The sequence below is a fragment of the Halococcus sediminicola genome, from assembly GCF_000755245.1.
GTDB lineage: Archaea > Halobacteriota > Halobacteria > Halobacteriales > Halococcaceae > Halococcus > Halococcus sediminicola.
In genome coordinates, this window is the sequence record NZ_BBMP01000022.1 from 1 (window position 1) to 55,468 (window position 55,468).

Annotated in this window: 56 protein-coding genes, 1 tRNA gene and 1 pseudogene (1 of these 58 cut by a window edge); 18 read left to right on the forward strand and 40 right to left on the reverse strand. The window is 63.1% G+C overall.

What is annotated here, in order from left to right:
* Positions 1-831 (reverse strand): annotated as a pseudogene (locus tag ACP97_RS09125) (hypothetical protein); the annotation flags it as partial.
* A gap of 176 nt (positions 832-1,007) precedes the next feature.
* Entirely contained in the window at positions 1,008-1,373 is a 366-nt protein-coding gene (locus tag ACP97_RS09130; RefSeq protein WP_049997531.1) for a hypothetical protein, read from the reverse strand.
* Positions 1,374-1,486: 113 nt separating this feature from the next.
* Between ACP97_RS09130 and ACP97_RS09135 the strand changes: the two genes are divergently transcribed.
* Positions 1,487-2,212, forward strand: a complete 726-nt coding sequence (locus ACP97_RS09135; RefSeq protein ID WP_049997532.1) for an alanyl-tRNA editing protein — start codon at positions 1,487-1,489, stop codon at positions 2,210-2,212.
* Positions 2,213-2,418: 206 nt separating this feature from the next.
* Complete coding sequence (locus tag ACP97_RS09140; RefSeq protein WP_049997533.1) at positions 2,419-3,306, forward strand: NAD(P)H-binding protein; 888 nt, start codon at positions 2,419-2,421, stop codon at positions 3,304-3,306.
* Between the two features lies 1 nt (position 3,307).
* Here ACP97_RS09140 and purL read toward each other — a convergent pair whose 3' ends face one another.
* Positions 3,308-5,446: a phosphoribosylformylglycinamidine synthase subunit PurL gene (gene purL, locus ACP97_RS09145; protein WP_049997534.1), complete on the reverse strand. Its 2,139-nt coding sequence runs from the start codon at positions 5,444-5,446 to the stop codon at positions 3,308-3,310.
* 57 nt (positions 5,447-5,503) lie between these two features.
* The gene (locus ACP97_RS09150; RefSeq protein WP_202593616.1) at positions 5,504-5,908 is read right to left on the reverse strand and encodes a rhodanese-like domain-containing protein; all 405 of its coding nucleotides are present in this window, start codon (positions 5,906-5,908) and stop codon (positions 5,504-5,506) included.
* 157 nt (positions 5,909-6,065) lie between these two features.
* Here ACP97_RS09150 and ACP97_RS09155 point away from each other — a divergent pair, with 157 nt between their 5' ends.
* Entirely contained in the window at positions 6,066-6,749 is a 684-nt protein-coding gene (locus ACP97_RS09155) for a PHP domain-containing protein (RefSeq protein WP_049997536.1), read from the forward strand.
* Here ACP97_RS09155 and ACP97_RS09160 read toward each other — a convergent pair whose 3' ends face one another.
* The 6 genes from ACP97_RS09160 to ACP97_RS09185 all read right to left on the reverse strand — a co-directional run bounded on the left by ACP97_RS09160 (position 6,750) and on the right by ACP97_RS09185 (position 13,730).
* The gene (locus ACP97_RS09160) at positions 6,750-7,217 is read right to left on the reverse strand and encodes an NUDIX hydrolase (RefSeq protein WP_049997537.1); all 468 of its coding nucleotides are present in this window, start codon (positions 7,215-7,217) and stop codon (positions 6,750-6,752) included.
* 66 nt (positions 7,218-7,283) lie between these two features.
* Positions 7,284-8,594 carry an ABC transporter ATP-binding protein gene (locus tag ACP97_RS09165; protein WP_049997538.1) on the reverse strand — a complete coding sequence of 437 codons (1,311 nt, stop codon included), beginning with the start codon at positions 8,592-8,594 and terminating at the stop codon, positions 7,284-7,286.
* A complete protein-coding gene (locus ACP97_RS09170; protein ID WP_049997539.1) occupies positions 8,591-9,625 on the reverse strand; it encodes an ABC transporter ATP-binding protein in 1,035 nt (344 codons plus the stop codon). Before ACP97_RS09170 ends, ACP97_RS09165 begins: the two co-directional genes overlap by 4 nt.
* Positions 9,622-10,797, reverse strand: a complete 1,176-nt coding sequence (locus ACP97_RS09175; protein WP_049997540.1) for an ABC transporter permease — start codon at positions 10,795-10,797, stop codon at positions 9,622-9,624. The genes ACP97_RS09170 and ACP97_RS09175 overlap by 4 nt, the downstream gene beginning before the upstream one ends.
* Positions 10,797-11,765, reverse strand: coding sequence for an ABC transporter permease (locus tag ACP97_RS09180; protein ID WP_079977600.1), 969 nt, complete (start codon positions 11,763-11,765; stop codon positions 10,797-10,799). The genes ACP97_RS09175 and ACP97_RS09180 overlap by 1 nt, the downstream gene beginning before the upstream one ends.
* 57 nt (positions 11,766-11,822) lie before the next feature.
* Positions 11,823-13,730, reverse strand: coding sequence for an ABC transporter substrate-binding protein (locus tag ACP97_RS09185; RefSeq protein ID WP_079977601.1), 1,908 nt, complete (start codon positions 13,728-13,730; stop codon positions 11,823-11,825).
* Between the two features lie 153 nt (positions 13,731-13,883).
* On the opposite strand from ACP97_RS09185, the gene gatC reads away from it, so the two are divergent.
* The 3 genes from gatC to ACP97_RS09200 are packed head-to-tail and all read left to right on the forward strand — an operon-like array spanning position 13,884 to position 16,065.
* Positions 13,884-14,162, forward strand: a complete 279-nt coding sequence (gatC, locus tag ACP97_RS09190) for an Asp-tRNA(Asn)/Glu-tRNA(Gln) amidotransferase subunit GatC (RefSeq protein WP_049997542.1) — start codon at positions 13,884-13,886, stop codon at positions 14,160-14,162.
* Positions 14,159-15,481, forward strand: coding sequence for an Asp-tRNA(Asn)/Glu-tRNA(Gln) amidotransferase subunit GatA (gene gatA, locus ACP97_RS09195; protein ID WP_049997543.1), 1,323 nt, complete (start codon positions 14,159-14,161; stop codon positions 15,479-15,481). The genes gatC and gatA overlap by 4 nt, the downstream gene beginning before the upstream one ends.
* Before the next feature lie 47 nt (positions 15,482-15,528).
* Positions 15,529-16,065, forward strand: a complete 537-nt coding sequence (locus ACP97_RS09200) for a plastocyanin/azurin family copper-binding protein (RefSeq protein ID WP_049997544.1) — start codon at positions 15,529-15,531, stop codon at positions 16,063-16,065.
* A gap of 76 nt (positions 16,066-16,141) precedes the next feature.
* On the opposite strand, the gene ACP97_RS09205 is transcribed toward ACP97_RS09200, so the two are convergent.
* The 11 genes from ACP97_RS09205 to ACP97_RS09255 all read right to left on the reverse strand — a co-directional run bounded on the left by ACP97_RS09205 (position 16,142) and on the right by ACP97_RS09255 (position 25,971).
* Positions 16,142-16,471: a helix-turn-helix domain-containing protein gene (locus ACP97_RS09205; RefSeq protein WP_049997545.1), complete on the reverse strand. Its 330-nt coding sequence runs from the start codon at positions 16,469-16,471 to the stop codon at positions 16,142-16,144.
* 72 nt (positions 16,472-16,543) lie between these two features.
* Complete coding sequence (locus tag ACP97_RS09210; RefSeq protein ID WP_049997546.1) at positions 16,544-17,005, reverse strand: NuoI/complex I 23 kDa subunit family protein; 462 nt, start codon at positions 17,003-17,005, stop codon at positions 16,544-16,546.
* Positions 17,006-17,015: 10 nt separating this feature from the next.
* Positions 17,016-18,158 carry a complex I subunit 1/NuoH family protein gene (locus tag ACP97_RS09215; RefSeq protein ID WP_049997547.1) on the reverse strand — a complete coding sequence of 381 codons (1,143 nt, stop codon included), beginning with the start codon at positions 18,156-18,158 and terminating at the stop codon, positions 17,016-17,018.
* Positions 18,155-19,831 (reverse strand): NADH-quinone oxidoreductase subunit D, encoded by a 1,677-nt coding sequence (locus tag ACP97_RS09220; protein ID WP_049997548.1) that lies wholly within the window; start codon positions 19,829-19,831, stop codon positions 18,155-18,157. Before ACP97_RS09220 ends, ACP97_RS09215 begins: the two co-directional genes overlap by 4 nt.
* Positions 19,828-20,520, reverse strand: coding sequence for an NADH-quinone oxidoreductase subunit B (locus ACP97_RS09225; RefSeq protein WP_049997549.1), 693 nt, complete (start codon positions 20,518-20,520; stop codon positions 19,828-19,830). The genes ACP97_RS09220 and ACP97_RS09225 overlap by 4 nt, the downstream gene beginning before the upstream one ends.
* Complete coding sequence (locus tag ACP97_RS09230) at positions 20,517-20,918, reverse strand: NADH-quinone oxidoreductase subunit A (protein WP_049997550.1); 402 nt, start codon at positions 20,916-20,918, stop codon at positions 20,517-20,519. The genes ACP97_RS09225 and ACP97_RS09230 overlap by 4 nt, the downstream gene beginning before the upstream one ends.
* A gap of 114 nt (positions 20,919-21,032) precedes the next feature.
* Positions 21,033-21,458: a methylated-DNA--[protein]-cysteine S-methyltransferase gene (locus ACP97_RS09235; RefSeq protein WP_049997551.1), complete on the reverse strand. Its 426-nt coding sequence runs from the start codon at positions 21,456-21,458 to the stop codon at positions 21,033-21,035.
* Between the two features lie 99 nt (positions 21,459-21,557).
* Positions 21,558-22,166 (reverse strand): 5-(carboxyamino)imidazole ribonucleotide mutase, encoded by a 609-nt coding sequence (purE, locus tag ACP97_RS09240; protein ID WP_049997552.1) that lies wholly within the window; start codon positions 22,164-22,166, stop codon positions 21,558-21,560.
* Entirely contained in the window at positions 22,163-23,314 is a 1,152-nt protein-coding gene (locus ACP97_RS09245) for a 5-(carboxyamino)imidazole ribonucleotide synthase (RefSeq protein WP_049997553.1), read from the reverse strand. Before ACP97_RS09245 ends, purE begins: the two co-directional genes overlap by 4 nt.
* 24 nt (positions 23,315-23,338) lie before the next feature.
* Positions 23,339-25,051, reverse strand: coding sequence for a flippase activity-associated protein Agl23 (locus ACP97_RS09250; protein WP_049997554.1), 1,713 nt, complete (start codon positions 25,049-25,051; stop codon positions 23,339-23,341).
* 74 nt (positions 25,052-25,125) lie between these two features.
* Positions 25,126-25,971 carry an alpha/beta fold hydrolase gene (locus ACP97_RS09255; RefSeq protein ID WP_049997555.1) on the reverse strand — a complete coding sequence of 282 codons (846 nt, stop codon included), beginning with the start codon at positions 25,969-25,971 and terminating at the stop codon, positions 25,126-25,128.
* 164 nt (positions 25,972-26,135) lie between these two features.
* On the opposite strand from ACP97_RS09255, the gene ACP97_RS09260 reads away from it, so the two are divergent.
* The 3 genes from ACP97_RS09260 to ACP97_RS09270 all read left to right on the forward strand — a co-directional run bounded on the left by ACP97_RS09260 (position 26,136) and on the right by ACP97_RS09270 (position 28,351).
* On the forward strand, positions 26,136-26,723 hold the full coding sequence (locus ACP97_RS09260) for a twin-arginine translocation signal domain-containing protein (protein ID WP_154019986.1): 588 nt from the start codon (positions 26,136-26,138) through the stop codon (positions 26,721-26,723).
* A gap of 78 nt (positions 26,724-26,801) precedes the next feature.
* Positions 26,802-27,206, forward strand: a complete 405-nt coding sequence (gene ribH / locus ACP97_RS09265; protein ID WP_049997557.1) for a 6,7-dimethyl-8-ribityllumazine synthase — start codon at positions 26,802-26,804, stop codon at positions 27,204-27,206.
* Positions 27,203-28,351, forward strand: a complete 1,149-nt coding sequence (locus tag ACP97_RS09270; RefSeq protein ID WP_049997558.1) for a pyridoxal phosphate-dependent aminotransferase — start codon at positions 27,203-27,205, stop codon at positions 28,349-28,351. The genes ribH and ACP97_RS09270 overlap by 4 nt, the downstream gene beginning before the upstream one ends.
* Here the strand turns inward: ACP97_RS09270 and ACP97_RS09275 are convergent.
* From ACP97_RS09275 to ACP97_RS09290, 4 genes are all read right to left on the reverse strand, one after another.
* On the reverse strand, positions 28,348-29,631 hold the full coding sequence (locus ACP97_RS09275; protein WP_079977602.1) for an MFS transporter: 1,284 nt from the start codon (positions 29,629-29,631) through the stop codon (positions 28,348-28,350). The genes ACP97_RS09270 and ACP97_RS09275 overlap by 4 nt on opposite strands.
* Before the next feature lie 118 nt (positions 29,632-29,749).
* Positions 29,750-31,042, reverse strand: a complete 1,293-nt coding sequence (locus ACP97_RS09280; protein ID WP_049997560.1) for an MFS transporter — start codon at positions 31,040-31,042, stop codon at positions 29,750-29,752.
* A 376-nt stretch (positions 31,043-31,418) separates the two neighbouring features.
* Complete coding sequence (locus tag ACP97_RS09285; protein ID WP_049997561.1) at positions 31,419-32,237, reverse strand: HD domain-containing protein; 819 nt, start codon at positions 32,235-32,237, stop codon at positions 31,419-31,421.
* A 39-nt stretch (positions 32,238-32,276) separates the two neighbouring features.
* Positions 32,277-32,756 (reverse strand): redoxin domain-containing protein, encoded by a 480-nt coding sequence (locus ACP97_RS09290; RefSeq protein WP_049997562.1) that lies wholly within the window; start codon positions 32,754-32,756, stop codon positions 32,277-32,279.
* 149 nt (positions 32,757-32,905) lie between these two features.
* Between ACP97_RS09290 and tatA the strand changes: the two genes are divergently transcribed.
* Together tatA and ACP97_RS09300 are read left to right on the forward strand one after the other, a co-directional pair.
* Complete coding sequence (gene tatA / locus ACP97_RS09295) at positions 32,906-33,232, forward strand: twin-arginine translocase TatA/TatE family subunit (protein ID WP_049997563.1); 327 nt, start codon at positions 32,906-32,908, stop codon at positions 33,230-33,232.
* A 38-nt stretch (positions 33,233-33,270) separates the two neighbouring features.
* Positions 33,271-33,343: transfer RNA gene (locus ACP97_RS09300), tRNA-Arg, on the forward strand.
* 173 nt (positions 33,344-33,516) lie between these two features.
* Here the strand turns inward: ACP97_RS09300 and ACP97_RS20185 are convergent.
* From ACP97_RS20185 to ACP97_RS09310, 3 genes are all read right to left on the reverse strand, one after another.
* Complete coding sequence (locus tag ACP97_RS20185; protein ID WP_202593591.1) at positions 33,517-33,657, reverse strand: hypothetical protein; 141 nt, start codon at positions 33,655-33,657, stop codon at positions 33,517-33,519.
* The gene (locus ACP97_RS09305) at positions 33,654-34,634 is read right to left on the reverse strand and encodes an MBL fold metallo-hydrolase (RefSeq protein WP_049997564.1); all 981 of its coding nucleotides are present in this window, start codon (positions 34,632-34,634) and stop codon (positions 33,654-33,656) included. Before ACP97_RS09305 ends, ACP97_RS20185 begins: the two co-directional genes overlap by 4 nt.
* An 89-nt stretch (positions 34,635-34,723) precedes the next feature.
* Positions 34,724-35,746 (reverse strand): NAD(P)/FAD-dependent oxidoreductase, encoded by a 1,023-nt coding sequence (locus ACP97_RS09310; protein WP_049997565.1) that lies wholly within the window; start codon positions 35,744-35,746, stop codon positions 34,724-34,726.
* 131 nt (positions 35,747-35,877) lie between these two features.
* Here ACP97_RS09310 and ACP97_RS09315 point away from each other — a divergent pair, with 131 nt between their 5' ends.
* Complete coding sequence (locus tag ACP97_RS09315; RefSeq protein ID WP_049997566.1) at positions 35,878-36,816, forward strand: diacylglycerol/lipid kinase family protein; 939 nt, start codon at positions 35,878-35,880, stop codon at positions 36,814-36,816.
* Positions 36,817-36,847: 31 nt separating this feature from the next.
* Here the strand turns inward: ACP97_RS09315 and ACP97_RS09320 are convergent, their stop codons facing one another.
* The 4 genes from ACP97_RS09320 to ACP97_RS09330 all read right to left on the reverse strand — a co-directional run bounded on the left by ACP97_RS09320 (position 36,848) and on the right by ACP97_RS09330 (position 38,781).
* Complete coding sequence (locus ACP97_RS09320) at positions 36,848-37,411, reverse strand: peroxidase-related enzyme (RefSeq protein WP_049997567.1); 564 nt, start codon at positions 37,409-37,411, stop codon at positions 36,848-36,850.
* Positions 37,412-37,466: 55 nt separating this feature from the next.
* Positions 37,467-37,607, reverse strand: a complete 141-nt coding sequence (locus ACP97_RS20420; RefSeq protein WP_202593592.1) for a hypothetical protein — start codon at positions 37,605-37,607, stop codon at positions 37,467-37,469.
* 55 nt (positions 37,608-37,662) lie between these two features.
* Positions 37,663-37,914, reverse strand: coding sequence for an MTH865 family protein (locus tag ACP97_RS09325; RefSeq protein WP_049997568.1), 252 nt, complete (start codon positions 37,912-37,914; stop codon positions 37,663-37,665).
* Between the two features lie 84 nt (positions 37,915-37,998).
* On the reverse strand, positions 37,999-38,781 hold the full coding sequence (locus ACP97_RS09330; RefSeq protein ID WP_049997569.1) for an HAD-IIA family hydrolase: 783 nt from the start codon (positions 38,779-38,781) through the stop codon (positions 37,999-38,001).
* Between the two features lie 209 nt (positions 38,782-38,990).
* Here ACP97_RS09330 and ACP97_RS09335 point away from each other — a divergent pair, with 209 nt between their 5' ends.
* From ACP97_RS09335 to ACP97_RS09345, 3 genes are all read left to right on the forward strand, one after another.
* A complete protein-coding gene (locus ACP97_RS09335) occupies positions 38,991-40,208 on the forward strand; it encodes a Cdc6/Cdc18 family protein (protein ID WP_049997570.1) in 1,218 nt (405 codons plus the stop codon).
* A 455-nt stretch (positions 40,209-40,663) separates the two neighbouring features.
* Positions 40,664-40,930: a hypothetical protein gene (locus ACP97_RS09340; RefSeq protein WP_202593593.1), complete on the forward strand. Its 267-nt coding sequence runs from the start codon at positions 40,664-40,666 to the stop codon at positions 40,928-40,930.
* Positions 40,927-41,646: a hypothetical protein gene (locus ACP97_RS09345; protein WP_049997571.1), complete on the forward strand. Its 720-nt coding sequence runs from the start codon at positions 40,927-40,929 to the stop codon at positions 41,644-41,646. Before ACP97_RS09340 ends, ACP97_RS09345 begins: the two co-directional genes overlap by 4 nt.
* Before the next feature lie 640 nt (positions 41,647-42,286).
* On the opposite strand, the gene ACP97_RS09350 is transcribed toward ACP97_RS09345, so the two are convergent.
* Both ACP97_RS09350 and ACP97_RS09355 read right to left on the reverse strand, forming a co-directional pair.
* Complete coding sequence (locus ACP97_RS09350) at positions 42,287-42,634, reverse strand: hypothetical protein (RefSeq protein WP_049997572.1); 348 nt, start codon at positions 42,632-42,634, stop codon at positions 42,287-42,289.
* Between the two features lie 175 nt (positions 42,635-42,809).
* Complete coding sequence (locus ACP97_RS09355) at positions 42,810-43,175, reverse strand: hypothetical protein (protein ID WP_154019987.1); 366 nt, start codon at positions 43,173-43,175, stop codon at positions 42,810-42,812.
* Positions 43,176-43,380: 205 nt separating this feature from the next.
* On the opposite strand from ACP97_RS09355, the gene ACP97_RS09360 reads away from it, so the two are divergent.
* Positions 43,381-43,596 (forward strand): Lrp/AsnC family transcriptional regulator, encoded by a 216-nt coding sequence (locus ACP97_RS09360; protein WP_049997574.1) that lies wholly within the window; start codon positions 43,381-43,383, stop codon positions 43,594-43,596.
* A 173-nt stretch (positions 43,597-43,769) separates the two neighbouring features.
* On the opposite strand, the gene ACP97_RS09365 is transcribed toward ACP97_RS09360, so the two are convergent.
* Positions 43,770-44,753: an NAD-dependent epimerase/dehydratase family protein gene (locus ACP97_RS09365; RefSeq protein ID WP_049997575.1), complete on the reverse strand. Its 984-nt coding sequence runs from the start codon at positions 44,751-44,753 to the stop codon at positions 43,770-43,772.
* Positions 44,754-44,854: 101 nt separating this feature from the next.
* Between ACP97_RS09365 and ACP97_RS09370 the strand changes: the two genes are divergently transcribed.
* A complete protein-coding gene (locus ACP97_RS09370) occupies positions 44,855-45,970 on the forward strand; it encodes a glycosyltransferase family 4 protein (RefSeq protein ID WP_049997576.1) in 1,116 nt (371 codons plus the stop codon).
* A 61-nt stretch (positions 45,971-46,031) separates the two neighbouring features.
* Here ACP97_RS09370 and ACP97_RS09375 read toward each other — a convergent pair whose 3' ends face one another.
* The 5 genes from ACP97_RS09375 to ACP97_RS09395 all read right to left on the reverse strand — a co-directional run bounded on the left by ACP97_RS09375 (position 46,032) and on the right by ACP97_RS09395 (position 55,039).
* Positions 46,032-49,820, reverse strand: coding sequence for a S8 family peptidase (locus ACP97_RS09375; RefSeq protein ID WP_079977603.1), 3,789 nt, complete (start codon positions 49,818-49,820; stop codon positions 46,032-46,034).
* Positions 49,821-49,971: 151 nt separating this feature from the next.
* Positions 49,972-51,315 (reverse strand): sulfatase, encoded by a 1,344-nt coding sequence (locus ACP97_RS09380; protein WP_049997577.1) that lies wholly within the window; start codon positions 51,313-51,315, stop codon positions 49,972-49,974.
* Positions 51,316-51,405: 90 nt separating this feature from the next.
* Positions 51,406-52,515, reverse strand: coding sequence for a hypothetical protein (locus ACP97_RS09385; RefSeq protein WP_154019988.1), 1,110 nt, complete (start codon positions 52,513-52,515; stop codon positions 51,406-51,408).
* A 212-nt stretch (positions 52,516-52,727) separates the two neighbouring features.
* Positions 52,728-53,837, reverse strand: a complete 1,110-nt coding sequence (locus tag ACP97_RS09390; RefSeq protein WP_237561139.1) for an O-antigen ligase family protein — start codon at positions 53,835-53,837, stop codon at positions 52,728-52,730.
* An 89-nt stretch (positions 53,838-53,926) separates the two neighbouring features.
* Complete coding sequence (locus ACP97_RS09395; RefSeq protein ID WP_079977604.1) at positions 53,927-55,039, reverse strand: glycosyltransferase family 4 protein; 1,113 nt, start codon at positions 55,037-55,039, stop codon at positions 53,927-53,929.
* 124 nt (positions 55,040-55,163) lie between these two features.
* Between ACP97_RS09395 and ACP97_RS09400 the strand changes: the two genes are divergently transcribed.
* Positions 55,164-55,468: the 5' end (the start) of an alkaline phosphatase family protein gene (locus ACP97_RS09400; RefSeq protein ID WP_049997581.1), read on the forward strand. It continues 616 nt past the right edge of the window; the window shows 305 of its 921 coding nt (coding positions 1-305); its start codon is at positions 55,164-55,166; the stop codon falls past the right edge of the window.

A 55,468-nucleotide genomic window follows, 5' to 3' on the forward strand; every position in this document is an offset into this window, starting at 1 on the left:
TGTGTAAAAGAAAAAGGTAAATCCCTCGGTACGGGTGAGACAGTCGAGCAAGAACACCTGCTTGAGCGTGCGCGCGACCGTCTCCTCGAACCCCTCCGGACCCGCCAACCCGTACTCGAACCCGCGCTCGGTCCGCACCAGCGGCTCCGCACCCGGTACGATCCGCGCACCCAGATAGTACGAAAGCGGCGCGACCACGTAGATCGCATCGTACTCCGGCGGGATCTCGATGGTCACACCCGTTGCGGGTGGTTCCAGTCCCGCCAACTCCAGCGACTCGCCCAGTTCGACTGTCGGTGGGTGTCCCCGCAGCGTGGGATAGGAGCGCTCCGGACTCGTCGTTTTGAGCGCCGACCCGAACGTCGACACCGCCTGCATCATCGCCTCCGGATCCGCTGGCGTCTGCACCGTCACCGCCGGCCGCTCGTGATGCGAGCGCGCGCCGAGCGCCACGTCCGTCCGCTCGCCGAACGCGAAGACCATCTCCTCGGCGTCGGCCTCGATCCGGAGGGAGCTGTCGATTTCGAAATAGAGTTTCACCGGCGCGCTCACCTCCACGGTGTACTCGCCAGCCAGGAGGTCTTCGCTAGCGTGATGTTCGGCGTGGGCCACCACCGTTCCGCTCTCGTCACGGACGTGCACTGACACCACGCTGGGTAGCGCTATCGAATCCGTCCGGATCGAGACGGCGCTGTCGACCGGAAACCGGAACTCCTCGGTGGCGCACGGCTCCGGACTGACCGCTCCCGTCGAGAGCACATATCGGTGGCGCTCTATCGGGTCCACCACCGCCAGTCCACCCACCGCCCGCTCGAAGAACGCTCCGTCCATCAATCGCCGGCTTGGTTCATCGGATACATGGTTGGATTCGTTCGTATTTCGGCTGTATGTGGAGCCTGCGCGATGAAACAAAAAGCTATGCGTTCGACTCACTATACGTTCGCACGAAACGAAAGCGGAGCGACTGTGACTCGAAAATGCCGTACGATCGAGGAGGTGTCGGGGAGCTACAGAACGGTCCCGAGGACGACACCGGTGAGCAACGACAGCAACAGGACTCCGCCGGCCGTCGTGAACGGGATCCGTTCGACGCGGTGGGCCGGCCGACCCAGCCGCGAGTCAGTTTCGGTCGAGGCGAGCACGATGACGCCGGCGGTGGCGAGGGCGAGGCCGATGACCAGTCCCCAGAGGAAGGTGAGACCGGACGCCCCGGCGAGGACGATGGCGACCGCGCGGCTCAGGACGACTCCCGTGCCGGCGATTATCGGCGCGCTCCCGACGACGCTGGCGCGGTCGACCCTTTCCGTGCTAACCAGGCGATTCGCACCGGCGAACCCCCCCGACGAGCCGGGGCGGCGGTGGCGACGTGACATATCTTCAGATTTGAACCCACCATCATAATACCCCGTCAGACGCGCGTCAGCCGACGGCTGTGGACGGCCGATCACAGGGGAACAGCCATATCCGTTCGTCCCGATGTCGTCCCGTGACCGAGCAACTCTATCTGCCCGACGAGGAGTACCGCCGCGCGTTCGACGCCCGCGTCACGGACGTCGACGACGCGGATCGAACAGTAGTGCTCGACAGGACGCTCTTTTACAAGGAAGGCGGCGGACAGCCACCGGATCACGGCAGCCTCTCGTGGGACAGTGGCGAAGCGCGCGTCGTCGACGTCAGGAAGGACCACGGCGAGATCCGACACACGGTCGAAGGGGACCTCCCGGAGGAGGACATAACTGTGCACGGCGAACTCGACTGGGAACGCCGCCACGCCCATATGCGCTATCACACCGCCCAACACGTGGTCTCGAAGGTCGTCCTCGACGAGTACGGCGCGAGCACCGCCGGCAACCAGATATACGCGGACCACGCGCGCATCGACTTCGCGCCGGCCGATTTCGACGAGCGAGACCTTCGGGACATCGAGGAGCGTGCGAACGCGCTCATCGATCGGGATCTGCCCGTCGAAAAGGCGAACCGCTCGCGGGCGGCGCTCGAAGCCGAAACGCCCGACGGACGGACGAACCTCGATTTGATTCCCGAGAACGTCGACCCGCTGCGGGCGGTCTCGATCGGCGACATCGATATCTGTCCCTGCGGCGGCACGCACGTCGACGGCCTCGGCGAACTCGGCGAGTTGGAGATCGTCGAGCGCGCGTCCAAGGGGGCCGACACCGAACGCATCGAGTTCGTCCTCCACGACCCCGATTGAGAATCGATCGCGCCAACCCACACAAAGCTTATTACAACACCATAGCCATCCGAAATCGGAGCCGCCGAGGCTCCGCGCCAGTGGGGGCGACTCCGTTGCCTGGCATCACCACACCCCTCCCCATCCTCGTCCCCGCTACTTTTCGACCGAGAGCGCGAGCGCCGTGAGTGGGAGGTGTTATGCGGACTCAACCGCTCGGGACACCAATGCGTGTGCTGGTGACCGGCGCGACGGGCTTCGTCGGCGGGCGACTCGCCTCCACCCTCGCCGCGGCCGGCCACGACCTCACCGTCATCACTCGAAACGCCGCGCGCTACGACGGCCCGCCGGCCCGCGTCGTCGAGGGCGACCTGCTCGAGCCGGGAAGCTTCGAGGACGCCTTCGAGGGCTGTGCGGCGGCGTACTATCTGGTTCACTCGATGGACGCGACCGATTTCGTCGAACGCGACCGCCGTGCGGCGCGGCACTTCGCGCGCGCGGCGAGCGCCGCCGACTGCTCGCGGGTGATATATCTCGGCGGTCTCGGCCGCGAATCCGACGCGCTCTCGCCACATCTCCGCTCGCGCCACGAGGTCGAGCGGCTGCTCGGCGCGGGCGAGTACGATTTGACCACCCTCCGAGCGGCGGTCATCGTCGGCGCTGGTGGGGCGAGTTTCGAGATGGTGCGCCAGTTCGTCGCACACCTGCCCCCGGTGTTCGTCCTGCCACTTCCCACCGGAGTGCGAACGGACTGCCAGCCGATCGCCATCGACGACGTGGTCGGCTATCTCAGCGCGGTGCTCGACGCGCCCGAGACCCGCGGCAAGTCGTTCGACATCGGCGGTCCGACGGTCCTCACTTACGCCGACCTCCTCCAGCGCACGGCGCGCGCGCACGGCTGCTGGCTGTTCGTCGCCGGCGTGCCGTGGCTGAACGAGCACGTTTCGGCGCGGTGGCTCGCCCGCCTCACCGACGTCCCCGAGACCGTCGTCGCGCCGCTCATGGAGGGTCTCGACAACACGGTCGTCGTCAGGGAGGGGGCCATCGACGAGTTCGTCACGGTCGCACACACGCCCATCGACAGGGCGATCGAGCGAGCGATGGCGGGGACCTGAATCAGTCCATCGTGTGTTCGAGGGTGGAACGCCGCTCGGCGATTGCATCGGCCGAAACTGACAGTTCGGTCCCGTCGATGGCGAGGTCGAGCCGCCCCGAATCGGTCGCCGTGCCGAGTTCGTGAACAGGGGCCACCCCGGAGAAGGCCTCACGAACCCCCGCAGGATCCGTCGTCTCGATGACTGCCCGCCCCGGCTGTTCGTGAAACAGGTGCTCGGCGGCGCTCGCCGAGCCGTCGAGTTCGACTGCTGCGCCCGCATCTCCGGAGATCATCTCGGCGAGCGCCACCGCGAGACCACCATGACTCACGTCGTGAACGGCGAGCGTTTCCTCACGGTCGGCCACCGCGGCGAGCGTCTCGATTAGCTCGCCCGAGTCCTCGGGCAGCGTCGGGAAGCGGTCGGTTCCACCCGCGAGTGCGAGATACTGGGAGCCGCCGAGTCCCGTCTCGTGGCCGGCGAGGGCACGGTCGCCGATCACTACGACTGTGCCCTCGCCCACGAGTTCCGTCGGCGGGGCGTGGTAGCCCTCGCGCGCGCCGACCATCGCGAGCGTCGGCGTCGGTGGAATCGCGCCCGCCGCCGAGTCGTTGTACAGCGAGACGTTGCCGCCGACGACCGGCACGGACAAGGTTTCGCACATCTCCGCAAGCCCGTCGACGATGGCCGAGAACCCACCGTAGACGTCGGGTTTCTCGGGATTGCCGCCGTTGAGGCAGTCGACAGCCGCCAGCGGCGTCGCACCCTTCGCGGCGAGATTCGTGGCGTTTTCGAGCGCGACTGCGCGCGCACCCTCGTGGGGGTTGGCCGCGGTCCAGTGCGGCTCCGCGCCCACCGAGAGCGCGAGCCCAGTATCGGTCTCGTGGATCGCCAACACGGCGCTGTCGTCGCCCGGTCCGCGGGCGGTGCGGAGGCCGACCTCGTGGTCGTACTGGCGATAGATCCACTCGCGGCTCGCGGTGTTCGGACTTCGCACCACCTGCTCGAACGCCGTTTCGAGGTCCGTTGCGGGGAGATTGCGGGTGGGTTCGGTGGGTCGTTCGGCGGGGAGGTCGTTCGCCGGTGCGCCGTCGGCGAGGAACTCCGCCGGGACATCCACCACGGTCTCGCCGTCGAACAGGCAGGTGTAGTTCCCCCCAGTTACTTCGCCGATGACCGAACAGCCGAGGTCGAAGCGCGCGGCGATGTCTTCCACTCGGTCGGTGTTCTCGGGGGCCACCTCGTAGCACATCCGCTCTTGTGACTCGGCGAGCAGGATTTCGAGCGCGTTCATCCCCGGTTCGCGCTGGTGCACGGTTTCGAGATCGATGCGCGCGCCGAGATCGCCCTTGGCGACGAGTTCCGAGGAGGCCCCGCCGAGTCCCGCCGCGCCGAGGTCGCGGGCCGATTCGACGAGTCCCTCGTCGACGAGAGCCTCGTTGGCTTCGACGAGTCGTTTTTCGGCGTAGGGGTCGCCGACCTGGACGGCGGGGCGGTCCTCGGTCGCGGCGTCCTCACCCAAATCCTCGCTCGCGAAGCTCGCACCGCCTAATCCATCGCGTCCGGTCGCGTTGCCGACGAGCACGAGTTTGTTCCCGGCGTGCTGAGCCTCGGCGGTGAGCAGGCGATCGGGCGGGAGAAGTCCGACACAGGCGACGTTGACGAGCGGGTTGCCCTCGTAGCCTTCATGGAAGGCGAGACTGCCGCCGACCGTGGGAACGCCGATTGCGTTGCCGTAGTCGGCGATCCCCTCAACGACGCCATCGAGGAGGTAGCGCGAGTGTTCGCGGTCGAAGTCACCGAAATACAGCGAATCGAGCAGCGCGATCGGATACGCACCCATCGAGAGCGTATCGCGGACGATGCCGCCGACGCCTGTGGCCGCACCGTCGTAGGGGTCGACGTAGGAGGGGTGGTTGTGGCTCTCGATGCCGAACGTGATGTACAGCTCTTCATTCGGTAGCGTGACCACGGCGGCGTCGTCGCCCGGCCCCATCACCACGTGCTCGCCCTCGCTCTCGAACGCCGACAGCAGCGGCCGCGAGGAACGGTAGGCACAGTGCTCGCTCCAGAGGTTCTCGAACAGCGCGGTCTCCGCGCGCGTCGGTTCACGGCCGAGTTCGCGGGTGACGCGATCGCGGTCGTCCGCCGAGAGGGTCATTGGCCGCCGTTACGAGCGGGCCATGAAAGCGGTTGTGGATGGCCTCCGCTCGGACCCTCAGGCGTCCGCCACCGGACCGTCCGCCTCGGTCCACGCCTCGAAGCCGCCGGCGACGTTCGCGACCCCGGACAGCCCCATCTCCTGAGCCGTCTGTACAGCGAGTGCCGACCGTCCACCGACCGCACAGTAAAAGAGCAGTTCCTCGTCCGACGCGAACTCCTCGATGTGATAGGGGCTTTCGGGGTCGATGTGGAACTCCAACATCCCGCGCGAGGCGTGAATCGCCCCCGGAATCCGTCCGTTCGCATCGAGTTCCGGCGCGTCGCGGACGTCGACGAACACCGCGTCGCCGAGCCGGTCGATTGCTTGCTCGACCGAATACGTCGTGATTTCGGCGATGGCTTCGGTCAGTAGCTCCTCGTATCCTTTCGTCACCCCCATGTCATGTGAACGGTTCGTCATTGCTGTCACTACCGACTACATAGCATTTTCAAGTAGATACATCTTTTTTGATATTTTCCGCCACGATTCGAGCACGAATAACTCCCGTTCGATGGCCTGCAACCGCCGACGCGACCGATACCGGGGGGTTTTTGCTCCAGCGCCCGAAATCACGCCCGTGCTGTCGGCCGAGCTTCACTGTCATTCGGAACTGTCCTTCGACGGCCGCGACCCCGTCGAACTGCTGCTCTCGCAGGCCGAGGCCGTCGGACTCGACGCGCTCGCGGTGACCGACCACGACGAAATCGACGCCAGCCTCGCGGCCGCCGAGCGCGCCGCCGACTACGGGCTGGTGGGAATCCCCGGCTCCGAAGTGACGAGCGCCGCCGGCCACGTGCTCGCGCTCGGCATTCACGAACGCGTTCCGGCCGGCCTGCCGTTCACCGAGACCATCGAGCACATCCACGAACAAGATGGAATCGCGGTCGTGCCCCATCCCTTCCAGCGCTCGCGCAGCGGCGTCGCCCCCCACATCACGGACGCGGAACTGGCGAGTGCCGACGCCATCGAGATCTACAACTCGCGGCTCCTGACTGGCCGCTCGAACCGCCGCGCCGGACGGTTCGCCCGCGCGCACGACCTCCCGATGACCGCCGGCAGCGACGCCCACATCGCCGAGATGGTCGGCCAAGCCGTGACGAACGTCGGCGCGACCGAGCGCACGCCCACGGGCGTCCTCGACGGGATTCGGGCGGGTCGGACCGAGGTCATCGGCAAGCGCACGCCGTGGCGCATCAGCCTCCGACAGGCCGGCGGCGGCGTCAAGCGTCGCATCAAAAGCCGACTCACGAGCCTACTGTAGCTACTCGGCCACCTCGATCGCCTCACACCCGATTTCCATCGTGTCGGCGTCGACGTCGCTCGCGCGGAGTTCGTCGGACGTGTACCACCGCCACGCCTCGGACCCCGGTTCGTCGTCACCCTCGGGGGCAATCGTCCGATTCCCGACGCGCGCGAAATACACGTGGTCGACGTGCTGGTGACTCACCCGGCCGTCGGGATGGACGTCGATGTCGTAGAGCATCTGATAGCGCGGTTGTGGTAGCGCCTTCCCACTAGGCGCGTCGATATTCGGCGAACTACCGGCGAGTTCGGCGTTCAATCCGGTCTCCTCGTGTACCTCGCGCAGGCCCGCCTCGTGAGGGAGTTCGTCGCGGTCGACGTGCCCGCCCGGCGGGAGGCGAATCCCGAGCGTGGGATGCTCGTGGAGCGCCGTCGCGCCGTCGTTGACGAGATACACTGTTGCCGTGAAATGCCGGGTCGTCTCCATGTTCCGGAGACGATGGCCGTGGCTTTCGGTGTTGTGACCCGTGGCGAACGGGTCGATTGAGCCGTCTCAGTCGTCGACCGACGGCACCGAGGGTTCGTGATCGGTCACCGAGCGGTCGTGGAGGTGGCAGGCCGCCGGTTGCGCGGCGTCGGTGGCCCGGAGTTCGGGATGTTCGCGTTCACAGACCGTCTCGAATTCGGCGGCCAGAGACCGCTCGGCGGCGTTGAACGCGCCGGCAACGACGCTCTCGATGGCGTCGGCGAGCACCGACTCGGCCGCCGGGTCGGTGAGCGACTCGGGGATCCCGAACTCATTGCGGATGGCCGTCGCCACCGCCGCGTCGCTCACGGCTTCCTCGTCGGTGGCGTCGCCCTCCGCGACGAGTACCTCGCGTATCGAACCGGGTTCGACCTGTCGGTTCCCGAGTCGGGTTCTGAAGTCCATCACGCTCCGCCAGTTCTCCTGGTCGAAGTCGTACTCGTCGGGTTGGATGACCGATGGACAGCGGGTGTGGAACCGACAGCCATCGGGCGGGTCCGCAGGACTCGGCACGTCGCCGACGAGTTCGACACCGCCACCGCGCTCGCGCGGGTCAGGTGTCGGAATCGACCCCAACAGCGCCTGCGTGTAGGGATGTTGAGGGTCGACGAACACCGTCTCGGTCGGACCGATCTCGACGATCTCGCCGAGATACATCACCGCGACCCGGTCACATACCTGTCTGATGACGCTCATGTCGTGACTGATGAACAGGATCGCGAGACCGAACTCCCGTTGGATATCGTCGATGAGACTGAGGATTTCGGCCTGGAGGCTCACGTCGAGTGCGCTCACGGGTTCGTCGGCCACGATGAGGTCGGGGTTGAGCACGAGCGCGCGGGCGAGCGCGATGCGCTGTTTCTGCCCGCCGGAGAACTCGTGAGGGTAGCGGTTGGCGGCCGTCCGGTCGAGACCGACCCGCTCCAGAGTGTTCCTGACGACCGCCCGACGGCGTTCGCGGGGCAGTCCGTGCACCCGGAGCGGTTCGGCGACCGACTCGCCGACGGTCATCCGCGGGTCGAAACTCGAATTCGGGTCCTGAAACACCATCTGCGCCCGCCGCCGGAACCGCTTCAGTTCGGCCGTGTCGCAGTCACCGAGGTCCGTGCCGTCGAACGTGACCGTGCCGTCGGTCGGCTCCTCGAACCCGAGCAGCGTCGTTGCGGCCGTCGATTTCCCACACCCGCTCTCGCCGACGAGACCGAGCGTCTCGCCGCGTGCGAGGTCGAAATCGATGCCGTCGACGGCACGCACCCGACCGACTTCGCGCCGCAGCACGCCTTCGGTGATCGGGTAGTGTTTCGTCAGGTTCCGAACCGAGAGGAGGTGGTCGGTCACGGCTTCCCCCCGTCGGCGTAGCCCGGTTCCTGCGTCTCGTCGGTGATGGTCGAGGCGTCGTAGCCCGGTTGGTAGTAGACACACGAGACGGTGTGACCATCACGCTCGGTCGGCGTCAGCGGTGGCTGGTCGCCCATCGTACAGTCCTCGATGGCGTGAGGACAGCGGGGATGGAACCGACAGCCCTCGGGCGGGTCGGTCGCGCTCGGCAGCGTCCCACCGATGGTCTCCACCGCTTTGCCCCGACCGGGAAGGCAGTCGAACAGCGCGCGTGTATAGGGGTGTGACGGCTGCTCGAAGACGTCGTAGACGTCGCCGTACTCCATCACCTTGCCGGCGTACATCACGACGACGCTATCGGCGACCTCCGCGACGACGCTTAGGTCGTGGGTGATGAGGAGGATCCCCATGTCGAACTCGTCCTGTAACTCGCCGAGCAGACGGAGGATCTGGGCTTGAATCGTCACGTCGAGCGCCGTCGTGGGTTCGTCGGCGATCAGCAAATCGGGGTTCGACGCGAGCGCCATCGCGATCACGACGCGCTGTTTCATCCCGCCGGAGAACTCGTGTGGGTAGTCGTCGAAGCGGGCGGGTGCGTCGGGAATACCCACCCTGTCGAGGAGTTCGACCGCGTGCTCGCGAGCGGCACGCTTGCCGACGTCGCGATGGAGCCGGATGGCCTCGACGATCTGCCAGCCGACGGTGTAGACCGGGTTGAGCGCGTCCTGTGGGTTCTGGAAGACGTGACCGACCGACCCCCCACGTATCTCCCGGAGTTCGGACTTGCCCATGCCGAGGATGCTCCGGCCCTCGAAACGGACGTCACCGTCGGAAATCTCGCCCGGTGGCGACTGGACGAGGCGAGTGATCGACTCGCTCGTGACCGTCTTGCCCGACCCGCTCTCGCCGACGATACAGACCGTCTCGCCACGCTCGACGGTGAAACTCACGCCATCGACCGCGCGAACGATGCCGTCGTCGGTGTGAAAGCGAGTCGTGAGGTCGTCGACCGCGAGTAGTGGTTCGGTCATTCAGTACGCTCCTGTCGTGGATCGAGTGCGTCCCGCAGTGCGTCGCCGAGGAAGTTGAACGCCATGATGGTCGCGAACAGGAAGAAGCCCGGGATCGTCGAGATCCACCACGCGCTCGCGAGGTCGCCCCGCCCGGCCGCGATGACCTGCCCCCACGAGGGAACCGTCGGGTCGGTCAGTCCGAGGAACGAAAAGGACGCCTCGGCGAGGATCAAGACCGGAATGCCGAGCGTTGCCGCCGTGATGACGGTGTTCGAGACGTTCGGCACGAGATGGCGACGGATGATGTAGCCCGTGTTCGCGCCGGCCCCCTCGGCCGCCCGGAAGTATTCCTCCTCGCGGCGCTGGAGCGCCTCGCTCCTGACGAGGCGGGCGATGCCACCCCAGCCGAAGAAGCCGAAGATACCGATGAGCAACACCAGACTCCCCCCGAGGATGTACAACAGTAGTAAGAAGAGGATGAACTGCGGGAAGGAGATCTGGACGTCGACGTAGCGCATGAGCAGTTCGTCGACGATCCCGCCGAAGTACGCGGCGGTCGTACCGACGACGGTCCCGAGGACGACCTGAATCAGCATGCCGACGAGCCCGACTTCCATGCTCACGCGCATCCCGAAGACGATCATCTTGAAGATGTCCTTGCCCTCGCCGGTCGTCCCGAGCGGGTGTTCCCACGTCCCTTGGCACTGACCGTCGGCGACGGAGCCGACACAGCCCACGGGGACGTCCTGTGAGACGGAGAGGCCGACCGGGGGCTGATACGAAGCGAGCACGTCGACCGCGGGATAGCCGAGCACCATCGGACCGACGATGCCGACGGCGAGCACACTGAGCAGGAACGCCAGACTCACGACGGCGGCGGTGTTCTTCTTGAACTCGCGCCAGTAGTACCGCGTCATCCGCCGGTTGGTGGCGAGCGGGACCACCGCGTAGAAGACTAGTACCAAAAGTGTCAGGACGAACATCCAGTCGGCAGCGCTGACCGCCGCGAGCCCCGGAATCGACACGATATCGCCGACGGGATCGACGTAGCTGGCTGCGATGAGGACGACGTAGGCGACGAGCGAGGCGACGAACGCGAGCGTCCGTTTCGGCATCGACTGGCGGCGCTCGCCGACCGCATCCCAGTCGATCTCCTCGAATCGGTCATCGGGTGAGTGATCCGTCGCCATTATCGATCACTGAAGTCGATCCGTGGGTCCACCACGGTGTACGCGAGGTCCTGCAGCAGGTTGCCGATGACGCCGATGGTCACGAAGATGAACGTCGTGCCGAGCACCAGCGCGGTGTCCTGCTGTTCGATGGCGTCGAAGACGAGCCGTCCGAGTCCCGGGATGCCGAAGACCACCTCGACCAGCACCGACGAGGAGATGAGCAGCGCCAGGACGTCGCCGACGAGGATCGTCGAGAGCGGCACGAGCGCCGGGCGGAAGACGTGACGGAAGGTGATGCGCCGGGAGTCGGCACCCTTCGCGCGGGCGGTCTTGACGAACGTCGCGCCGACGTATTCGAGCGACTCGGCCCGGGCGTAGCGCATCTGACTCGCCATCGCGCCCGTCGTGAGGACGATTATCGGGAGCACCAACTGTCTGAGGTTCGACAGCGAGAACGTCGGCAGGTTCGGGTCGAACAGGATGGGAAACCAGCCCAATCCGACGCCGAAAACCAACAGGAGAACGATGCCGAACCAGAAGTTCGGGATGCTGACGCCGAAGAAGGCGAGGAAGGTCGCGGCGTAGTCGCTTTTGGTGTACTGGTGGGTCGCCGAATACAGGCCGATGCCCATCCCGAGAATCGTCGAGAGAATCACCGACGGCACGCTGTACATCAGGGTGAACGGATACGCATCGAGTATCGCCGCCGAGACGGGCTGTGATCTGGTATCGGACCAGCCCCAGTGGCCGGTGGCGACGTTGCCGACGTAGTTGACGTACCGCTCCCAGACGGGCTTGTCGAGGCCGCGCGCCTGCTTGTAGGCCTGCGCGGCCGACTGGGTGTCCCCACCCGTCTGGGTCGCCTGGAGTTTCGCCTGTGCGAGCCCCGGGTCCGGCGAGAGCTGGAGGAGACCGAAGGTGACGCTCACGATGAGAAAGGCGACCACGACCGCCCAGCCGACCCGCCGGGCGACGTACCACGCCATGCTCATCGCCGTTCACTCCGTCTCGGTGTGAGTTGGTCGTTCACGCGTGCTCCGTCATCACTGCTGCTTGAAGCTCCACGTCCAGTCGTTCCAGTTGCCGAGATACGGACTCTCGCCGTCGGGCGGCCCCTGCACGGCGTCCTGATAGCCGTAGATGTCCGATCCCATGCTCACGAAGTTGTAGGGCTGTTCCTTGCTGAGTTTGCCGAATATCTCCGCATAGATATTCTGGCGCTTTTGCTCGTTCGTCGCCGACGACGCCTTGTCGTACAGCGAATCGAAGTCCGCATCGGGATAGTAACCGGTGTAGTTCGCGCTACCTTTCTTCGTAAAGAAGACGTCGGTGTCGGAGGGCGTGAGCGGATACGTATTCAGGATGACCCCGACCAGCATGTCCCAGGACTGCTGGCTGACCGACTCGTCGCGACCGCCACCGTTGTAGCCGCCCTTGTTCCACTTCGGCTCGCCGCCGCCCTGATAGCTGTTCGAGAGATACTTGTTCGAAATCGTGTTGAACTTCACCGGATCGATCGAGACGTCGATACCGATCTTCCCGTAGGCCTGTTTCATATACTGTGCGAACGTCTTCACCGTGTCGCTCGACGTGGTGATGACGAGGTTGAGCGTCACCTTCCCGTCCGGCCCAGTGAGCGTATCGCCGTCGTAGCTGTAGTCGGTCCCCGAAAGCGCGCTTTCGAGCTTCGAGCGGGCTTTTTCGGGACCGAACTTCTTTCCCACGCCCGTCTTTAGCACCTTCGAATCGTCGTACCACTCCGACCACTGGGGCTGGAAGGTGTGGGCGACCTCGGAGTAGCCCCGAAAGATGTTCTCGACGACGCTCTTTTTGTCCACTGCGTACGAGAGCGCGCGCCGAACCGACTGCTTGCGGAACGGTTTCCAGCCGTTCTTGCGCTGGTTGTAGAAGATCATCGTCAGATAGGGCTGTTTGATCTCCTGGACGGTGATCCCCTGGCGGCCTTTGAACTGCTCGACCTTCGCCGCGGCGACACCCGCTTCGGTAATGTCGCCCGACTTGAGCGCCGAGAGGCGCGTGCTCTGCTCGGGGATGACCTTGTAGGTGTACTGATCGAAGTACGGAACGTCCTGCCAGGCTTTCGGGACGTCGCCGGCGTCGCGGAGGTAGTAGTTCTCGTTTCGCTTGGCGACGAACTCCGATTCGCGGTTGAGGCGGCCGAAACTGTACGGACCGAGGTTGCCCGAATACGCGACGTTCTGGATCTCCTTGTCCTTTTTCAGCCCCTCCGCGTCCTTCTTCGGCACGTACTTCTTCACCAGTTCCTTCGGCATACACCACGCGCCCGAGAGGCTCGGCCGGAGGAGATAGGCGGGGTCGGGCTTCTGGAGGTTGATGTCGAATTTTAGCTTACCTCTCTTCTCGACCGGAATCGGCTTGCCCTCGTCGGTCAGCCAGTCGCTCTGGCCGGTGAACCCCGACCAGTTCGGCTGTGCCTGAAAGACGTTCTTGATCTGGTAGACCCAGTCTTCGGCGGTCATCTGGCCGTAGCCCGCTCCCCACTTGAGGTTCTCGCGGAGCGTCACCGTGTAGGTCCGGTCGTCGTCGGTCGAGACGTCCTTCGCCAGGAGCGGGAATATCTCCTTGTCCTTGGTGATAGTATAGGGGTAATCGAGCAGCAGGCGGATGCGGTTGGCCGTCGGCTGGTCGTCGACCTGCAGCCAGTTCATCGTGGTGATCCCGGTCTGGTCGCCGACAATGTAGTTGCCGCCGACCGTCCGCTTGCCCGACTGGCCTTGCCCACCCGACTGGTTGCCCTGTCCGCCGGAGCCATTCGAGCCGCCACCGTTGCCGCCACCACTACCCCCACCCAAACATCCGGCGAGACCGGCCGCGCCGCCGAGACCGAGTGCTTTCAGGAATTTTCGACGGCGGGCGGAGAAGTTCGTCGTTCGTCCATCGATACCATATCGATTGTTACCGGATGGCATGTATTGACTCAGCCACCATCTGCATAAGTATTTTATCCTCCTAGTAGTAAAAAGACGGATAAAGCACCGGCTCACTCCGGCTCTATGGGAGACCGTCGCGCGGCGGGCGTGCGCTTTCGAAACGCTTAGTGGCGGTGCTCGCCGCTCCCCGGTATGACCGATGCGAGCGTCGACCCGGCGACGGTCCGGCACGTGGCCGCCCTCGCGCGGGTCGACCTCGACGAGAATGAAGTCGAAAGATTCGCCACGCAGTTCGCCGACGTGCTGGAGTACTTCGAGACGCTCGACGAAGTCCCCGAAACCGAGTCCGAACCGGACCTCGTGAACGTCCTGCGCACCGACGAGGTCCACGAGGGACTCTCGCAGGCCGAGGCACTCCGAAACGCACCCGAGACCGAGGACGGCTACTTCGAGGGGCCGCCGGTCGGATGAGCGACGCCTTCATCACCCGCACGGACATCGAAAGCGAGTCGAATGGACCGCTCGACGGCAAGCGGGTCGCCGTCAAGGACAACATCAGTACCGAGGGAATCCGCACGACCTGTGGCTCGGCGATGCTCGCCGAGTACGTTCCACCGTACGACGCCACCGTCATCGAGCGGCTCAAAGAGGCGGGCGCGACGGTCGTCGGCAAGACCAACATGGACGAGTTCGGGATGGGCACCACCACTGAAACCTCGCATTTCGGCCCGACGACGAATCCCGTCGACGAGGAGCGAGTGCCGGGTGGCTCCTCGGGCGGGAGCGCGGCCGCCGTCGCCGCCGGCGAGGCCGACCTCGCGCTCGGCTCCGATACTGGGGGGTCGGTGCGCTGTCCGGCCGCCTTCTGCGGGGTGGTCGGCATCAAACCCACGTATGGACTCGTCTCCCGGTACGGTCTCGTCGCCTACGCGAACTCCTTGGAACAGATCGGCCCGCTCGCGCCCACAGTGGAGGGTGCGGCCGGGCTGCTCGACGTCATCGCCGGCCCGGACGACCGCGACGCGACGACCCGCTCGGAGGGCGCGGGTTCCGAGTACGCGAGCGCCGCCGACGGCGACGTCGCGGGAACTACCATCGGCGTCCTCACGGACCTCGTCGACGGGGCCGACGAGCGCGTCGCGTCGGTGTTCGAGGAATCGATTGCGGACCTCGAAGACCGGGGAGCCGAGATCCGAGAGATCGAACTCGAATCGCTCGCCCACGCCGTGGGGGCGTACTACGTCATCGCCATGTCCGAGGCCTCGTCGAATCTCGCACGGTTCGACGGCGTTCGCTACGGGATTTCCGGCGAGCAAAGCGAGCCGGAGGCTCGTCAGGAAGCGAAGCGGACTGACGGTGAATCGGGCGGGTTCGACGGCGACTGGAACGACGCGTTCGCCCGCGCGCGCGAGACGGGGTTCGGTCCCGAGGTCAAGCGCCGGATTCTGTTGGGGACCTACGCGCTCTCGGCCGGCTATCACGACAGATACTACCAGAAAGCCCAGGACGCGCGCGCGTGGATCAAGCAGGACTTCGACCGGGCGCTCGCCGAGGCGGACGTGCTCGCGTCGCCCACGATGCCCGTCCTGCCGCCGAAACTCGGCGCGAGTCTGGACGACCCGCTCCAGCACTACTTGATGGACGCCAACACGGTACCCGTAAACCTTGCCGATCTGCCGGCGATCTCGGTGCCGGCCGGGACTGCCGACGGTCTCCCGGTCGGCGCACAGTTCGTCGGGCCGGCCTTCGGCGAACGGGACGTGATTCGCGCCGCGAGCGCGCTCGAATAGCGCGGGCCATCGTAATGTTCAGTAGCATCGGCCCGATAGGGCCGGACATGGACGACACCGACGCCGATAGCAGTGTGAGTCGACGCGGCTTTCTCAGGACGGCCGCGGGGACGGCGGCCGTCGCGGGCGCGAGCGGCACGGCCGCGGCCCAAGAGGGGGGTGGCGGATCGGCCAAGGAGGTCACCGTGGGTCCCGGCGGCGCACTCACCTTCGAACCCGCGGAACTGACGGTCGCACCCGGCACGCCGGTGAAGTTCGTCTGGGATTCGAGCGGGCACAACGTGAACCCGAGCGAGGGCGACTGGGGCCACCAGCCCATCGAGGACCAGGGCTTCAGTTTCACGACCTCGCCCTTCCAGGAAACCGGGACGAACGAGTACGTCTGTACGCCACACGAATCGGCCGGAATGGTCGGCAGTATCACGGTCCAGGAAGGCGGTGCCAGCAGCGGGTCCTCCGAACCACCCATCCCCGGCTTCGCCAAAAGCATCGGCGTCGCCGCGACGAGTCTGCTGTTCTCGACGCTCGGTCTCGCCTACTTCTTCATGCGCTACGGCGGCGACTTCGAGGGCGACGCCGAATAGTCGTCGGCGACGCACTCCCCGCCATCGACTCACTTCCCAACGAACCGCTCGTGGTCGAAAACTCGTCAGGTGGTGATCACTGCTCGTCCCATGTGAGCGTGAACAGGATCCGCTCGCCCTTCGCCGTGAGGCTATAGACACGCGTGTCGCCATCGACGAGTAGTTCGACCAGTCCCCGATCGCGTAGTTCCTCGGCCGTCGATTGCGTGTCGCTGACGCCCAGGGTTCCCGATACGCCGCGCACACCTTCGATGCTCGGTGCGTCCCTGTCAGCGACATCGGCCGCACTGGCCGGCCCGGCGACGAGTCGTTCAAGCACCGCCGTCCGTTTCGAAGAATCCTTGATGAACGCGGCCGTCTCGGCGTCGGCTTCGCTCTCTCCGTCGGTTGGTTCCGATGTAGACATCTCGTTACACACCCTTCGTTCGCTGGAGCAACGATTCGATGAGGTATAACTATTCGCCCGCTGTGGAACGGACTACTGGTAGTCGATCTCGCCTTCGCCCTCGCCGATCCACGCTCCGCGATCGGGCTCTCTGGATTCGAGCGGGTCGATGTCCTTGTACCACGGAACGTTCTTCAACTGCTCTTTGTTGAGCGCGAGGTCGTCCTTCGTATCGCCCGTGAACTCGAAGTTCTGTGTCAGGAGGATCGCATCCACGGGGCAAACTTCCTCGCAGAGTCGGCAGTAGATGCACTGGCCGATGTGGAGGTTGTATTGTTCGCCGTTTCGCTGTTCGTCCATCACGATCTGGATGGTGTCGTTCGGGCAGACGTTCTCACACTGGCGACACCAGATGCAGCGCTCCTGTGAGAACTTGTGAACGCCCCTGAAACGGGGGCTGACCTCGGGTGCGGTATCGGGGTACTCGACGGTAAAGGTGGAGCCGTCGAGTGCGTGTCTCATCGTCGTCGCCATCGATTTGAGGAGTCCGATCATGGTTTTGTAGTTAGGCGATCACGCCCACGAGGACCGCCGTGAGCACGAGGTTCGCGAAGCTCATCACGAGCAGGCCCTTCCAGCCGATTTCGATCATCTGGTCGATGCGAACGCGCGGTATCGCCGAACGCATCCACTGGGTGAACAGATACACCGCGAGGATCTTGATGAGCATCCAAACGATGCCCGGGAGGATGGGGCCCGCGGGACCACCCAAAAACAGGGTCGCAACGATTGCGCCCCCGAGGAAGATGTGGAGGAACTCGCCGAGATAAAGAAGCACGAAGTACGCGCCCGAGTACTCGGTCATGTAGCCCGCCACGAGTTCGCCCGGCGCTTCGGGCGTGTCGAAGGGGTTGCGCCCGACTTCGGCGAGGTTCGCCACCAAGAACAGCACAAATGCAAAGGGATTGACGAACGCGAACCACGAGGGGATTGAAACCCCCGCAATCGTCAACAGCGGCTGGCTCTGGGCGGCGACGACCTCGCTCAGTTGGAGGCTGCCGGTGAACAGCACCACCGACGCCGCTGTGATGACGAGCGGGATCTCGTAGGCGAGGTTCTGTGCGAGCGCGCGCAGCCCCCCGAGGAACGAGTACTTGTTGTTCGACGAATAGCCGGACATCAAGAGTCCGAGGGAAGCCAGCGAGGAGGCCGCGAAGACGAACACGAAGCCCGTCTCGGGGTCGGCCAATTGCAGGCCGCTCCCCAACGGAATTACCGCGAAACCCAAAAGCGCCGAGAACGGCAGCACCATCGGCGCGATGTCGAAGGCCGGGCGGTCGACGCTGTCGGGGATGATGACCTCCTTCGAGAGCAGTCGTACCGCGTCGGCAACGATGATCAGCAGGCCGAACGGGCCGACCCGGTTGACCGCGATACGGTCGGTGAACGCGGCCGTTATCTTCCGTTTGCCCCAGATGCCCCCGACGGCGGCCACCGTCAGGAAGATGACGGCGATGATCGTCGCGCCGACGACGCTGAACAGGAACTGCAAGCCCGGGTCGGGGTTCGGTCCTAACCCCAGCAGCTGGCTCAGGGTTTCGGGGAAGGTCCCGCTGCCACCAGCGCCCGCGGAGGCGTTCGTCGCGTTCGCCCCGCCGGTGCCGTTGGTCGCGTTACCCGCCTGAAAGAGTATGTCGGACGCGCTCATCTATCGACCTCACCGAGGACGATGTCGAGGCTCGCCAACGAGGCGATCAGGTCCGGGACGTACTCGCCGACGGACAGTTCGGGCAGCGTCTGGAGGTTCGAAAACGCCGGACTGCGGATCTTGAACCTGGCCGGCTTGTCGGTCCCATCGCTGCGGATGTAGATGCCGAGTTCGCCTTTCGCACCCTCGACGGCCCGGTAGATCTCGGCGTCCTCGTCCGGTCTGAGGGTGCGGGGAACGTTCGACTGGATCTCACGGTCGTCTTCGGGCCAGTCTTCGAGCAGATCCACACACTGGTCGATGATGCGCGCTGACTCCTCGACCTCGCGGAGCCGACAGAGCACGCGCGCGTAGTTGTCTCCCTCCTCGGCGGTCACGACGTCCCAGTCGAGTTCGGGGTAATACCCATAGGGATCGTCGCGCCGGAGGTCGTAGTCGACGCCCGAGGCGCGTGCCACGGGACCGGTCGCCCCGTACGACTTCGCGGTGTCGGCGTCGAGAACCCCGGTATCGACACACCGCAGCTGGAAGATTTCGTTCGAGGTCAGCAGGTCGTGGTACTCGTCCAGTTTGTGGGGCAGGCCGTCGAGGAAGTCTCGTGTCTTCTCGAAAAACTCCTCGCGCGGTTCGGGCAGGTCCCACGCCACGCCACCCAGTCGGAGGTAGTTGAACATCAGCCGCTGACCCGTCAGGTCCTCGAGAATGTTCTCGACGACTTCCCGGTCCCTGAAGGCGTACATGAACGTCGCGGTGAACTCGCCGTAGACGTCGAGCGCGAAGGTGCCGACCGCGAGCATGTGCGCCGCGATGCGACAGAGTTCGGCGCTCATCGTCCGAATCACCTGGGCGTAGTCGGGCACGTCGAGACCGGCGAGGTCCTCGGCGGTGCGGGCGTACGCCCACTCGTTCAGGATGCCCGCCGAGACGTAGTCCCAGCGATCGGGGTAGGGCATGATCTCGTGGCGATACTTGCCCTGCTGGGCCATCTGCTCCTCACAGCGGTGGAGGTAGCCGATGTCCGGTGCGACGTGGGCGACCTGCTCACCGTCGAGCACCGTCTCGATGTGAAGCACGCCGTGGGTCGCCGGGTGGTGCGGTCCGATGTTCAGATACATCGTGTCCGAACCGTCGTCGCGCTCGTCGTCTTCGAGCGGGTTGGCGTGCGATTCGAGCGTGACGAGTTGGGGTTTCTCCTGGTTGTAGTCCAGCCCCATCGGGTGGCCCTGCCACGTCTCGGGGAGGAGGATCCGGCGCATGTCGGGGTGGCCCTCGTACTGGATCCCCACGAGGTCGTAGGCTTCGCGCTCGTGCCAGTCGGCGGTCCGATAGACGGGTTCGGCGCTCTCGCTCACGGGATTGCCCTTCGCCGCCGGCACCACGACCGAGAGTTCCTGCGTGGGGTCGGCGTACTTCTTCAGGTGATAGATGCTCTCGAAGCGGTCCTCGTACTCCTGTGCGGTGACGTTCGAGCAGTGGTCGAAGCCCGCTTCGTCGCGCAGCGCGAACAGGACGTCCTGCACCTCGTCGGGTCGGATGACGAACGCCTCGCAGTTCAGGTGTGTCTCGCGGCTCACCACGCTGTCGCCGAGCAGGTCGGCGAGCGCGTCGTAGTCGAGACCATCGTCGGTGACGCCCACGGTTTCGGTCCTGTCGGCCGGTCGTTCCAGACTCATGGCGAATCGTTCCAGTTGTACCGCATGACGAGCGTGTCCTCGTCGATGTCGTTCGAGAGTTTGTCGACCAGTTCGTCGCGTTCGAGGTCTCCGAACCGTTCGAGTTCGTACGGTTTGACCGTCACGGGGGCGGACTCACCTTCGGCGATGCGCTCTTGGAGTTTGGCGACGCCGTAGATGAGTGCCTCGGGGCGGGGCGGACAGCCCGGCACGTGGATGTCGACGGGAATGACCTCCTCAGCGCCCTTGACGACGTTGTAGCCCTTCTGGAACGGTCCACCCGAAATGGTGCACGATCCCATCGAGACGACGAACTTGGGTTCGGGCATCTGGTCGTAGACGCGCTTCATCCGCGGGGCGAACTTCGAGACGATGGTTCCCGGCACGATGATGACGTCGGCCTGTCTGGGCGAGGCTCTCGGGACCCCGGAGCCGAAGCGGTCGAGGTCGTGTTTCACCGCGTAGGTGTGCATCATCTCGATGCTGCAACACGCGATGCCGAACTGGAGCATGAACATCGAGGAGCCACGCACCCAGTTCATGAAGGAGTCGAACTTCGTGAGGATGAAGGGTGACGATCCGAAGGCGTTCCTGAGTTTGGAGTTGAAGCGGCTGTCGGTGCCGCCGCCCATGCGGGCCTCCTGGGTGGTCTGTGCGTCCGCGTTCCGAAGTTGGTTGTCGCTGCTCATTGTCGTGTGGTACCGCTCGAACTCTGGCTGTGAATCCACTGCACTGCACCGTTACGCCACGCCCACGCGAGACCGATGACGAGTACACCGATGAACACCAGCATCGGCGCGAGCGCCGCCACCAGTCCCGCGCTCTGGACGGCGTCGCGGTAGATGACCGTCCACGGGAAGATCAGTACTGTTTCGATGTCGAAGACGAGGAACAACAGCGCGACCATGTAGTACTGGATGTTGAACCGAATGCGCGTGTTGCCCGTCGGGACCTCGCCCGACTCGTAGACGGCCGATTTTCCCTGCTCGGGGACGCTGGGTCGCAACAGGCTCGACACGACCAGCAACGAGAGCGGGACGGCGATGCCGACGAACGCCAGCGCCCCGACGGCGATCCATTGATTCATGTGATTGGTTGCTCGTGGAACGACTTTGGAGCGCACTCACATAAGGGTTGATTCTTTCCGCCCGGCGTGGCAGTCGGGCGGCGGTTTCGTCGAACCGAAGAACTGGCCCCATCCTCACATCGGCAATCTCGATTGCACCGATTTCGACCCCCGTTCTCGCGCTTCGAAGTCGAGGAGACGGCGCTTGGTCGCGACGCCGTTGGCTGCCGAGTAGCCTCCGAGACCGCCGTCGCTCCCGACGACGCGGTGACACGGAACGACCAGCGGGACGGGATTGTTCGCACACGCTTGCCCCACCGCGACGGGTGCTGTGTCGAGGCGGTCTGTGACCGCGCCGTAGGTGCGCGTTTCCCCGTACGGGACGTCCGACAGCGCGGCCATCACCGCGCCAGTCGTTCCTGTCGAGAGGGAGACTGTCAGGTCGAACTCCCGACGGTCGCCGCGCTCGTACTCGCGGACCTGCTCGCGGATGTTGGCCGGTGATTCGGCGATGACGGACTCGTCGATCTCGATTGTGCTTTCGAAAATAGCTACGTTCATGATGGGTCGCCGTTCGTGTGCTCCGACACGCCGGTAGAACGGATAACCCTTCGCCGCAAACCGAAACTGATCGACGGTGTACGACTGGGAACGGTCGTCTCAGTCCCCTCTCCGAAATCCTTCGATGCCCTGTTCGTGGAGGTCCCGCGAAACCCCCGCGACCTCCGTTTCGAGATTCTCGTGATAGTCGACCAACCGCTCGGCCAGTTCCTCGTGGTCGGTGGCGAGGGTCTGGACCGCCGACAGGCCGGCGTTGAACGACTTGCCTGCATCCACGGCGACGATGGGCGCACCGGTCGGCATCCCGATGACCGAATCGACCGACTTCTCCTGTACGGGGACGCCGATGACGGGTACGGGAAAGGCAATCGATGCGGTCATGTTCGGCAGGTCGGCAGACTTCCCGCCCGCTCCCGCGATGATGACTGAAATTCCGCGCTCGCGCGCGGTCTCGGCGTAGGCGTACATCAGATCGGGCGTGCGGTGAGCCGAAACCACGTATGATTCGAAGGAAAAGCGACTCTCAACCCCGTCGCCCGTATCCTCCGCGAATCCGAGTTCGGTGAGCGCCTCGTAGGCTCCCGACATGGTGTCGAGGTCCGAGTCCGATCCCATGACGATGCCCACGTCGGGCGTCTCCACGGGCGGGCTGTCCGTCGCTGCCTCGGCTCGTAGCTCGTCGATGAGGTCGTCGATGTCGGTGGTCATGGATCGAACGTCCAGTGTGTACGCAGTTCGCGGGCGTCGGCGAGCAGTTCGTCGGTGTCGGCGCGGTCGTCGGTGAGCGTGACGTGACCCATCTTCCGGAGCGGGCGCGCCTCGCGCTTGCCGTACCAGTGGAGGTTGGCCGCGGGCGTCGAAAGTATCCCTTCGATCCCGTCGAGCGCCGCCGGTGTCGGCTCTGAAACGTCGCCGAGGAGGTTCTTCGTCACCGTCCGCCCGCGCCGGTCGGTCGCGCCGAGCGGCCAGCCGAGCACCGCCCGGACGTGATTTTCGAACTGGGAGGTCCGCGCGCCCTCGATGGTCCAGTGGCCCGAATTGTGGGGCCGGGGTGCGATCTCGTTGACCGAGATTTCGCCATCCGTTTCAAATAGTTCGATGCCGAAGACGCCGCGGCCCTCCATCAGATCAAGCACCTCGCGGGCAACGGCTTTCGCGCGCTCGCGGATGTCCTCGGGGACGCGCGCCGGCACGACCGTCTCGCGCAGGATCTCCTCCTCGTGGACGTTCTCGCCGGGCGTGAACACCCGTTTTTCACTATCGCCGCGGACGCCGATGACCGAGAGTTCGCGCTCGAAGGGAACGAATTCCTCGACCATCGCTTTCCCCTCGACCTGCTCGAAGGCCGTCTCGACGCCGCCCGACGATTCGATGGGAACGTTCCCGCGACCGTCGTAGCCTCCTTCCCGTGCTTTGAGCATCGCCGGATAGCCGAGTTCTTGGAGCGCCTCGTGGAGTTCGGCGACGCTTCCGACTGGGCGGAACTCGGGCACCGGGATCCCGGCCTCCCGAAGGCGGCGCTTCTGGACGAGTTTGTCCTGAATCATCCGGAGAGTGTCGGGCGCGGGGTGGATGGGAATATCGTGGTTCTCGCCGGCGCGTTCGAGCGCGTCGGGATCGGCGAGTTCGATCTCGTAGGTGAGCACGTCCGCGCGCTCGGCAAGGGCGTCGATGGTATCGAAATCGTCGAATTCTCCCCGAACGGAGTCGCGCACGACCGGTGCGGCCGGCGGGTCCGGCGTCGGGTCACTCACGACGAGGTCGACGCCGAGCGGCGCGGCGGCCTCGCCGAGCATCCGTCCCAACTGGCCGCCGCCGACTACCCCCACGACCGGTCCGTCAGCGGTGAGTTGCATGCCGGCGGTTTTCGACTCGCGCGCTTAAGGATTGCTTTGCTCGGTCGCGTTCCGCGACAGCCGGCTCTCGTCGACGAAGAACGTCGTGTTGGTTTTGGCGGTGTCTTGCGTCCGCAGCACGTACGCCCGCTCGTCGTAGCCCTCCAGATTGGCTGCGAGGAACTCGCTATCGGTGCTCAGCCCGATGACGACAGGAGGATTGCTCTCGTTCAGTCGGTCTTCGAACGCCGACGGGTCCCGTGCACACGAGACGTTCATATCGTGTGCGTCCATGTACCACGGTAGCGGGAGGAGGTTGAACCACTCCGAGCATTTCGGCTCCCGACTCCCGGAGGTGTTCGAGACGAGAAAATCGCCGTAGAGTAGGACATCCGTGCCTCGATTCGTCGCGCTCACGGCGGCCATGTCCTCGATCGTGGGTCGAAGATCGTCGGCCGGTTGGGCGTACTGGACGAGTGCGTTCGACTCGGACTGGTCATCGAGATAGACGTTCTCCACCCCGATATAGCCCATTTGGCCGACGACCAGTAGGGCGATGACGAGCGCCGCGGCGACCGCCGGCCGGTGGTCGTGGGCGAGCGCCGTCGTTCCCCGTTCGTAGAGCACGGCAGCGCCGGTCGCCGCCGGCAGCATGAGCGGAACGACCGCGTGGACGGTCGCCCACGGGGCCATGATGTCGGTGATGATGGGATAGCCGAGGACGCTCACGAACCCCCAATAGAAGGCGAAGGCGACGAGGTCGCGGGGGTTCTCCGAGTAGCGGTCGACGAGGAAGCCGACCAGCGCGAGCACGAGAAGTGCGCCCGACCCGACGACGAGCGTCTCGACGAGGTCGCCGAGATAGGGCAGGTAGGCGTGGTCCTGGCTGTCGCCGCTCACCCACTGGGTGAAAAAGGCGTTCCACGAGCCGACCGTCGCCTCGCCGACCACCGCCGGCAGCAGCGTGGGGTCGGCGAGCAGTTTGTCGAACCCCGGCCCGCCATCCGCGCCCGTCCGCGGCGCGTAGAAGTACACCACGACGACGAGGAACTCGACGACCGCGAGCAGGACGTGAGGAATCCACGCGCGCAGGGCCGGCCCGAGGGTCTTGATGCGGTTGCGTGCCGCCGCTCGTGGGTCGAACCACAGCCCGCGCTCGACGAGCAGCCGGTGGTCGACCAACAAAACGAGTGCGCCGAGCCACGTCACGAGATAGACGAGGACGTTCTCCTTGGTGGTGAACGCGAGCGCGAGCGCGACGACGCCCAAATGGACGTACCGCGGCCGGTGGGTGTCAAGCGCGCGGATCAAAAACCCGAGCGCGAACAGCATGAACACCGCCAGCGGCAGGTCGCTGCGCATGAACCGCGAGTAGTAGAGCAGGATTGGGTCCACGGCGAGAAACAGGGCGAACGCGACCGTTTCGGCCCCCGAAAGCCGCTTGCGGAAGAGCAGCGCTGCGAGCGGTAGCGCCGCGCCGAGCAGCGCGACCACCAGCCGCATCGTGAAGTCGTTCGCCCCCACCAACTCGAAGACGAGGTGGTTCACCTGCTGGAGGAACGGGCCGTGGATGATGGGCTGGTACTCGAAGGTACCGGTGTCGGCATAGTTCAGCACCCAGTAGGCGACGCGCGCCTCGTCCCAGTGAGCGATGCGGTCGCCGAGGAAGGCGATTCGGGCAACGAATCCGAAGAAGGCGATGGCGACGACGGCGAGCGTGACGCGGCGGCCGCGAGCATTGCCGCCGGTCGATTCCATACCCGGTGAGGGTTGCGGCGCGGTTAGGAGGCTTTCCATTCGTCTTCGGCTGGCTTTGAGTCGCTCGTGTGGAGTCAGTCCGACTCGCAGGGGTTCGTGACGATGGAAAGGAACTCACGAATGATCTCGACGACGAACTCGGGGTTGTCGACGTGTGAGTTGTGGCCAGCGTTCGGTATCCGACGGACTTCGGCGACGGGAATCGCATCAGCCATGTATTCCGCGTGGGGAGCCGCGACCTCGCTCTCACGCTCGCCATACAGTAGAAGTGACGGAACAGTAATCTCGGAGTGGTCGACCGATTCGAACGGATACGACCGAAGCACGTCGTGTATTTTCCGCATCTCCTCGTCTTCCATGTCGGGAAAGTTCGCGACATGGTCGCCCTGAATCCGCTCGGCTTTTTCGAGAGTCCCGGTTTCGTCCGGGTCATCTCTCCACTCGTAGTACCGATACAGCGACTCCATAACACGGTCCGGATTGACGAGGGGAGACAACAGCTCCGCAAGTTTCGGAAACAGTCGGCGTTCGACCCATTCACCGCGCAGTATTTCCGGCGTTCTGGTTCCCAAGGTGCAGAGAGCGGCGATGGTTTCCGGCGATTCGGCCGCGTACATCTGTGCGACCATTCCACCCATCGAGAGGCCACAAAGCACCGGCCGGTCGAGGTCGAGAGCTTCGATAAGCGCACTAAGGTCGTCGGAAAACAGTCCTATCGTGTACGAGGCGCGCTCGGAACCACCAGTCCGGCCGTGACCTCGCATGTCGTAAGTGATGACTCGGTAGTCACTGGCGAGCGGTGTGGCCTGTTCAGCCCAGAGACGATGGTCGCTCGTCGCACCGTGGAGAAACACGATTGGCGGCCCCTCTCCGTACTCCTCATAGTACGTTCGAATCCCGTTCGTCCGAACGGTCGGCATGCCAATCGATGGCAGGCAATCAATTATTTTTCTTCCGGTTGTCCTCAGTAGTTGAAGACCGACGCTCAGACATGGGACATCTATCGTGCCATGTCATCACAGTACTGTCTATGTGTCTAGCGTGTAGATCTTAATCCATGCCCCGGATGGTGATGAGTGAAGCGATGAACCGACGAACATTCGTCAAGACGGCAGGTATCGGCGGGGCAGCCACACTGGTCGGCGTCGGACTGTTCGGCGACAGGGCGGCCGCGGCAAGCGACACGAGTTTCACGGCGACGAACCCGGAGATTTCGACCAGCGACGGCACCATCTCCTCGGTGTACATCGCGCCGACGGGGACCGTCGAGTGGCACAACTTCGACGAATCAGTCGAGCGGTTGCGCATCAGCTTCGATTCGAAGGTCGACGGCGGGCAGTTCGAGACCGTGGTCGACGAGACGCTCGCGCTCCCGAAGGGGGACGACACACGCGGGCAGTCGGGGAAGTTCGACTATCAGGACGTGACCGACCGCATCACGCTCTATTCGGGAGCAAAGGCAAATCGGTTCGAACAGGACGCCGACGGCGAGGAGAAATCGACGCCCGTCTCCGTCCGCGTGCGCATTACGCTCTTGAACGCCGCGGGCGAGAAGGCCGACCCGGCCGCGAAGGCGTCCCTCTCGGCGACGGCCACGTTCGAGATCGTCGTCGGGAACAAGGGCGCGAGCGCGACGGCATCGGGCGCGGCGAACCCGGGAATCGAGGCGTAACCGGCGCTGTTTGACGCCGATTTTGCGGCGGCGCTCCCGGAGCGGTAGGCCTTTGGCGCGCGCTCTGCATCCGAACGTATGCCCAGTATCGGATTGGTGGTCGCGCAGTTCTACGGTGAACTGGCGGCCGAAATGGAGCAGCACGCGCGCGAGGCCGCCGCCGAGCGCGGGGCCGAGATAGCCGAGATGATCCCGGTGCCCGGCGCGTACGACACGCCGCTGGCGGCCGACCGCCTCGCCCGAAAAGATGGTATCGACGCCGTGGCGGCCCTCGGCGCGATCGTTTCTGGGGACACCGACCACGACCAAGTCATCGCCGACGCAGCCGCACAGGGACTCACATCTGTGAGTCTCGACCGCGACAAACCCGTGGCCTTCGGCGTCCTCGGACCGGGAATGAGCGGCGCGGAGGCCCGCGAGCGCGTCGAGTACGGGGCGCGCGCCGTCGAGAGCGCGCTCGACCAACTGGAGGCGCTGGCATGAGCATGACCTTCGCCGGGCGCGTCGAGCGCGTCGAACCGAGCGCGACGCTCGCCATCAGCCAGGCAGCGGGCGAACTCGAAGCCGAGGGCGCGGACGTGGTCGATTTGAGCGTCGGCGAACCCGACTTCCCCACGCCCGAGAACATCGTCGAGGCGGGCAAGGACGCGATGGACGCCGGCCACACGGGCTACACTACCTCCAACGGCATCGTCGAACTCCGGAAGGCGATCGCCGCGAAGCTCGACGACGATGGACTCGATTACTCGGCGGATGAAATCATCGTCACGCCCGGTGCCAAACAGGCCCTGTTCGAGACGTTCCAGACGCTGATCGACGACGGCGACGAGGTCTGCCTGCTCGATCCTGCCTGGGTCTCCTACGAGGCGATGGCGAAACTCGCCGGCGGCTCGCTCTCGCGGGTGGACCTCGCGGCCCACGACTTCCAGCTCGAACCCGCACTCGACGACCTCGCCGAGAACGTCTCGGACGACACGGAACTCCTCGTGGTGAACTCGCCGTCGAACCCCACCGGTGCCGTCTATTCGGACGCGGCACTCGACGGCGTCCGCGATCTTGCGGTCGAGCACGACATCACTGTGATTTCCGACGAGATCTACAAGGAGATCACGTACGGCGTCGAGCCGCGGAGTTTGGGAACGCTCGACGGGATGGGCGAGCGAACGGTCACGATCAACGGCTTCTCGAAGGCCTACTCGATGACCGGCTGGCGGCTCGGCTATCTCGCCGCGCCCGAAGAGATGATCGACCAGAGCGGGAAGATCCAGTCGCACTCGGTCTCGTCGGCGACGAACTTCGTCCAGCACGCCGGTGTCGAGGCGCTCGAAAACACCTCTCGTGCCGTGGCCCAGATGACTGAGGCCTTCGAGGAGCGCCGCGACCTGCTGGTCGGGTTGCTGGGCGAGCACGATATCGACGTCTCGAAGCCGGAGGGGGCGTTCTACATGATGGTGCCCGTCGACGAAAACGACCAGCAGTGGTGTGAGGAAGCCATCGAGGAGGCCCACGTCGCGACGGTACCCGGAAGCGCGTTCGGCACGCCCGGCTACGCCCGGTTTTCCTACGCGAACAGCCAGGAACGGCTTCGGGAAGCGGTCGAGCGGCTCGCCGACGCGGACCTGTTCTAGTCCTGTCCAGCCGCCTGCGGGCCGCTTGCTGGTTTCGAACCGGTCGTGAGCGTCTCCTGGACCTGCGAGTAGACCAGTAGCGCACCGAGACCGGCGAGGACGGCCCCGAAGGCGAAGGGCACGACGTACCCGAAGCTCACGAGATAGCCCGCGATGAGCGGGCCGATGGCCGTCCCGAGCGTGAACGCCATCGTCAGTACCGAGAACGTCGTCCCGGAGTTGCTCGAATCGGCGAGATCGCCCGCGAGCGCGAAGCCGGGCGCGAAGGCCGTCGCGGCCGCCGCACCCTGGACGAGGCGTGTCGCGATCATCGCTAGCGGCGTCGTCACCAACCCCTGTGCGAGCGTCGCCGGGACGAGAACGGCCAGCCCGCCGACGATGAACGGCTTGCGCCCGTATTTGTCGCTCGCCCTGCCGATGGGCGTCTGTAAGAACACCTGTGCGACGATGAACACCGAGAACTCGATACCGAACAGCTGTGCGCCCTGTCCGAGGTGCTCGTTGATCCGGCCTTGGAGCGGTTCGAGCAGGGCGATACCGATCGCCACCGACAGCAGTGCCAGCCCGAGCGCGAACACGGGGTCGATCAGGCTGTCGTGGTCGTGGTCGAAGATGCTGACCCCGATGTCGCCTTTCGATGCGTCGGCGTTCTGTTCGTCGGGATGGGGGTCCTCGACGAGAGCCAACAGCAGTACGGCACCGACCAGCGCGCCGAGCGACGCGATGTAAAAGGCCGCCTCGAAGCCCGTCATGTCCAGCCCCAGCACGGTGTAGGGACCGCCGTTGACGACGACGCCGGCCAGAATCGGCCCGGCGGCGAAACCGACGAACCGAAAGGTGTTGAACAGCCCCATATCCCCGCCACGCGAGGCGTCGTCGGTGAACTCGTTCACCAGCGCGACCGTCGCGGGAATCGTGATCGCCACCCCGATACCCTGTAACCCGCGAATGACGATCATGGCAGCGTAACTGTCGGCCAGCGAGTAGACGAAGTTTGCGAACGTGAGGATCACCAGTCCGGCGATGATGAAGAGCCGCCGCTTGGCCGTTCGATCCGAGAGATAGCCCGCGATCGGCTGGAGGATGGTACTCAGGAAGCCAAAGGCCGACAGGATGATACCCGTGATCAGCGCGACGCTCAATCCGAACGTCTGTCCGGAGATGACGCCGCTGCTGATGTACAGCGGGAGGACGATTATCAGAAACGAGTTGCCGATGGAGTCGGCCATCCGGGCGAACGCCAGTGCGAATATCCGCCTGTCCGTGTCGAACAGGCTCACGGGTTCACGCTCACGTCACTCGCCACGTCGGCCATCACACTCGCTGTCTCCGGCGGTTCGATCATAACTGACTGTTCGGTTAGTCAGCCGGATAAACGTTCGGATGCGACCTTCGGAGTCAGTCGCTCGGTGCGGGACAGCCCGTGGGTGCCGGCTCGACGGTGTAGAGTACAACGAACACACCTGTGGAGAGCACGATGAATCCGGCGGCGGTGAAGAAGGCGGTGAACACCGAGGTGGCGTCCCAGAGTGCGCCGACGGTGAAGGGACCGACCACTTCACCGACCTTCCACGCGACCGAGCGCAGCGAGAGGCTCGCGGCGACGGCGTCGAACGCCTCGCCCTCCTCGACGAACAGCGCCATGCTCGCGGGCAGGCGGAGGCTGTCGGCGACGCCGATGACCGCGTAGGCCGCAAAGAGCACGAAGAAGGCCGGTGCGAGCGTCACCGATCGGCCGAAGGCTGCGAGCGAAACGCTGGGAAGCACCGCTCCGGCGCTCCCCGCAAAGGGAACCATCGCCGTCCCGAGCGCGTAGGTGAGCGCACCGGCAACGACGAACTGGTGTTTGTGGCCCACCCGGTCAGTGTAGCTGCCCACCACTCCCTGGAGGAGTGATTTCGTGAGTTTCCCACCCGCGAGGATGCCGCCGACCATCAGCGGGTTCATGCCGAACTCGGTGTGGGCGTAGATGGGCAGGAAGATGATGACCGCCATCTTGCCGAAGCCGAAACCTAGTCGAAAGACCACGAGCGCGCGGACCGCCGCGCGGTCGAGCAGCGTTCTGAGTGTCTCGATACCCGTGGCCTCCTCGGGGTCGGTCGCTCCCCCTGGATTGTCCCGGAGGAAGGCGAGCACGGCGAGCGTCGCCAGAATCGTCACCAGCGAGAGCACCGCGTAGGTAAGCGTGAAGCCGTAGACGAAGAGGAGAAAACCCCCGACGAGGTCGCCAGCGAGGCTCGAAAACGCCGTCACCTGATTGTAGGTACCGAGCCAGCGCCCCCTCTCAGTGCTGGGGCTGAGTTCGCCCACGACCGCCGAGCCGGTGATCCAGAGCACGCTCGCGCCGGCACCCTGCACGATGCGGACGAGGATGACGTCGGTGGCGCTACCGACGAGCGCGAACCCGACGAACGCGAGGACGTTGATTCCCAGTCCGGCGACGAGAAAGCGCTTGGCGTTGTGCGTATCGACGGCGCGACCGAGCGGCAGGACGATGAGCAACTGGACGAGTGCGAACGCCGTGCCGAACAGGCCCTCCATCGTCCCGGAGGTCCCGAAGACGTCGGCGTACAGCGCGAGCGCGATGAGGATGGTCGAGAACGCCTGCGAGCGGGCGAAAGCGGTACTGGCGAGGGCGACGAACTCGCGATTTCTGAAGAGGCTCAGCGAACCTCCGGCGGACTGCGACACTACCACGGAATCGCCGTCGAAGGTTCAAAAATCCATCCGTTCGACCCGTCTTCGGACGGTTTTCTCACGCGAATAAGACACATGGAAACTCGCTAACGAATAGGGATTCGTTGGTAATTGCGGCCCGCCGCCGCGGCCGGGCGGCCGCGGTGCGGTTTGCGGTTGCGGTGCGGTTCCTCGGTGGATGAAGGGCGAGCACCCATTAGGGTGCGAGGGCTTCTGCGGTGCGGTAGCATCAGTGTCCGCGCGAACGGAGTGAATGCGGTTCACCGCGAACGAGCGAAGCGAGTGAGCGGGAGTTTTTAGTCCAGGTTTTTGCGACGAGTGGTGGCCGACCGCAGGGAGGGCACCCGAGGAGTAAAAAAGTGGAGGTTGGTTAGAGCTCGACCCGTTCGACGAGGCGCTCGTTCGGCTCGCGGGTGGTGACGGCGACGATGCGCACGTCGTCTTCGAGACCGGAGTCGGTGATTTTCGCCTTGAGGAGGGAATCGACCTGATAGACGCCGGCGGCGTCGGTCATCTCGATTTCGACCACCACGGGGATGTCGTCGCCGGAGCGGAGGGTCACCTCGCGGATGGCCTGACTGGAGACGGTGTTGATGCCGCGGCCACCCTGCTCGTAGGGGCGGCGCGAGCGGCCGTGTTCCATGTCGAGGGCGTCCGAGATCCTGACGACGCCGGCTTCGAGCGTGAGCGGGTTCTCGGGGGTGTGGTGACAGAGGATCGCGTGGAGCACCTCGCCCTTGAGTCGGACGCGCTCTGCGACGTCGTACCAGCCGAAGTCGGGCAGGAGGCGGTCGAGCACGTCGGCGGCGAGCGGGATCGAGTAGTAGGGATGGTCCGTTCGGTGGACGACGTGGCCGATGTCGTGCAGCGTCGCGGCCAGCGCGATGATGACCGGTTCGTCGGCCTCGGCGAGTCCGTGGTCGGCCGCACCGTTGAACGTGACGCCACCGGCCTTGAGCAGATCGTAGAGACAGAGCGCGCGATTGCGAACGATCGAGACGTGTTTCGCGCCGTGGTCGTTGTAGCGCTTTCTGGTGACCGGATTCACGTTCTGGGCGTCGAGGTACGCCTGAATCTCGGGGTCCGATTCCACCGTTTCGAGCACTTCGTTGAGCCGCTCGTCGGGAAAGGCGTGCTCGGCGTTCGGGTCGTACACTCGGCCGTTACTCGCGTTGTCGGCATCGCTCATGGGGTGAGGTGGGTGGCCGTGGGGAAAACCGATTGGGTCTCAGGCCGCGTTGCGAGCGGCTTCCTCGATTTCGTCGTAGTCGGGTTCGACGCCGGGGTCCTCGGAGGTCCACGAGTAGGTGATGTCACCGTCGCCGTCGACGACGAACACCGCGCGCTGTGCCACCTCGTCGATGCCCAACTCCTCGAAGCCCATCGTCGCGCCGTAGGCATCGACGATGTCGTGGTTCGCGTCACTGATGAAGTCGAATTCGAGACTATTGTCCTCACGGAAGGCGTTGAGCGCGAACGGCGAGTCGACGCTGATGCCGTAGATTCGCGCGCCGGCGTCGTGGAAGTCCGCGAGACGCTCCTGGAAGGTGTTCATCTCACCGGTACAGACGCTCGAAAAGGCTCCCGGGAAGAAGGCCAGCACGAGCGGAGCCTCGTCGAGGCGCTCGGAGAGCGCGAACGTCTCGCCGAGGTCGCCGTTTGCGAGCGGTGCGGTGAAGTCGGGCGCTGAGTCGCCGTCTGAAACCATGTGCCCGTCGGTCGGTCCCGACCGATCAAGACGCTTGTGCTCGCCGTATCGCGGCCCGGTCAGTGAGCCGAGCACGTGCCTGCCCGTCCGAAACGGCCGTCTCGGTGAGCAAAAAGACTATAATGAACACATCGTAAGCTACAGTCACGATGACTGGACTATCGCTGCTGCAGATCCCGGGCATTCCCGGCGGGCCGGAGGTGTTGATCATCCTCGTGATCATCGTCCTCCTGTTCGGCGCGAACAAGATCCCACAGCTCGCGGGCGCACTCGGTCAGGCTCGCGGCGAGTTCGACAAGGGCCGTCAGGAAATCGAAGAGGAACTCGACGACATGCAAGAGAGCAACGTCGACGCCGAATCGGGCACGTCAAGCGAATCGACCACCACGACCGCCAGCGACTCACAGACCGGCGACGTCGAGTACGAGTCACCCGAAGTCGAGGAACGCAACACCGAAGTCGAGAGCAACCAGTAACACAACGGTTTTTCCGCCCCGCCTCGCTACTCTCGCCGGGGCGTGTGGCCTAGCGGACAGGGCGAGAGGTTCCTAACCTCTAGACCGCGGGTTCGAATCCCGTCACGCCCGAGTACCTTTTTACTTCGTCGGGTGCGCTCGTTTCACTCGCGCACCACTCCTCGCAAAAAGCTACGCTAAAAACTCCCGCTCGCGCCTACGACGCTCGCGGTGAACCGCGCTCGTTTCACTCGCGCGGACACGGCCGCCATCGCACCGACCGCAGAAGCCCTCACTCGCTGCGCTCACGGCTCACTGTGTTCGCCGTTCGCATGGCGGCGCTTCACTTCGTTCGCGCCGCCCGCCGCTCGTTCGCCCTTCATCCGCCGAGGAACCGCTCCCGCACCGCCACCGCGCCGCGACCGCCACAGCGGCCGCGCCCTCACGCCTCGACCGCCGGAAACAGCTCGTCGAGGTCGGGGTCGGTATCGAACAGTCGATACTCGGTTTCGGTCCGCTCGGCGACGCCATGGGACGTGAGATGTTCCAGATGGGCGTAGGCCTCGCCCGGCCCGTGGAGGATGTGAATCGCCGAAAGATCGCCGAACAGGTGTGCGCTCACGGTCCACGCGCTCGCCGGGCCATGCTCCGAGAGCACGTCCAGAACGTTCGCGGTGCGCTCGCGGTGGTGGACGATGATGTCGCGTGCGCGGCCCGCCGGGTCGTCGATGGGGTCGCGGTGACCGGGCCACGCACGGGCGAATCCCGCGTCGACGATGCGCTCCAGCGTGTCGAGATAGCGGGCGAGCGGGCGCTCGACGCGCACGTCAGCCCCGCCGACGTTCGGCGTGTAGTGGGGCAACAGCGCATCGCCCGAGAGCAGTTCGCGGCCGTCAGTGCCGTCGAAGACGTAGCCCGTGAGACCGGCGGCGTGGCCCGGTAGATACAGCGCTTCGAGGTCGCCCTCCGGCGTGTCGAAACGATCGCCGCCTTCGAACGGTTCGACGGTCGGCGGCGTTCCATGCGTGCTCTCCTCCAAGAAATCGAGCAGTTCCGCGCGCGGGTCGGCTGGCATCCCCCACTCGTCGAGCAGTTCGCGCTGGCGTGCGTCCATCGCCTCCCACGCTCCGTCCTCGCGGGCGATGAGCGGCGCGTCGGCGGCGTGTGCGCGGACCGTCGCGCCGCTTGCATCCTGAAGTTCGCCCGCCAGCCCCGCGTGGTCGCCGTGCCAGTGAGTGAGGAGGATCTGGTCGATGTCCTGAATGTCCACACCGCAGTCGGCGAGTCCCTCCTCCAGTTGCTCACGCGTCTCGGGCGTCGCCACGCCGGTATCGACCAGTGTGGGCGCGTCCGAATCCGCGCCGAAGACGTAGGCGTTGTTCAGCCCCTCGAAGACGGTATTTTCGAGCCTGATGCGCTCCATCTATCGCCACGCTCCGTGCATACCCCGGCTACTGGACGGGCGATACATACCACTCGCGGTCGACGGTCGTCACTCGAATCGAAGGGTAGTCAGTCGTCGCCGGCGGCGCGCGAGGCCGATCGCTCGCGCAGTTCATCGGACACCGCCGGCACGTCGTCGGCCGTGATCTCGCCCGCCGCTTCGAGCTCATCGAGACTCATCGGGAACCGGCGGAGGTCGTAGTGGATGTCGATGCCCGCCTTGGCTCCCTGTCCCATCGCTACCGGGATCTGGTTGTGGCCGGGCACGAGGTCGCCAACCGCATAGACGCCCGCAGCGGAGGTGTTGCCGTGGTCGTCGACGTTCACGGTTCCGTCGTCGTTGACCTCACAGCCCAACCCGCGGGCGAGGCCGTTGTTGTACTCGGAGCCGTACATCGCGAATCCACCCTTGTACTCGCGGCGCTCGCCACTTTCGAACTCGAACCCGCCGAGCCACGACGAATCCTCCTCGTCGGAAAATTTCGAATCGATCTCGCTTTCGACGATATCGACCGGGTGCGCCCGAAGCTGGCGGTCAGTCTCGTCGGACCACTCGGGGTCGTGGCCCCGCAGCAGGAGGTCGACGTCGTCGGTGAAGTTGAGCATGATCATCGCTACATGAGCTGCTGACTCGCCGTGGCCCATCACGTACACCGATTCGTCGACGAACATGTACGCATCGCAGTGCAGACAGTAGTGGAGACCCCGGCCCGTACGGGGCAGCGGCGGGTCGGGATGGGTGTCGGAAAAGCCGGTGGCGAGCACCACGCGGTCGGCGAACAGTTCGGAGTCGTTGGTTTCGAGGCGGAACGCGCGCTCGTCGTCCACCCGCTCGGCGTCGGTCACGAACGTCTGGCGATAGTCGGTGCCGTAGCCCTCCAACTGTTCGATGGCGGTTTGCAGGAACTCGTTGCCGCTCACGTTCTCGGTGACACCGATGACGTTGTGCGTATCGCGCATCATCGCGGCGCGACCGCCGCCACGATTGAGCACGACCGTATCGTGGCCGAGTCTGGTGGTATAGAGCGCTGCGGTCAGTCCCGCCGGTCCGCCGCCGATGACCGCCACGTCGTAGTCCGCGCTGTCGTCCATATACTCACTAGTACTGCCGCGAGACGGATAACGAATGTGGTCCATGCGCACAACACCGCACGTCGGCAGGGCACGAGCCGTCGTTCGGTCCGACAGTCTATTCGTCCCAGGGGACGATGGCTCACGAAACGATGAGTGAGCGCCCGGAAAGCGGGGATGGCACACCCGAGGAGGCGAAGCGACGCGTGGTCATGAACCCCGTGAGCGGCGGCGGCGACCACGCCCCGACGGTCCGACGACTGGCCGAGCGACACGGCTACTCGGTTGTCGAGACCGAGGCGGCGGGCGACGGGGCCACCCTCGCGCGGGCGGCCGCGGCCGACGGCGTTGAGGTGCTCGCGGCGTGCGGCGGCGACGGCACCGTCCAGGAGGTCGTGGAGGGACTCGTCGAGGCCGACGCGCTCGAAAGCGTGCGTTTCGGCGTCGTTCCGGCCGGCACGGCGAACATCTTCGCGGGCGACATCGGGGTGCGAGGCATCGAGCACGGTTTCGAACTGCTCGAAGAGGGAGAAGTGCGCGACATCGACGTCGGCTTCGCCGACGGGGTGCCGTTCATCAAGTCCTGCATCGCCGGGCTGACCGCCGACACGAGCGCAGCGACCACCTCGGACATGAAGGAGCGCTTCGGACCCCTTGCCTTCGTCATCACGGGCGTCCAGCAGGCGACGAACTTCGAGGGGCTTGCCCTCGATATCGACGCCGACACGACCGAGGGCGAGCAGACGTGGTCGGGCGAGGCGCTCTGCGTGCTCGTCGGCAACGCCCGCCGGTTCGCCAAGGAACTCGGGCAAGCCAACGTCGAAGACGGGCTGTTCGACGTGACGCTCATCGAGCAGATGCCGCCGAGCGAGGCGGTCGCCGAGGCCATCGCTCAACAACTACTGGGTCTCGACACCGAGCACGTGACGCGGCTCAAAGCCGAGCGGATCGACATCGAGAGCCGAACTGGTACTGTCGACTTCAGCCTCGACGGCGAGATCTACAGCCGCGACCGCCTCACGCTCGCCGTGCGGCCGGCGGCGCTGTCGGTCTGTGTCGGCCCGGAGTACGACCGCGCGCCGACGGAGTAATCCTCCCTGTTCGAGCCGGCTTCCGAACCGGTCAGCGCCCGAGCGTGTGGAACTCCTCGTTCGGGCGCATGTCCGCGAAGTTCGCCATCCGATTGGAGAGGTTGTAGTAGGCCGTGACGCTGGCGATGTCCCACGCCGCCTTCTCGGAGAAACCGACCTCGTGCAGGCGCTCGATGTCGCTCGAATCGACCTTCCCGGGCGATTCGGTGAGTTTGACCGCGACGTCGAGCATCGTCCGATGAGTCTCCGAGAGGTCCGCAGTGCGGTGGTTGGCCGCGAGCTGGTCGGCCAAGTATGGATCGTCGGCGTAGATCCTGAGGAGTGCGCCGTGGGCGACGATACAGTAATAACAGTCGTTCGCGCCGCTGACGGCGACGATGATCATCTCGATCTCCTCGCGTTCCAGCGCAGTGTTCTCGACCAGCGCGTCGTGATAGGCGAAGAAGGCCCGGAAGTGCGAGGGACGGTAGGCGAAGGCTGGGAACACGTTGGGGGTGAAACCCGCGTCCTCGGTCTCCGTCTCGATGCGGTCGCGCACGTCCTCGGGGAGGTCCTCGACATCCGGTACCGGGAACTCGCCCATCGGCTCGCTCATGGGTGATGGGCGGCAGGCTGAGGTTTAGCTCTTTGGGGCCGGTGACGCGAGTCGCCTACGACCACGTGTCGAGCCAGCGGTTGAGCACGAAGAGGAGTCCGTAGCCGACGAGTCCGACGACGAATATCGTCGCGGGGATGACGAACGGCCCGAAGGTTCGAACGAGGGTCTCGACGAGCGCCGCCAACCCATCCATGAACGAAGGTGGGACGCCGACGGGTTAACTCCACCCTTCGCGTGGCGACCGTGAACTAGATCTCGTCCTGTTCGTTGAGCTGTTCGATGACGTCGTCGACGAAGCTCTCGGGGGTTTCGTACGGGAAGTTCCCGCCCGAGAGCTTCGTGTTGAGCTCCATCGCCGTCATCGAGAAATCGCCGGACTCGAATTTCGTCGATGGGCCGTTCGGCAGCGCGGGCACGAGGTCCATCGGACTCGAAATCGGGTAATCCGCGTTCTCGAAGGCGTCGATCATCTGCTCTCTGAGTTCGGCTTCGTCTGCCATACTCCCGCTGTTCACGGACTGTTGGGAAAAACGTTCGGGAACTGCCGACCTGTTGGCGAGGATTGTCGGCACAGCCGGCGTGCGTCAGCGGTTGAGCACCCGCTCGACGTCGCCGAGCGAATCGAGGACGTGGTCCGGCTCGATGTCGCTCGCGGCGAGCAGCGCTCTATTGGTGGTGCCGGTGAGCACGAGCGCGGTCTCCAGCCCGCCGCGTGCGCCCATCGCGATGTCGGTGTCGAGACGGTCGCCGACGACGAGACAGTCCTCGGGCGCGGCATCGAACCCCGAGAGCGCGGCCGTAAGCGCCCGTTCTCCGGGTTTGCCGACCACGATGTCCGGCTCGCGCTCGGCGACGCCCGCGATGGCGTTGATGATGGCTCCCGACCCCGGCACCGCTCCGCCTTCGGTCGGAATCGTCACATCGGGGTCGGTGCCGACGAACGTCGCGTCCGCTTCGAGCGCACGCAGGCCGTCGGTCATGTCGTCGTAGTCGAACCCGCGCGTGTAGGAGGCGACGAGCACGTCGCACGCTTCGGGGTCGTCCGTCAGCGTGAGGTCCGCTCTTTCAAACTGTGCGCGCAGTCCCGACGAGCCAACGAGGAAGATCCGATCGTCGGCGTGTTCGGCGGCGAGGTAGTCGACGGTGACGGTGGCGGCCGACTCGATTTCCTCGGGAGCGACCGACAGGCCCATCCCCTGAAGGCGGTCGGCGAACTCCGTCCGGGACTTCGTCGGGTTGTTCGAGAAAAAGCAGACATCGTATCCGGCGTCGCGGAGCGCTTTGATGCCGCGGCGAGCGCCTGGCACCGGCGAATCGCCGCGGTACACTGTCCCGTCGAGGTCGACGATCGCGCCGCGAGAGGGCATGCGCTCACTACGGACGAGGGTGGGTAAATCCCGTCGTTTCGTCCACTGGGCTCACGAGGGGCGAACGAGCGGTTCGTCAGCAACCAGCACTGGCTGAAGTACTTTCGTATTGTCGGCAGCAGCGAGGGAACTTGCCCGAAGTATTATGTCCGAGGGAACATACACACTCGTAGTTCCGCTGGAGACACACCTCCAGCATGATTTCAAAAATGGGTAAATATGACGACCTCTTCGAGGAGACAGCGCCCGATGACAGTGTCTTTGCTGATAAGGGTGTACTCGACCCGCTCGCCGATCCCGATGCGGTCATCGGGCGCGAAGAGCAAGAGCATACGTTGGCAACGCTTCTGAACGGCGTAAATGAGGGATACCTCCCAACGACGGTTTCGGTCTATGGGCCGCCCGGAACGGGCAAGACGCTTACGACCCGGCGGGTCTGTACGGAGTTTGCCGCTCGCACGGAGATGGTGGCCGCCGAGTACGTGAATCTCAAAGAGTGTCGAACCCTATTCAGTGTCGCCAACGAGATCCACCTCGAACTCACCGGTGAGAAAAAGCAGGCCTACGAGGGTCTCGATGGTGTCTTCGAGGGTATTTGGGCGGCTCTGGAAGACTATCCCGAGTGGACGGTTCTCATCTTAGACGAGATCGATCACATCAAACACGATTCGAACTACGATCCGAACAACTTTTTCTACCGACTGTTGCGCGGCGAGGGCAAACTCGAACGGAACATTCGACTTTCAGTGTGGCCCTGCTCGAACGAACTCCTGAACGTCGATCTCCGGCTCGACTCGCGGGTTCGAAGCGCAATGGGTGGCGAAGAGGTGTTCTTTCCGCCGTACTCCTATCACGACCTCATGAGAATTCTCCCACCACGGATAGAGACAGCATTTCGTGACGGCGCCCTCACCGATGCGGTATTGACTGAGGGAAGCCGGCTGGCAGCGAACCGCTGGGGCGACGCTCGGAAAGCACTGACCTTGTTTCGACAAGCTGGGGAGACGGCCGACGAACGCGGGGCTACACGGGTCACCGAATCCGACCTCAAGACCAGTTTAAATACGACCGAGCGGGACGCCGTTCTTGAGAAGCTGGTCTTGCTCCCCCAAAATCACTTTCTGGTGTTAGTGGCGATCACTGGAACCAAACGGGGGGATGAAATCGTACAACCGATCGAAATGACACAGATCGAGGCGTTTTTGCAGAATGAGCAGGTACCTGATGAGCTTCAGTTCGGTGCTCGAGCGATCCGTGAACTCGTGACCGACTTAGACACGATGGGGCTGGTCGAGACATGGATTGAATCTCGCGGACGCGGCGGGCGAGTAAAGCAAATCGAGACAGCCTTCGACCCCAAGTGGGTACGAGCAGCCTCTTCTCAGTACACGGCGAGTACAGCGGGTGAAGTCAATGAGGACGCTTGAGATCGGATATCCTGTGCCATTGAGCACCGTAGTGGAAAACTGCTCCTTCACTCATTGCAACCTGATGCACTAATTTGCTGCCAGTTAGGAATAAACAGAGTAACGACCTGAAAGGTCGTCACTGCTGTCTATGACTCAGCAACAGTCGGTGCGTATAACGCAGTATGAACCCTCGCGCTAGTCGTGACGACCGTGTGGAGACAACCCGCCACCGTTATTCACTGACAGGAAGAATTTCAGACCACTCGTATGGACCACGACGATAACGGTATCATCGTATGAGTGTACACAGATGTTGGCGTACCGAGTCTAGCGGATACTGATGCACGTTCACATTCACTCCGGTAACCGAAGCCTTTCTTCCCTTCTTCCAATAGCACTATCATGCGGAATCGTGTGGGATCGACAGGGGATCGTTTTGCAACCAGATTAACGACCGCGGGAGGAAGTCATAGATGACTCCCTTGAAAGACGAGGGAACGCCATCCGAACGCAAGGTAATCCTTGATACGCTAGCCGGCCGAATCCACGAAATCGACGATCGACTTGATCAGTTAGATCCTGAGCTCGATGACACAGAAGCACAACGATTACAGATCAGGTGGACCCGAACACTTGGGTATCTCGCAGGCCAATACCGCAAACTCATGAAAGATACCGATATCGATGAGATGGAAGAGGATATAGAATTACTCCAGCAGATATCAAAAGCAAACCAATGACCAAGCGAAGCGTTGAGACTGACTTAGATGACTTAAGCGAGGCCATGCTGGATGATCTAGACGCTAAATCTCGTGTCGCCCTGTTGTTGAAAGCGAGAGAAGACAACCGCGATAGATGGGAAGAACGGTTACTCGAAACCATTCCGACGACCGTATACCGGGGGAAGGACCCGGAATACAAACGTCGAGCACAACTACTACACATGATAGCAAAGACAGTATTCACCAATCTCTACACGACGTTCCTCGAATTTGAACTCGTCAAGAGTCAGAATACTTCTCACGCTCTTCAAGTACTTCTTACGGCCTCGGATGACGACGCGATCCATCCCAATGTATCCCCGGAAAACGAGATGTCTCCGTCCGAACTATTCATCAGCCTCTATATCAACTTTTACGCCTGCAAGCGCTTTGCACGTCAAATCGTCGGAGTAGATCTTGAGACGTGGTTAGCGAGTCGCCCCGCGGGGCAACAAGTGGTGGCAGTAGTAGAGGAAACCTTAGAAACGGAATCAGAGTATTTTGAAGCGGAATCCCAAGACCTTCCCGAGATCTCGGGTGATAATTTCGATCTCTCCAGGGAAGATCTGCCCGAGAAGTTACCGAAGAACCCACTCGACCGATATGCATTGGATCGGTATGACAGTATGAAAGAAACATTCGAAGAGCAATTCGAAACGAGTCCGCTGCAGACGGGCCATCTCGGTTTGAAGTAGCTCTCCATTCATTCATGTATAGTTCACTACACACCAAGCATGGGCCCAGAACTTCCGAGCCATCCTGTGACTTTGGTGGCTACAGTGACAATCAAAAATTAAGATATGATTAAGTATTTTATTCCAGAAATTTATAATTTGATAGTTCCTCGAGTAACAACTCCGGGGCGGGCGACACTCGGATGTGTGATCGGATATCCGAATCGGCCAGACAAGTTGATGTTCTTTTTTACTAATGCGTAGTGGCCAATCAAATTCGAATTTCGCGGGCGAGATGCCCTGATAACAGTTGGTTACCACGGCTCTCGCGCTCGAACGACTCTATGCGTATTGGATTCGGTTGTGTTCTTATCGGTTACGCGCTCGCCATCACAATCTCCGCAAGAAACAGTACGTAATAGTCGAATTTGTCCGTTCCCTCGTGAATCTCCGACCGGTGCGTCGTTCGTCCTCAGCTTCAAGTGTTTCAACGCGGATAAACAGTGGGCGATCAGGTCAGACGATGCGTGCTCGGTCGGTCCGGTTGGTTCGGTACCGGTGGCTCTATCAGAGGTCATGAACGAAATGGGCTCTCGATTTCAGCAGAGGTATCGCCAGCGGAGAGATCCAACTTTCACCGCTGTGGTATCGGACACGCGATTCATCGACTGTCACCCGTCCTGGGACCGCGCTCGTCGAGTATCCCGATGCCACACAGCGTTAGATAGTGTGACTGATGAGCAACATCGGCGGTGAGTGCGAGCCGCGCCTCGGCCAGCCACTCATAATATCCGCAGGTAGCGTGTTCGACTGTTCGACGGTCACACCCTCTACAGTAGAGGCGCGTGACGGACACCGGCTGCTCGCCAGCGCGGCGGTAAGCGTAGACGGTCACCGTACTTCCTTCGCCGAGTGCAGTCTTACACTGTTGACAGAGCGCAGTTTCGCCGGTACCGACGCTCCAGCCGGTGAGAGCCTGTTCGACCGCAGCGGTCCCATCAGCACTCATTCGCCATCACCCCAGAGTGAACTGGAACGCGTGGTTCGGGCGGTCGTTGGGGTATCTGTAGATGATCCAATCCGCCTACAGATACCATGCTCGCGGCTCCCATCGGGAGTGCCGCTCTCGCCGTAGGAACGATCGGTGATCGCGAAGACAGACGAACCACACGTACACCAGAGAGTCATTCCTGGCCCTCGTGATGTTCAGCATACGAAACGGCTGTCCGCGCTCGTTCCGGACTTTTGCGAGAGAGCCAGCGACCGTTCTCGAACGCACGCTCGATATCGGCGTCATGGTAGTTCGCGTCGGCGAGCTGCGAGCGAACAGCGTCCTCGTTGGCGACGTCAAGGATGAACAGTGGGACATCGCCGTCGTAGCGTTGGCTGTCCGATGTCTGTTCGAAGCATTCACAGAAGATCACCGTCGCGCCGGCACAGACGACTGGCGTCGCAGTATCGAGATAGAGCATTCGCTTGGCTTGCTGGCCGGTGATCGATGCAACTCGTTGGTCGGCAGCTTCAAGGCTGCCGTGTGTCTCTATGGACATGGGCTTGCGACAGATCGTTTAGAAGCCCACGGTCGGGCGCTCCTATCGCCCGGCCATGATTTCTATGGCCCCGCGAACTTCTCACTGGTAGTTCAATCTGCGGGCACTTAATGTTTTGTGAACCACGTTTCGTTCGGTCAATTCATAAATCACATGTCGTAGTAGCACGAATGTTCTTGTAGTGGCACTAGCTAACCAAATACCAATGGAGCCACGGTTGAATGACACCGACCAGGCCATCCTCCGTGAGATTCAAGATAATGGCCGAGCAACGACGACACTGATCGGTGAGGTGGTCGGTGTATCCCGTACATATGCCGCCAATCGAATTCGAAGAATGCGCGAACACGGTTTCCTAACGGAAGTCGCACCAAATCTGTACAATATTACTGAGAAGGGCCGTGATGCACTGGATGAGTAGCTTAACTACTGCACTTGTCCTAGTTCCGGTTTGATATTTTGAGGGTATTCTTACATCTGCACGAATCACAATCAAAATGTATGTGTTAGACTGTCCCTATACAAGTATAGAAGTCACAGGGGTTGGAGATCTTTAGCTGGCTTCTGTATTTCTTGTCCACAACAAAATGGTTGCTACGAAGAACGAACGAGCGGTTCGTACCACTCGGAGTTGTCTCGATACCACTCGATGAACTTCCCCACGCCGCTGCGGATGTCCTCGGTCGGTTCGTAGCCGAGCACGTCCGCCGCCTTCGAGACGTCCGCGTGGGTGTGTTCGGCGTCGCCGGCCTGGCGCTCGCCGTACTCAATGTCGAGGTCGGGGGCGATCGCGTCGCGGATGACCTCCGCGAGCGTTTGGATGTCCACGTTGTCGGTGCTGCCGATGTTCATGACCTCGCCATCGGCGGCGTCGGTCTCCAAGAGTGTGGCGTTCGCGCGAACGATGTCGTCGATGTAGGTGAAGTCCCGGGTTTGCGAGCCGTCGCCGTAGACGACGGGCGGTTCGTCGTTCATGCACCGCGAGACGAAGTTCGAGATGGCCATGTTCGGGCGCATACGTGGGCCGTAGACGGTGAAGTATCGGAGCGCCACAGTAGGAATATCGTAGAGGTCGCCGTAGACACGAACGTAGCTCTCGGCGGCGAGTTTCGAGACGCCGTACGGACTCACCGGGGTGGTGGGATGCTCCTCGTCGTAGGGGAGATAAGAGGGTTTGCCGTAGACCGACGACGAACTGGCGAAGACGATACGCTCGATGGACGAATCACGGGCGGCATCGAGCACGTTAAGCGTTCCCTCGACGTTGATGTCGTCCACGCGCCGAGGATTTGCGACGCTGGCCCGGACGCCGGCCTGTGCGGCCTGATGAAAAACGAACTCGGCGTCCGCCACGAGGTCGGCGACGAGTTCGCTATCACGGACGTCACCCTCGACGAGTTCGTAGGTGCCGTCGCCCTCGGTGGCCGCCTCGCGCGCGACGTCGATGGTGCGGCGCTTGATGTCGGTGTCGTAGAAGGGTTCAAGGCTGTCGAGGACGACGACATCGTGACCATCGCGGACGAACGATTCGGCGAGATGGCCGCCGATGAAGCCCGCGCCGCCGGTGACGAGTATCATTTCCTCGAACCAGTCAGACGACCGGCTAAAGCGTACCGAATCTCCGGCGAGAGCGCTCGCTCATCGAATCGCTTTTGGGCCGTCTGGGACCACCGACGGCAATGCGCATCCTCAGAGTCGCCCAGAAGACCTACCCGGAGGTCGTCGGCGGCGGCACCTACCACGTCCACGCGATGAGCCGCGATCAGGCCGCGATGGGCCACGATGTAACTGTGCTCACCATCGGCGACGGCCAGCGCCGTGAGGAACGGGCCGGCTACACACTCCTTCGGCGGCCAGCGACCACCGAAGCACTCGGCAACAGCATCTCCGCGGGGGTCGCACGATTCCTCCGAAAAGCCGACGACTACGACGTGATACACGCCCACTCACACCTCTATTTCTCGACGAATCTCGCGGCGCTCAAACGACGGCTCGATTCGACCCCACTGGCGATCACCAACCACGGACTCTACTCACAGTCGGCCCCCGAGTGGGTCTTTCGCTGGTATCTCCGCACGCTCGGCCGCGCGACCTTCGACAGCGCTGACGCCGTATTCTGCTATACCGAGACCGACGCCGACCGACTCCGCGAGTTCGGCGTCGGAGCACCGATTCAGGTGGTCCCGAATGGCATCGATACTGACCGTTTCTCGCCCGAAGGAGCCGAAAGCGACCGGGTCACGGGCGATCCCGCGGTGCTGTTCGTCGGCCGACTGGTCGAGGGGAAACGACCGGGTGACGCGCTGGCGGCGATCGAGCGGGTTCGAGAATCCCATCCCGGGGCGCGGCTTCACTTCGCCGGTCGAGGACCGTTGCGGGCGGATCTCAAACGGCGCGTCGTCGAGCGTGGACTCGGTGACACAGTAGCGTTCCTCGGCGAGGTTCCCCACGAGGAGATGCCGGGCCTCTATCGTGGCGCGGACCTCTTCGTACTTCCGAGCCGCGCGGAAGGACTCCCGCGAACAGTATTAGAGGCGCTCTCGACGGGGACGCCGGTCGTGACGAGCGACCTCGCGCAGTTAGGACCGATCGTCGACGGGGCCGGCACCACCGTGCCTGTGGGAGATTGGAAGGGATTCGCCGACGCGCTCGACGAACTGGCCTCGGCCCCAGAACGCCGCAGGACGTGCGGCGAGCGCGGGCGCGAGCGGGTGGTCGCCGAACACGCATGGAGCGACACGGTCGCACGGACGACGGCCCGACTGGAGGCACTCTGTGGGAACAACCATCGGTGAGCCGACCGCGTCAGTCGGCGGTCGATGATTCGAATGCCCCATTTCGGCGTTTGGACCCGATTCAGTCGTCGCTGATCCGCTCAACGGCGGCCGATTCTGTCGCCGTGCCGGCGGCGCTCGCGTACGTATCGACCGTCGTTCGGTAGGCGCTGTAGGCGTTGGCCTGCCGTCCGTTGTGGGCGACCGTCTCGGTGCCACGCACACCGTTGAAGACCGCCCAGTCGGTCTCTTTGTCCTCGTTGAACCAACACCACATGTCGACGCCTCGATTTTCGAAGTACGTGATCGCGTCCCGAATCCATTCACCTTTGCGCTGTGGGTCGTGTCCGACACCCACCTTCGACGAGGAAGCGAACTCCGCGACACAGACTCGTTTGTCCCCGAAACCGGTGAGCCTGTCGAGCATGTCACCGTAGATGCTGTCGGGCGACTGCCAGCTCGACCAGTCTTTGCTGCGACCCCAGTTGTAGCCGTCGAGACTCAACCAGTCGACGTACCGGCTGCCCGGATACAGTTGTTCGGCCGTGTAGGAGCCGATGTCCTCGGCGTTCACACACCACATCCACTGGAGGTCGTCGCCGACGCTCTGTCGGTCGAATCGGTTGTGGACACGACGCCACATCTCGATGTAGCTTCGCGGGCTAGAATCGCCAACGGTCGGTGCCCACGGATACCAGTCGCCGTTCATCTCGTGGGCAAATCGGAGATACGCCCGTCGGTCGTTCGATCCGGCGAGGGCGTCCCGCAATCGGCCCGCCCAGCGGTCGATATATCGGTCGTGCTCGCCGTTCCCAATTCGGACCTCGATGTCGTTCGGCGTGGTGCTGGCGAGGCTCTCGATGTAGGCATCGTACTCGTTGCGTTCGACGAGCGACTGCGTGTCGACCGAGGCGGTCCGTGCGCCGGGCGTGTACGGCTCCCACGTGATCAGCGGCGTTCGGCCGGCGTTCCAAATTCGCGGGAGGATTCGGTCGAACAGCCAGTTCATGTGGCCTTCGTCGGGGTTCCACGGCACGAACAGGTTCTGGACGGCGTAGGGGGTGTTCTGCCAGCCCTCCATACGGTCGATAGTGTCGAAGTTCGCATCGCTGAGTCCACTGTAAACCCCAATATCCATATTTCCTGTAGTGCCTGTTCGTTTGCCATTGAGATAGGCGGTCGCCTCACCATCGATGTCGAGATCCGCGAGTTCACCCGAGAACTTGTAGCTGTCCCGACCGCCACGTCCGACCTGTCCGGTGGCGGTCGATCCTCGCATCTCGTCGGTGGCGTCGATGGTAGCCCCGTTGGCCCCGGTACGTTTGAGCGTCCCGCTCGTCGAAAACGAGTACTCGGCCATGGAGCCAGTCCCCACGATGGTCAGGACGTTGTCGAGGTAGTCGTCGGGGTCGATGCGCTCGCCGTTGAGATAGGCCGTGGCGTCGCCGTCGATGTCGAAGACCACGAGGACGCCCGAGAACTTGTAGCTATCGCGGCCACCGTCGCCGACCCGCCCCGTCGCGGTCGACCCCCACTGCTCGTCGCTGGAGTTGATCGACGCATCGTTAGCACCTGTCGATTTGAGCGTCCCGCTGCTTGCAAGCGTGTACTCCGCCCCGGAGCCACCCCCCTCGATAGTCACGACGTTGTCGAGGTAGTCGTCGGGATCGATCCGCTCGCCATTGAGATATACAGTAGCGTCGCCGTCGACGTCGAGCACCACGAGCGCGCCCGAAAACTTGTAGCTGTCCCGGCCGCCACCGCCGACCTGTCCGGTGGCGGTCGACCCCCACTGCTCGTCGTTGGAGTCGATGCTCGCGCCGTTCGCTCCCGTGGAGTTGAGCGTCCCGCTGCTCGCGAGTGTGTACTCCGCTACAGAACCGCTCCCCTCGATCGTCACGACATTATCGAAATATTCGTCGGGATCGATGCGTTCGCCGTTGAGGTAGGCAGTAGTATCACCACTCACATCGAGTGCGACGAGTGCACCGGAGAACTTGTAGCTGTCACGACCGCCACCGCCGACCTGCCCCCGCACGGTCGACCCCCACTGCTCGTCGTTGGAGTCGATACTCGCGCCGTTGGCTCCCGTTGATTTGAGCGTTCCGCTGCTCGCGAGCGTGTACTCGTCGACCGAGCCACTTCCTTCGATTGTCAACACGTTGTCGAGGTAGTCGTCGGGGTCGATCCGCTCGCCGTTGAGGTAGGCGGTCGCGTCGCCGTCGATGTCGAAGGCGACGAGTGCGCCCGAGAACTTGTAACTATCTGTATCCCCACCGTCGACCCGTCCGGTCGCAGTCGATCCCCAGCGGTCGCTGTCGAAGTCGATTGTGGCGCCGTTCGCTCCGGTATATTTGAGCGTCCCGCTCGTTGCGAGCGTGTACTCGTCGACGGATCCATCCCCCTCAATGGTCAGCACGTTGTTCGGATATTCGTCAGGATCGATGCGATCGCCATTAAGGGTAGCGATGGCATTCCTTTCGAGATCCAAAGCGACGAGTTCACCCGAAAAATCGTAGTTGTCGCGGTCTCCATCGCTAACCAGTCCAGCAGCGACCGATTCCCAGCGAGTATCGTTATCGTCAGTTGAGGTCGTTTTGCCGGAACGGCTTCGAAGCCGGCCGGATGCCGAGAGCAGATAGCGTGCTCGCCTTCCAGTGCCTTCAATTGATACCGTGTTTCCGAGTTCTCCGCCGACAGCGCTCGTATCGACCCGGCCCACTCCCTGTTCGGCGCTCGACAGCCTCACGTCCACCGCAGTACTCAACAATCGTTCGCGCAGGTCCGTGTTCGAGAGATCCTGTTCCGAAAGCACCAACGCTGCGACCCCCGAAACGACCGGCGCTGCCATCGAAGTCCCGGAAAGCGTCTCGTAGCCGTCGTCGGTCCACGTCGAGAGCACGTTCGTCCCCGGTGCGGCGAGATCTATTTCCGGGCCCCGATTGGAATAGGATGCGAGACTGCCGTCGGGGTCAAGCGCTGAGACGGCTAGGCACTCGTCGTAGGCGGCAGGATAGTCGACCGAACCGCCGTAGTCGTTGCCCGCAGCGGCGACGAGCAACACGCCCTGTTCGTGCGCATAGGAAACCGCCGTCTGGAGCGTTTCGGTGAATCCACCGCCGAGCGAGAGGTTGATGACGTCCGCACCGTTGTCCGCGGCCCACTGGATGCCGTCGGCGACATCGGCGGTGTAGCCCGACCCACTCTTGTCGAGCACGCGGACACCGAGCAGCGTCGCGTTGCTGATGCCGGCGATACCGATTTCGTTGTCGGTCCCGGCAGCCACGATGCCGGCGACGTGCGTTCCGTGCTGTTCGTCCGCGAGCGAGTCGGGATACGGCTCGTCATCATCATCGACGAAGTCACGTCCGCGGCCGTCGGCAGCGGTGGCTTCGAGATCGGGATGGTCGTACTTGATACCCTCGTCGACGACCGCAATCGTTACGTCACCATCACCGAACGTGGTGTCCCACGCTGCCGGTGCGTTCACCATCTCGGGGGCGTACTGGTCGCCGAATCGCGGGTCGTTCGGAACGGTGAGGGTCTCGTAGATGGCATTCGGTTCGGCGTACTCGACGCCCGGACGGGAGGCGACGGTGCTGGCGACGTTGACCGTCGCGGTCGCCGAAGCACGCTCGGGTAGCTCGGCTCTGACGTAGCCGAGTGTATCGTTCTTCCCGATGATTCGGGCGTCGGACGGCAACGCGCGCTGGGCCGTCTGCTCCGCGTTCACGGACGAAGCGACACCAACGAGGATTTCCTCTCGCCTCCCTCGCTGGGCGGTTGCGGTCTCCGCCGAGCCGGAAAGCACCCCGATCGCCCCCGCAACTTTCAAGAACTCTCGTCTGTCGAACGATGGCGTATCAGGCATAGTTCAAGCAGATATCTTTGCACAATAAATCTTTGTGTTGCTGTAATTAACAGATCAGAAACAAGTGGCGTGTTCGTGAACGTCAGAACTGGATGGGTACCGACGACAGGCCACACAGTCCGATTACTGGGTCAAAGGTTGTCCCGACGATTCAGTCTCGATAGCCGAGGGCCTGAAGTCGCTCCTCGACACCGGGTTGGGCTTTGATGTCGGGGATAGTGATGTCCGCCGAGGTGCGCTCGATTGCCTCGAAGCGCGCGTCGAGTTGGCGCTCGAACTCCTCGACCGTGTCCGGATTGGTGTCGGCGACGTCCTCGGTTTCTCCGGGGTCGCTATCGAGATCGTACAGTAGTTTTTGGTCAGTCATGCCATCGTAGAGGAACTTCCAGCCCTCGGTTCTGAATCCGAAGCGAAGCGCCGATTCGCCACGAACCTGTTTTTCGGTGACGACCGCATCGAACGAGGGCGATTCGTCGTTTCGGAGCAGCGGAAGTAGTGACTCGCCAACCATGCGGTGTTCCATCTCCTTGGAGAGGGATGCACCGGCGAGGTCGAGTGCTGTTGGGAGGATATCCACACAGCGAACGAGGTCGTCAATCCGTCGAGGCTGGTCGATGTCCGCTCCATCCGGGAAGGACATTAAGAGCGGGACGTGCGTGAGTTCGTCGTGAGGGAGATTGCTATGGCCGTAGTCGTCGTGTTCGTAGAACTCATCACCGTGGTCGCCAACGACGACGATGAGCGTGTTGTCGAGATGGCCACGCCAGTCGAGTCGCCCGAGGAATTTCCCGAGTTCGGCGTCAAAATATTCGACTTCCTTTCGATAGTTCGTTCGTAGTTCTCGATGTTCGGCGTCGGTAATCTCGTGTGGAGAGGTGACGGCTGCCTTTCGCCAGAGGCGCTCGGCGCGGAACTTGTTCCGGTAGGTGAACTCGCCGCCTGGCAGATAGGGGCCATGAACGTCCATGTACTGTGTCCAGAGGAACCACGGTTCCGGCGCTGCCTCGGTCCATGCGTCGAGCCGTTCGTTCGTCTGCGGGCTGGGCATGTAGGGAGTCCGCCGGAGTAACCGAACGAACTTGTTGGCATATCTGAGGAAGTCATCAGGTGCGTATTCGAGCAGGCCGTCGCTCTCGAACGGCAGGATGTTTTCCTCGAAGGTGTCGAAGCCCTTGTCGAAGTTCCAGAGCCGCGAAACGTATGGGTTCGAGTGTATTGCCCCGGTAGTGTAACCGTTCCGTTTGAACTGTTCGGCGAACGTCGGCTGGTTCTCCTCGATATACCGATGCCCGCCGTATTCGAGCGGGTAGCGACCAGTGAGCATCGCTGTCATTGAGGGGGCAGTACTGATACCCTGTGAATAGCAGTTCTCGAAGACGATGCCATCGTCGGCGAGGCGGTCGAGCGTTGGCGTGTCGTACGATTCGTCGCCGAGCACGGCATCGCAGCGCAGCGAATCCACGACCAAGAACAGCACGTTCGGAGACTGGTTCATGGGCACTACTCCAAGTCCGTAGTTATAGGACTTGCTGAGTCAAACGAGGTTTCCAAGTAAGTTGTGCGAATGGCTGACCACTCATGTGTATCAAGCGATATCGGTCGTTGATGGGGCGTTGCCGGTACTCAATCGTCGTCGAACGGCAGAGAGGCCGACAACTGCAAGAAGGATGATGACAGGTACGAACTGGATACGACGGCGAAAGGCCGCACCGCCGTTCATTTCGATGATTGAATAGGCTAGGATACCCGCGGTGAGAAACGCAACGAGAACACTCGCTGAGGGAGGGAGGCTGTGTGGATGGGCCCTGAACAGCCGCCATGCACCGTAGGCAGCGAGCAGGCAGACGCTAAGCAGGAGCCAGCCGCTCATCCCGGCCAGCAGGTCGATCACGCTGTTGACATCCCACGGCATCGGCGCGGCGAGAAAATAGAGCACTTTGAGCGGCGCAAACAGGACGACATCGATCCATGTATCATAGTGCAACCACGTCAGATATGCCGATCCGCCGTGTGCGCGAACGTGAGCATAGGCATCAAGCGTAGCCGGGGACAATCCATCGTCGTTTCGAGGGCCGATGAACGCTCCGAGTTGCGTGACCGCTCCAATCACACCAACGACTCCCACAACAGCTACGGCAGCGAGCGCACGGGTGTACTCGTGGTAGCGAACCCCTGTTGCCACCACGAACGCGATACCGATAATGAGGAGTGTCTCCGGGCGGAGCGCCCACAGCAGCCGTGCGACGACGAGAAGGAGCATACCCCCACCTGCAAGTCGGCGCATGTCTGTGGGAGATTCCGCCCACCACACCGCAATCCAGATGGCAATGAGGACTGGCACCACGACGAGTATCTCGCGCATGAGGACGACGGACCGATAGATCACGGACGGCCAGAACGTCGTGACGGCGACCGCAAGGAGCGACCACGGCGTATCGAGACCGATTTCACGGGCGAGAAGCCACGTCACATAGCCGAGTCCGGTGGCATAAGTGGCGATAGCGATTCTACCGGCGATCGGACTATCGCCAAGAAGGACGTAAAACGGCGCGAGGAGATAGGCGACGAGCGTTCGCATTTCGTTATGTTTGCTCATCTCGGGTGCAAGATCGGGCATCGGCGTGAGAAACTGACCGCCACGCCACGCATCCGCGAGAACGGTCGCACGAGCGTGGAAGTCGGGTGCAATGGCCACCTGAGCGAACAGCCCCAACGAATTATCGAAAAATATGATTGCAATTCGAAAAACCAATCCAACAACGAGAATCGCCCAAAGCGCTCGTGGAGGTCGTGTCAGCGATTTCATAGTAATTGGCAGCATTGGATTCATCAAAATGGTTCCGAAATGTGGCTCGGTGTTTGAAACCAGCAATGCACACAGTTGACATATTTGTGCCCGGAAATAATTTATCGAAAGCTAAACTCCACCTGTCGGCTTTCGGTCGACAACTGCGTATACCCAACGAGCAGTGCCCCAAGTATCGAAAGCAAACTGAGTCCGAAAATCGTCATTCCTGCGAATAATTCCAAGGTGAGAAATACTGAAAGCAGTAGAAATCCGAACAACGTTTCGCGTTGAACGGTTGGAAACCCAATGACAACAACGATGGTAGTGAGGGCGAGATACGCCCCACCACCGAGAACGCCACTTATCAGAAACATACGGAGGTAGCTATTGTGAGTTGCGTTCACCGAACTTTCCATGTAGTTGTCCAGCACGGCGACATCGCGTCCGGGACCCCATCCGATCACCGGTCGGTCACGTATGGCTTCGTATGCTGCGGTCCAGAGTGCGCGACGGCCGCTGAGGTCGACGTTTGTAATGGCGCGCGGACCAGGAACGACACCAAACATCATTCCAAAACTGACGACGACGGCGAGCGCACCGACTGCCACGAGCAGGGCCATCGCGGCCGGACCAAAGAGGCGGTAGACGACATACAATCCAGCGGCAACGACGAGTGCAAGCAGCGCCGCCCGCCCACCGGCGAGGACCGCACCGAGGGCGTTCAGACCGACCAACCCGGCAGCCAGCGGCGTGTACGAGCGAGTGTATCTCGCCCCAGCGGCGATCGCCCCCATTGCAGCGAGACCCGAGAGGTGATTCGGGTTCTTGAACACCGATGTCGGGGTATTTAACACGACGCCGAGCAGTTCGAGGTTCGTGTGCCACGGTGAAATCATAACTCCGACAATTCCGTAGCTACCAACCAACACCGTCGGGAGAGCAATCAGGACGAACGCCCCCGCGGTGTAGGCGAGAACATCATGAAAAGTAGCCCGGTCGACAGTCGCCGGAACGACGAAGAGGTTGATGCCGGTAATCACGGTGAACGCCCCGAGACGAAGCAGGCCCGCTCTGGTCGGGTCGAGCGCCGTCGTGAGCGCGAACACCGCCCAAATCAACAGCACCATCGGGACAACTGCCCAGTGATAGATAACCGCGAAGCGGTCTGTGACGACGAGCGCGCCGACGAACAGCACGTACACGGCGAGAACGACGATGTAGCCGATCATGCTTGGTACGAGCGAAGAGAGGGTAAGCGACGCTGCGAGTATGATTAACAACGTCCAAAGAACATTATTGTCAACCGTGTTTTTCGTGTTCAATTCCATAGTAGTTGTTCATAAACTGCCAACGTTTCACGCGCCGTTCGCTCCCACGAGAACTCCTGATAGCGCTGCTGGCCACGCTCACGTAGACACTCGCGCAGCGATTGCGAGGTCAGTACGCGCTCTAGTGCATCGGCGAGGTCGTTTCTGTTCGTTGGATCAATATAAACGCCGGCGTCGCCGACGACCTCGGGAATCGAGGTCCGGTCGGAGGCGATGACAGGCGTTCCATGAGCCATCGCTTCGAGCGGCGGCAACCCGAATCCCTCGTAGAGTGAGGGATACACGAACGCAGTAGCGTGTGCGTACAGCGCCGCCAGCGTCTCGTCGTCGACTCGACCAAGAAATTCGACATCGTTTCGGTATGGTTCGGGTATTCGCTCCCGCAGTTCCGTGAGGCTGTTGCCGTACTCTGCCCCGGCGATAGCCAGTTTCGCGGCCGTTTCGCCGGTTCGAGAACGGAGTTCGATATAGGCGTCCACGAGTGTTTCGAGGTTTTTGTGCGGGCGCAGCGAACCAACGAAGAACAGATACGGACCGTCGATTGGCGGCGACTCGTCGGTAGCAGTCTGTATGCCACCGGGACCGTGCGGAACGACCGTGATTTTCCCGCCGTCGATGCCGAACTCCGAGACGATATCAGAACGAGCATGATCCGAGACAGCAAGAATGTGATCCGCGGAACGCACGCTCCGGCGGATCATGGAGGTGATGTATCGATGTTTGAGAGTCCCCAGACCGCGAAAGTACGAGGGGAAGTGGACGTATTTCAAATCGTGAACAGTGACAAGTGACTGTCCGCGAACGAACAGCGGCAGATACGATGACAGCGCATGAAACAGGTCGTACTCGAACGAATGTCTGAGGAAGTATAACTGTCGTCGAGGTCCGACACCCCTGATGTCGGCCGGGGTTATGGTGACGTTCTCCTGGTTCGACCAGTGAGAGATGTTCCAGTTCCGCTTGTCTGCTGGTGGAGCGATGATCTCGAATCGAAGCCGTTCAGCCATCGGTAGCAACGCATCCAGGAGTTCATAGGCGTATCGACCCGCTCCGGAGACTCCTCCGCCGAGAGGGCTCGCATCGATGAGAACGGATCGTGACATAGCAGATTCGATAGCCACGGTTGTCAGCACACAGTTTTATACTATTTCATTTTCTCGGTTGAAGTCTCAGCACGGCCGATGAACCGACCACAACCCTCATTTCATTCCCATGTAATTCAGCAGCATGAACACTCGTACACGGTTGCGCCGGGCGCTCGACAATCCGATGCTCTTTCTCCGTCAGATAAACCGACTCTACCACCGACGGTTCGGCCGCCGCGGCCACAACACCGACGGTATCGATATCTTCGCGGAGGACTGGGACACTCTCTGTATCCTCGACGCCTGTCGGTACGATATGTTCGCGCGCTGTTCGAAACTACCGGGCCAACTCGAACGCCGACAGTCGAGAGGGTCAGCGACCACTGAGTTCCTCACAGCGAACCTCGACGGCCGTGACCTCACGGACACCGTGTACGTGACTGCCAA

What these genes read in the sequence shown, in the direction of transcription:
- ACP97_RS09175 (WP_049997540.1), bottom strand. Translation starts at nt 10,797, where the DNA reads ATGGCGACGGATCACTCACCCGATGACCGATTCGAGGAGATCGACTGG.
- ribH (WP_049997557.1), top strand. Translation starts at nt 26,802, where the DNA reads ATGCCCAGTATCGGATTGGTGGTCGCGCAGTTCTACGGTGAACTGGCG.
- ACP97_RS09235 (WP_049997551.1), bottom strand. Translation starts at nt 21,458, where the DNA reads ATGAACGTAGCTATTTTCGAAAGCACAATCGAGATCGACGAGTCCGTC.
- ACP97_RS09205 (WP_049997545.1), bottom strand. Translation starts at nt 16,471, where the DNA reads ATGTCTACATCGGAACCAACCGACGGAGAGAGCGAAGCCGACGCCGAG.
- ACP97_RS09355 (WP_154019987.1), bottom strand. Translation starts at nt 43,175, where the DNA reads ATGTCCATAGAGACACACGGCAGCCTTGAAGCTGCCGACCAACGAGTT.
- ACP97_RS09255 (WP_049997555.1), bottom strand. Translation starts at nt 25,971, where the DNA reads ATGCCGACCGTTCGGACGAACGGGATTCGAACGTACTATGAGGAGTAC.
- ACP97_RS20420 (WP_202593592.1), bottom strand. Translation starts at nt 37,607, where the DNA reads ATGGATGGGTTGGCGGCGCTCGTCGAGACCCTCGTTCGAACCTTCGGG.
- ACP97_RS09340 (WP_202593593.1), top strand. Translation starts at nt 40,664, where the DNA reads ATGACTCCCTTGAAAGACGAGGGAACGCCATCCGAACGCAAGGTAATC.
- ACP97_RS09185 (WP_079977601.1), bottom strand. Translation starts at nt 13,730, where the DNA reads ATGCCATCCGGTAACAATCGATATGGTATCGATGGACGAACGACGAAC.
- ACP97_RS09250 (WP_049997554.1), bottom strand. Translation starts at nt 25,051, where the DNA reads ATGGAATCGACCGGCGGCAATGCTCGCGGCCGCCGCGTCACGCTCGCC.
- ACP97_RS09335 (WP_049997570.1), top strand. Translation starts at nt 38,991, where the DNA reads ATGGGTAAATATGACGACCTCTTCGAGGAGACAGCGCCCGATGACAGT.
- gatA (WP_049997543.1), top strand. Translation starts at nt 14,159, where the DNA reads ATGAGCGACGCCTTCATCACCCGCACGGACATCGAAAGCGAGTCGAAT.
- ACP97_RS09365 (WP_049997575.1), bottom strand. Translation starts at nt 44,753, where the DNA reads ATGATACTCGTCACCGGCGGCGCGGGCTTCATCGGCGGCCATCTCGCC.
- ACP97_RS09160 (WP_049997537.1), bottom strand. Translation starts at nt 7,217, where the DNA reads ATGGAGACGACCCGGCATTTCACGGCAACAGTGTATCTCGTCAACGAC.
- ACP97_RS09380 (WP_049997577.1), bottom strand. Translation starts at nt 51,315, where the DNA reads ATGAACCAGTCTCCGAACGTGCTGTTCTTGGTCGTGGATTCGCTGCGC.
- ACP97_RS09315 (WP_049997566.1), top strand. Translation starts at nt 35,878, where the DNA reads ATGAGTGAGCGCCCGGAAAGCGGGGATGGCACACCCGAGGAGGCGAAG.
- ACP97_RS09395 (WP_079977604.1), bottom strand. Translation starts at nt 55,039, where the DNA reads ATGTCACGATCCGTTCTCATCGATGCGAGCCCTCTCGGCGGAGGAGTC.
- ACP97_RS09350 (WP_049997572.1), bottom strand. Translation starts at nt 42,634, where the DNA reads ATGAGTGCTGATGGGACCGCTGCGGTCGAACAGGCTCTCACCGGCTGG.
- ACP97_RS09225 (WP_049997549.1), bottom strand. Translation starts at nt 20,520, where the DNA reads ATGAGCAGCGACAACCAACTTCGGAACGCGGACGCACAGACCACCCAG.
- purL (WP_049997534.1), bottom strand. Translation starts at nt 5,446, where the DNA reads ATGACCCTCTCGGCGGACGACCGCGATCGCGTCACCCGCGAACTCGGC.
- purE (WP_049997552.1), bottom strand. Translation starts at nt 22,166, where the DNA reads ATGACCACCGACATCGACGACCTCATCGACGAGCTACGAGCCGAGGCA.
- ACP97_RS09360 (WP_049997574.1), top strand. Translation starts at nt 43,381, where the DNA reads ATGGAGCCACGGTTGAATGACACCGACCAGGCCATCCTCCGTGAGATT.
- ACP97_RS09215 (WP_049997547.1), bottom strand. Translation starts at nt 18,158, where the DNA reads ATGAGCGCGTCCGACATACTCTTTCAGGCGGGTAACGCGACCAACGGC.
- ACP97_RS09305 (WP_049997564.1), bottom strand. Translation starts at nt 34,634, where the DNA reads ATGGAGCGCATCAGGCTCGAAAATACCGTCTTCGAGGGGCTGAACAAC.
- ACP97_RS09220 (WP_049997548.1), bottom strand. Translation starts at nt 19,831, where the DNA reads ATGAGTCTGGAACGACCGGCCGACAGGACCGAAACCGTGGGCGTCACC.
- ACP97_RS09140 (WP_049997533.1), top strand. Translation starts at nt 2,419, where the DNA reads ATGCGTGTGCTGGTGACCGGCGCGACGGGCTTCGTCGGCGGGCGACTC.
- ACP97_RS09290 (WP_049997562.1), bottom strand. Translation starts at nt 32,756, where the DNA reads ATGGTTTCAGACGGCGACTCAGCGCCCGACTTCACCGCACCGCTCGCA.
- ACP97_RS09330 (WP_049997569.1), bottom strand. Translation starts at nt 38,781, where the DNA reads ATGCCCTCTCGCGGCGCGATCGTCGACCTCGACGGGACAGTGTACCGC.
- ACP97_RS09180 (WP_079977600.1), bottom strand. Translation starts at nt 11,765, where the DNA reads ATGGCGTGGTACGTCGCCCGGCGGGTCGGCTGGGCGGTCGTGGTCGCC.
- ACP97_RS09245 (WP_049997553.1), bottom strand. Translation starts at nt 23,314, where the DNA reads ATGCAACTCACCGCTGACGGACCGGTCGTGGGGGTAGTCGGCGGCGGC.
- ACP97_RS09270 (WP_049997558.1), top strand. Translation starts at nt 27,203, where the DNA reads ATGAGCATGACCTTCGCCGGGCGCGTCGAGCGCGTCGAACCGAGCGCG.
- ACP97_RS09320 (WP_049997567.1), bottom strand. Translation starts at nt 37,411, where the DNA reads ATGAGCGAGCCGATGGGCGAGTTCCCGGTACCGGATGTCGAGGACCTC.
- ACP97_RS09310 (WP_049997565.1), bottom strand. Translation starts at nt 35,746, where the DNA reads ATGGACGACAGCGCGGACTACGACGTGGCGGTCATCGGCGGCGGACCG.
- ACP97_RS09285 (WP_049997561.1), bottom strand. Translation starts at nt 32,237, where the DNA reads ATGAGCGATGCCGACAACGCGAGTAACGGCCGAGTGTACGACCCGAAC.
- ACP97_RS09370 (WP_049997576.1), top strand. Translation starts at nt 44,855, where the DNA reads ATGCGCATCCTCAGAGTCGCCCAGAAGACCTACCCGGAGGTCGTCGGC.
- ACP97_RS09390 (WP_237561139.1), bottom strand. Translation starts at nt 53,837, where the DNA reads ATGATCGGCTACATCGTCGTTCTCGCCGTGTACGTGCTGTTCGTCGGC.
- ACP97_RS09375 (WP_079977603.1), bottom strand. Translation starts at nt 49,820, where the DNA reads ATGCCTGATACGCCATCGTTCGACAGACGAGAGTTCTTGAAAGTTGCG.
- ACP97_RS09230 (WP_049997550.1), bottom strand. Translation starts at nt 20,918, where the DNA reads ATGAATCAATGGATCGCCGTCGGGGCGCTGGCGTTCGTCGGCATCGCC.
- ACP97_RS09130 (WP_049997531.1), bottom strand. Translation starts at nt 1,373, where the DNA reads ATGTCACGTCGCCACCGCCGCCCCGGCTCGTCGGGGGGGTTCGCCGGT.
- ACP97_RS09200 (WP_049997544.1), top strand. Translation starts at nt 15,529, where the DNA reads ATGGACGACACCGACGCCGATAGCAGTGTGAGTCGACGCGGCTTTCTC.
- ACP97_RS09150 (WP_202593616.1), bottom strand. Translation starts at nt 5,908, where the DNA reads ATGACGAACCGTTCACATGACATGGGGGTGACGAAAGGATACGAGGAG.
- ACP97_RS09170 (WP_049997539.1), bottom strand. Translation starts at nt 9,625, where the DNA reads ATGACCGAACCACTACTCGCGGTCGACGACCTCACGACTCGCTTTCAC.
- ACP97_RS09210 (WP_049997546.1), bottom strand. Translation starts at nt 17,005, where the DNA reads ATGATCGGACTCCTCAAATCGATGGCGACGACGATGAGACACGCACTC.
- tatA (WP_049997563.1), top strand. Translation starts at nt 32,906, where the DNA reads ATGACTGGACTATCGCTGCTGCAGATCCCGGGCATTCCCGGCGGGCCG.
- gatC (WP_049997542.1), top strand. Translation starts at nt 13,884, where the DNA reads ATGACCGATGCGAGCGTCGACCCGGCGACGGTCCGGCACGTGGCCGCC.
- ACP97_RS09260 (WP_154019986.1), top strand. Translation starts at nt 26,136, where the DNA reads ATGAACCGACGAACATTCGTCAAGACGGCAGGTATCGGCGGGGCAGCC.
- ACP97_RS09325 (WP_049997568.1), bottom strand. Translation starts at nt 37,914, where the DNA reads ATGGCAGACGAAGCCGAACTCAGAGAGCAGATGATCGACGCCTTCGAG.
- ACP97_RS09345 (WP_049997571.1), top strand. Translation starts at nt 40,927, where the DNA reads ATGACCAAGCGAAGCGTTGAGACTGACTTAGATGACTTAAGCGAGGCC.